Origin of the sequence: Dyella japonica, assembly GCF_040545895.1 — a bacterium.
Lineage (GTDB): Bacteria > Pseudomonadota > Gammaproteobacteria > Xanthomonadales > Rhodanobacteraceae > Dyella > Dyella japonica_D.
Map to the genome: position 1 here is coordinate 1,364,976 of NZ_JBEPMU010000001.1, position 55,145 is coordinate 1,420,120.

Below are 55,145 nucleotides of genomic sequence, written 5' to 3' on the forward strand. Positions count from 1 at the left end.
GCGCATGCGAAACACGCCTGCCGAAAACAATGTGCATGCCAAGACCGGCAGCATGAGTTTCGTGCATTGCCTGGCCGGTTACGTCACCAGCGGCGACGGCGAGCGGCTGGCATTCGCCATCATGCTCAACAACTACGATCCGCCCGCAGGCACGCCCAGCGCCACGCGCGACATCGACCAGATCGCCGTGTTGCTGGCCGGCTCGCGGCATCCGGCCAGCAATGCAAGCTCAGCGCCCGCGGTGGCAACTCACCCGGCCAACTGATTGCGCAGGTCCTTGCCGATCTTTTCCGGCGTGTCGGTGGGCGCGTAGCGCTTCACCACCTGGCCATCGCGATCGACCAGGAACTTGGTGAAGTTCCACTTGATCGACTCGCTGCCGAGGATGCCCTTGCCTTCGCTCTTGAGCCACTTGTAGAGCGGATGTGCGCCGTCGCCATTCACGTCGATCTTGGCGAACAACGGGAAGCTCACGTCATAGCTGGTGGAACAGAAGTTGCGGATTTCCGCCTCGTCGCCCGGTTCCTGATGGCCGAACTGGTCGCAGGGAAAACCCAGCACCACCAGGCCCTGGTCGCGGTCGGCACGCCACAATGCTTCCAGCCCCGTGTACTGCGGCGTGAATCCGCACTTGGAAGCCACGTTGACGATCAGCAGCGTCTTGCCGCGAAACTCGGCCAGCGAGCGCTCGTTGCCGTCGATATCGCGCGCGGAGAAGTCATAGACGGAGGTCATCGCTGTCATTCCTCATTGAAAGGCCGCCAGTCTAGCCCCATGCACCCTTCCGGTGTCTTATGCTTGCCAACGTCCGGCTCTCCCGGCAGCGGCCCAGGCCCGCGCTTCCCCGGTTCTCCGAAGGTATCTCGTGATCAGATTCCAGGATGTTCATAAGTCCTACCGTGTCGACGGGCGGGACGTTCCCGCGCTGCAACCCTTCAGCCTCGACATTGCCGATGGCGAGGTGTTCGGCATCATCGGCCATTCGGGTGCAGGCAAATCGACGCTTATACGTCTGATCAACCTGCTCGAACGTCCCAGCGGCGGACGCATCCTGATCGGCGATACCGATATGACGGCGCTGACGGAATCGCAGCTTCGCCAGGAGCGGCAGCGCATCGGCATGATCTTCCAGCATTTCAACCTGCTCTCCTCGCAGACCGTCGCCGAGAACGTGGCGTTTCCGCTGCGGCTGGCCGGCGAACACGACAGCGCATCGATCCGCCAGCGGGTGGATGAGCTGCTGGCCCGCGTGGGCCTGACCGCGCATGCGGACAAATACCCTTCGCAGCTTTCCGGCGGACAGAAGCAGCGCGTGGGCATTGCGCGCGCGCTGGCCAATCGGCCGTCCATCCTGCTGTGCGACGAGGCCACCAGCGCGCTCGATCCGCAGACCACGGCGTCCGTGCTCGACCTGCTTGCCGAGATCAACCGCGAGCTCAAGCTCACCATTGTGCTGATCACGCACGAGATGGACGTGGTGCGCCGTGTCTGCGATCGCGTGGCGGTGCTCGATGCGGGCCGCATCGTGGAGAGCGGCGCCGTCGCCGACGTGTTCCTTCACCCGCAGCACGCCACCACGCGCCGCTTCGTCAATGAAGCGCTGCCGGAAGAAGCCGCGGGCGAGCAGATGCCGTTTGCGCACGTGCCTGGGCGCATCCTGCGCCTTTCGTTCCGTGGCGATGCCACGTGGACGCCGGCACTCGGGCGCGTGGCGCGCGAAACCAATGTCGATTTCAACATCCTCGCTGGCCGCATCGACCGCATCAAGGATCTGCCCTACGGCCAGCTCACGCTCGCCATGCAAGGCGAACGCGTGGACGATGCACTCACCTGCCTGCGCGCAGCCGGTATCGAAATCGAGGAAATCACCCCGTCGACGGAGAACCGCGCATGAGCGCCCTGCTGCAGAACCTCTTTCCGAACATCGACGACTGGAGCGAGATCGGCCATGCCTGCATCGATACCTTGCTGATGCTGGGCGGCTCACTGCTGCTCACCGTCGTGATCGGGCTGCCGCTGGGCGTGCTGCTCTATCTCACCGGCAAGGGCCAGTTGCGCGCCATGCCCAAGCTTTATGCGGTGCTGTCGCTGCTGGTGAATATCCTGCGCTCGATTCCCTTCATCATCTTGATGATCGTGCTGATGCCGCTCACGTATGTATTGGTCGGCACCAAGCTCGGCATTCGCGGTGCGATTCCGCCGCTGGTGATCGGTGCCGCGCCGTTCTTCGCGCGCCTGGTGGAAACGGCGTTGCGCGAAGTGCAGCGCGGCGTGATCGAAGCCAGCCAGGCGATGGGCGCCAGCACCTGGCAGATCGTGCGGCATGTGCTGCTGCCCGAAGCACGCGGCGGGCTGATTGCGGGCACCACCGTCACCGCCATTGCGCTGGTGGGCTACACCGCCATGGGTGGCGCCATTGGCGCGGGCGGCCTGGGCGATCTGGCCTATCGCTACGGCTATCTCAGCTACAAGTCGGACTACATGGTGGTCACGGTGGTGTTGCTAATCGTGCTGGTGCAACTGCTGCAGATGGTCGGCGACCGCATCGTGGCGCGTTATACGCGGCATTGAGACGGCTGCGCCCGCACATTTTTGCATTCGGCGGTATGGACGGCTATTCTGTTGCGCCGCATCAAGCGTTTCCGCCATATGACGAAGATGAATAAGCTCATTGCCATTCTTTCCGCCCTGCTCCTGCTGGCGGGTTGTTCGTCATCCAATGGCGGCGGCGACGCCAACAGCCAGAAGCTGGTGGTGGCCGCCACGGCCGTGCCGCACGCGGAGATACTCAAGCAGGTCAAGCCGATCCTGGCGAAGCAAGGCATCGAGCTGGAAATCAAGGTATTCGCCGACTACGTGCAGCCCAACGTGCAGGTGCTGGAAAAGTCGGTCGATGCCAACTATTTCCAGACCAAGCCTTATCTCGATGCGTTCAACCGCGAGCGCGGCACCAACCTCGCCATCGTCACCGGCGTGCACATCGAACCGTTCGGCGCCTACTCGCGCAAGATCAAGTCCATCGACCAACTGCCCGACGGCGCCACGGTCACCCTGCCCAACGATCCCAGCAACAACAGCCGCGCGCTGCTGCTGCTCGCCAAGCACGGCCTGATCACGCTGAAGGATCCGAGCAACGAGCTGTCCACGCAGAAGGACATCACGGCCAACCCGAAGCACCTCAAGCTGCGCGAGCTGGAAGCCGCCATGCTGCCGCGCACGCTGGACGAGGTGGATCTGGCCCTCATCAACACCAACTACGCGCTCGCCGCGGGCCTCAACCCGACCAAGGACGCGTTGCTGATCGAAGACAAGGATTCGCCGTACGTGAACTACCTGGTCGCCCGCCCGGACAACAAGGATGACCCGCGCGTGCAGGCGCTGGCCAAGGCGCTGACCAGCCCGGAGATCAAGGCGTTCATCGAACAGAAGTACCAGGGCGCCGTGCTGCCTGCGTTCTAAGCGCGTCAGCCATGCACATCGCCGAGGGAGCGCATCGCATGCGCTCCCTTTTTTTCAGCAGGTGACCGCTTCCGGCTCGGCCGGAATCTCGAACACCTGCCGCAGGTACGCCACGTAGGCACTGTCCTCGCACATGTTCTTGCCCGGCGTATCGCTGAGCTTCGCCACCGGCTGGCCGTTGCAGCGGATCATCTTGATGACGATCTGCAGCGGCTCGGGTCCCACGTCGTTGGTGAGGTTGGTGCCCACGCCGAAGGCCAGCTGGCAGCGGCCGTGGAAGTGTTCGTACAGCTGCATCACCTTCGGGATGTCCAGGCCATCGCTGAACACCAGCACCTTGCTGCGCGGATCGACGCGATTGGCGCGGTAATGCGCCAGCACGCGCTCGCCCCAGGCGAACGGATCGCCCGAATCATGGCGCGTGCCGTCGAACAGCTTGCAGAAATACATGTCGAAGTCGCGCAGGAAGGCGCTCAGTCCGTAGACGTCGGACAGCGCGATGCCGAGATCGCCGCGGTATTCCCTCGCCCATGTCTCCAAGGCGGCCACCTGCGAGTCGCGCAGGCGGGGGCCCAGCGCCTGATGCGCCTGCAGGTATTCGTGCGCCAGCGTGCCCAGCGGCGTCAGGCCGAGTTTCCACGCCAGCCACACATTGCTGGTGCCGGCGAGCTGGCGACCCAGCCCATCGCGCAAGGTGGTGACCACTTCCGCATGCCACGCGCGCGAGAAACGGCGACGCGTGCCGTAGTCGGCGATGCGGCAATCCTGGAAACCTTCCGTGTCGCGCAGCAAGGCGATCTTCTCGCGCAGGCGGCGGCGCCCCTCGTCCAGCGAAAGTCCGGGTTGCGTGTTGCGGAAATACACCTCGTTGATGATCGCCAGCAGCGGCACCTCGAACAGGATGGTGTGCAGCCATGGGCCGCGGATGTGGATCTCGATTTCGCCGGGCCCGTCCTGCGCCGGCACTATCTCCACGTACTTGGCGTTGAGCTGGAACAGCCCGAGGAAATCGATGAAGTCGCTCTTGATGAAACGCCAGGTACGCAGGTAATCCAGCTCCTCGGGCGTGAAACGCAATGAGCACAAACCTTCCAACTCGCGGCGGATCTCGGCGATGTACGGAACCAGGTCGATGCCCGGGTTGCGACACTTGAATTTGTATTCGACCTGCGCCGCCGGATAGTGATGCAGCACAACCTGCATCATGGAGAACTTGTAGAGATCGGTGTCGAGCAGGGAGGTGACGATCATCAGTCGCTCATGCGGCGCGGGGGATGGCTCGATTATCCTCGCCCCGTGTTGTGGCGGCGAGTCGGTACAAACGACACACATAAAAAAACCCCGGTAGCCAGGGGAGGGGCTACCGAGGTCTGTCAGGCCGGTCCATAACAAAGAGGGGAAAAGGACCGACCCCTCAGTGGCACGATGGTGCTGTACCACTTCTTGTCGCCGTCACGGCGATACACTCCGTTAGTGCGGCCTGAGCGGATCTAGTTCAAGCGCCTCATCGATTTCGTTCAGCTTTTGGCAAGCTGGCGCACCCGCTGCAACGAGATGTTTACAATCGTCGGCTTCCCGGATTGGAGCCTCACCGATGGTCAGCCTGCTACGCCGCCTGTGCCTGCTTGCCCTGGCCATCGCCCTGCCCCTGCATGCCGGCGATCTCACGGTGGACCTGGGCCACGGCGCGAAGACGTACACCACCGCACAACTGCTGGCCCGAAGCGACGCGCGCGACGTGACGATTCCCGACGATGTCGCCTTCAAGCGTGCCATGCGCTACCGCGCCGTGCCGTTGAAAGCCCTGCTGGAAGGCGTATCGCCGGACGACACCTTGCAGTTCGTCGCCTCCGACGGCTTTGCCGCTCAGATTCCCGCCGCGCTGATCGTTCGCGCCCACGGCTCGGAAGCATGGCTGGCCATCGAGGACCCGACTCATCCCTGGCCGATGCTGGCCGAGATCAAGGGTGATGCCGGCCCGTTCTACGTGGTGTGGACGAATCCCGCGGCCATGAAGATCGGCCCCGAGCAGTGGCCGTTCCAGTTGGCTTCGATCCGTCGCCAGCCGCCCGTGGCCGAACGCTTCCCTGCCATCCAGCCCGATCCCGCCCTGAAGGCCGGCGATCCCGTGGTGCGCGGCCTGGCGGTGTTCGAGCGCACCTGCTTCGCCTGTCACACGCTCAACGGCCAGGGCGACGCCAAGCTGGGGCCGGATCTCAACATTCCGCATAGCCCCACCGAATACCTGCGCGAGGATCTGTTCCGCGCCTATATTCGCGACCCTCAGTCATTGCGCCGCTGGCCGCAGGCTCGCATGCCCGGTTTCGATCGCAAGGCGCTGACCGATCAGGATATGGACGACCTGCTCGCTTATCTGCGCCACATGGCCGGGCGCAAGGCGAAGCCCTGAGGAAACAGGATCACGGCGACGGTGCGATGGAAGGCTGCGCGGTCGAATCCAGCCACTGCTGCAAGGAGCGCTGTCGCTGCGCGTACGGTAGCCGCGCAAACTCGCGCACGCTGGCGTAGAACGCCGGCCACTGCCCTTCCGCATGGCGGTACAGCGCGAGGAACACCGGCGTCCACCGATCATAGATGCCGAACGGCAGCAAACGCGCGTTGTTGATCGGGCCGTTGACCCAGGCGTCGTAGCGATGGTCGTTCGGCCAATCGAGGTCGCGCCATTGCACATAGCGCACGCGGAAGTCGTCGATGGTCTGCTGCTTGCCGGCCGCCATGGCCTTCTCGTCCACGCCGCTGGCATAGAGTTTCTTCAAGCGGTCGCGCAGATCCATCACCAGCCAGGTGAAGCCGTCGTCCATGGTCTTCTCGCGCTCGTCCTGCGGCGGCAACCCGCGTGACTGGCGCCATTGGCGCAGGCCTTCCTCCTGCACGAAGCTGGCGAAGGATTCGTTGAACGAACTGTCGTCCTTCACGTAGATCAGCTGGTGCGCGAGCTCGTGGAAGATGGTGCCGGCCAGTTCGTCGTCATCCCACCGCATCATGCTGCTGAGGATGGAGTCGGAGAACCATCCCAGCGTGGAATACGCCGGCACGCCGCCCACGTAGACGTCATCGCCCTCGGCCTCCAGCCGCGACGCTTCGGCCTTGGCTTTGTCCTTGGAGAAATACCCGCGATAGGCCACGCAGCCGGCAAACGGAAAACAGTGTTGGATCGGCGAAATCGAAAAGCGCGGCGTCGCGAACACGTTCCACACCACGTAGGAGCGGTCGAGCTTCACATAGCTGGTGTAGCTGCGGTTATCCGGCAGGTCCAGGCGCTGGGAGGCGAATTGGCGCGCCTCCTGCGCCAGCTGAAGGCGCTGCCGGGTTGCGGCGTCGGTCGACGGATCGCGCAGCACCTCGCTCACCTCGCGGCGGCTCATCACCAGCTCGCCCTGGCCCTTGGCTACGTGCGCGTAGTAGTCGACGGTGCTGCAGGCGCAAAGCACCAGGCCCATCGCCAAAGTGACGACGGGCCTGAAGAATTTAAGAATTTCCGGCACGCGGCATGGCAACGTCATGCCGCGATTGTGCCGCTATTTCAGTGGCCGTGACCGCCGTTCCAGCCGCCGTGGCCACCGCCGCCATTGCCATGGCCGCCGCTCCAGCTGCCATGGCCGCCGCGGTAATAACCGCCACCGCCGTGGTAGTAACCGCCGCCGCGATAGTAGCCACCACCACGGTAGTAGCCGCCGCGGTAACCGCCGTAATAACCACCGATGCCGATGCTCACGGCCGGCCCATAGCAGCAGCCGTAACCGTAGTAGCCGTAGCTTGGGTAGTAGTAACCAGGGTAATAGCCGCCGCTATAGGTGACGCCCGTGCCGTAGTAGGCATCGCCGCCGCCAGTGGCAACCGGACGTACGTAGCTGTAGCCCGGATCGTAGTAACAGCCGGATAGCGCCGCGGTGGCGACCGCCAAGGCAAGACCGGCAAGCACGCGTTTCATGACGTAAGGCCTTCAGGGGGAAGACAGCCTCACTTTGAACCTGTGCTGGTAAGTGCGCACTGAACGCTTTCGACATGGCTGGCAGATATTTACCTACCAGCCATGCCGGACCGACAAGGCGTCGTCGGTTCAGTTTTCGCCGCTGCGTTCGGGCGGCTGGCGGATGTGACCGTACACCGCCTCGCTCGAAACGCCGCCATTGCTGGCGCCCATGCCCAGGTTGCCGTTGGTGCCACTGGGATGTTCATCGGCGCCCGGCCAGGTGGGCCCCTGCCGCACCCGTTCCTGCTTGGCTTCGAGCAAGGCCTGGATGTGCTCGGCCGCTTCCTGCGGCGTCAGGCGCTTGCGTGCAGGACGCCGTGGCCGAGTGGCGGCCTTGGCCGTATGGCTGCGCCGTGCGGCGGGCGCTTTCTTGGTTGCTGTCTTGCGGGTTGCCGTGGCGGCTTTGCGAGGTGTGGCGCTCTTGGAGGCCGCCTTCCGTGTGGCCGCTTTCTTGGTCGCCTTCTTAGCCGTGGCGCGCTTGCGGGTGGTCTTCCTGGCCGCGGTCTTTTTCGCCGCCGTCTTGCGGGGAGCGGCCTTCTTCGTGGCGGTCTTGCGTGCCGTCTTGCGAACGGCGGCCTTGCGCGTCGCGGTCTTGCGGGTTGCCTTCTTGGCGGCGGTCTTGCGTGCCGGCGACTTCCGGGTCGCGGTCTTGCGCGCCGTCTTGCGGGTCGCCTTCTTGGCGGCGGTCTTGCGCGTGGCTACCTTGCGGGCAGCGGTCTTGCGGACGGCACGTTTGACGGTAGCGCGCTTGCGTGCGGTGGTTTTCTTGGCAGTGGATTTCTTGGCAGTGGATTTGCGGGTGGCTGCTTTCTTGGCCGAGGATTTCTTCGCGGCCGGCTTGCGCTTCGTTGCCATGCGTCTTCACTCCTGCGGTTGTCGAGAAAGCCCGACGGCCCATCACGCCAGGCTGCACCGACAAGTAACACCATCAAGATGTATCAGGGGTGAGCAAAACCGCAGTTTTTCATCATCGACGATGCACTCAGAACCTCGGCTGCGAGAGCGCCGCGAGGAAGTGGGAGATCACTTCCGGCCGAACCACCACGGTGAATGCCACGCCGAACGCTGCACCCCACAGGTGCGCGCTGTGGTTGACGTTGCCCTGCCCGCGACGGTCCATATAGATCGAATAGGCCACGTAAAGCACAGCGTAGATGATGGCCGGCACGGGTATCACGAACACGATGATGCGCGACCACGGCGCCAGCAGCACGAACGAAAACAGCACCGCCGACACCGCGCCCGATGCGCCCAGGCTGCGGTAGTTCGGGTTGTTCTTGTTGCTCAGATACGTGGGCAGGATCGAGACCACCAGCGCCAGGATGTAAAACAGCGCAAAGCCCAGCGTGCCCAGCGACGCCGTGAAAAATCCTTCCATGGTCCGGCCGAAGAAGAACAGCGTGATCATGTTGAACAACAGGTGGCCGAAATCGGCGTGCACCACGCCGTAGGTCACCAGCCGGTGATATTCGCGGCTGCGGGTGATGGCAGGCGGCCACAGGATCAGATCGTTCATCAGGCGGGCGTTGTTGAACGCCATGAAGGAGACGACACAGGTGATGGCGATGATGATCAGCGTGATCATGCGAACTTCCGTACCAGGCAGGCGGCGGTGACAAAGAATCGCCATCTTGGCGGCGCGGCAGGCGCTTGTCGACTCCGAAAACGCTGAAAAGTCCAAGCACCAGGCGACGTTCCGGACTATCATCCGCGACTTCACGCGTTTCCCCACGCCCCCAGGCACTCCCCATGTCGATCCGTTACCTGCATCTGGACGTCTTTGCCGCCGCGCCCGGCGGCGGCAACCATCTGGGCGTCGTCACCGACGCCGCCGGCTGGACCGATGCCCGCATGCAAGCTTTTGCACGCTGGACCAATCTCGTCGAAACCACCTTCCTGCTGCCGCCCACTCAACCCGGCGCCAGCTATCGCGTGCGCATCTTCACGCCGCACAAGGAAATCCCTTTTGCCGGTCACCCAAGCATCGGCAGCGCGCACGCCGTGCTGCTTTGCGGGCTCGCGGAGCCTGTGAATGGCGTGCTTTGGCAGGAATGCGGCGCGGGCGTGTTGCCCATCCGCGTCGAAGGCAGCGACGGCGCACGACAGTTGCTGTTGAAATCACCGCCATCCACCGTCGAGAAAACCGGCCGCGATGCACATCCCCTGCTCGATGCCGCACTCGCGGGCATAGGGCTCGGCACGCTGCCGCCAGCGTATGTATCGGGCGGCAGGCATTGGTGGCTGGCCGAATGCGCCGACGAGGCCTCGCTGCGCCAGTGGAAGCCCGACCACGCCGCCATCGGCGCGCTGGCCAAGGCCACCGACAGCATGGGCTTGTGCGTGTTCGCGCGCAGTTCGCATCCCGACTATCAACTCGTCGTGCGCGCGCTGCCGGCCGGCGTGGGCCTGGTGGAAGATCCCGCCTCCGGCGCCGCGAATGGCCTGATCGCAGCGTATATCGCCCACGCCGAACCCCATGGCCCGCTCGCGCGCGGCTACGTGGTGAGCCAGGGCCGCGAAATTGGCCACGACGCCAGCCTCACCGTGCGCATCGACGGCGATAGCGTGTGGATTGGCGGTCACACCAACACCATCATCGACGGCACCCTGCACTGGAGCGGTCGTTGAGCGTGCGGCCGCAGATCTGGGTCGATGCCGACGCCTGCCCTGCGGCCATCAAGGAAGTGCTGTTTCGCGCGGCCGAACGCGAGCAGGTGCAGGTCACGCTGGTGGCCAACCAATGGCTGCGCACGCCGCCGTCGCGTTTCGTGCGCGCCATCCAGGTGCCGGGTGGTTTTGATGTCGCCGATGCGGAGATCGTGGAGCGCGTGAGCGCAGGCGACCTGGTGGTGACGCAGGATATTCCGCTGGCGGCCCTGGTGATCGAAAAAGGCGCGCTCGCCGTGCATCCGCGCGGCGAGCTCTACACGCCCGACACCATCGCGCAGCGGCTGTCGATGCGCAATTTCATGGATGAATTACGCGGCTCCGGCGTCGACACCGGCGGCCCGGCGGCATTCCATGCACGCGACAAGCAGGCCTTCGCCAACCAGCTGGATCGCTGGCTGGTGAAGTTTCGCCAGGCGCGCTGAGCGCGCTCAGAGGTCGCGCTCGTCCAGATGCGCGCGACGCGCAGCGACCTGCGCCATGATCGACCAGTCGACGTTCTCATCGCCGCCCGCCAGCGCTTCGAGCAGGCTGTCGCGCAGCAGCCCAGCCAGCGGCAGTGGCACGCGCGTGGCATCTGCCGCTGCCAGCGCGAGGCCAATGTCCTTGTAGCCCAGCGGCAAGGCAAAACCGGCCGGCGTATAGCGCGATTCGGCGATGAGCTTGGCATAGCCTTGATAGGCGGGCGTGGCGAACAGCGAGTTGGTCATCACGTCGAGGAAATCGGCGGCACTCACGCCATGCGCGCGCGTCAACGCCGATGCCTCGGCCATGCTTTCGATGGCAGCGCCGATCATGAAGTTGCCGGCGATCTTCACCACGTTCGCACGCTCGGCCTCTTCGCCCAGTGGCCAGATGCGTCCAGCCATCGCCTCGAGCAGCGGACGCACACGATCGATCACGTTCGGCTTGCCGGCCACCAGAATATTGAGCTTGCCCGCGGCGGCCACGTCGGGACGACCGAACACCGGCGCTGCCACGTAGTCGAGACCGCGGCGTGCATGTTCCTCAGCCATCTCGCGCGCCAGCGCCACTGAGATGGTGGCGTGATTCACGTGCACCGTGCCCTTGTCCATGCCATCGAGCAGACCGCCGTCGATGAACACGCTGCGCACGGCCTGGTCGTTGGCGAGCATGCTGAAGAGCACGTCGCCCTGCGCCGCGCGATCGGCGGTCTTCACCACCTTCGCGCCCAGCGATGCCAGCGGCTCCGCGGGGGCAGGCGAACGATTCCACACGGTGACCTCATGCCCGGCCTTGATCAGATTGCTCGCCATGGCACTGCCCATGGCGCCGAGGCCGATAAAACCCACTTTCATGCGACTACTCCCAACAAGAAAACCGTTCCAGTGGACCACGCGATACGTTCACCCGGTGCGAAATCAGGCCACTTCGCCTGCGGCATGGCCCGACGCCCACGCCCACTGGAAGTTGTAGCCACCCAGCCAGCCGGTAACGTCGACCACTTCGCCGATGAAATACAGGCCTGGAACAAGCTTCGATTGCATCGTGGACGATGAGATGCCATCGGTATCCACGCCGCCCAAGGTGACTTCCGCCGTTCGATAACCTTCCGTGCCACTGGCCACGATGGGCCAGTCATGCAGTTGTTCGCCGATGCTCTTGAGTTCGGCTTCGCGGTATTGGCGCATGGGCCGGCTTTCGAACCACAGCTCGCACAACCGCTGCGCGAGGCGTCGCGGCAGCTTGTCGCCCAGCACGTTCTTCAGTTCCGCCGCGGGACGCGCGACACGCTGCCCCTGCAGCCACGCGGCGAGATCCTCGTCGGGATGCAGATCGATGCGCAGGTCATCGCCCGGTTGCCAGTACGAGGAAATCTGCAGGATCGAAGGTCCGCTCACGCCGCGATGCGTGAACAGCATGCCGGCGCGGAACGAACGCTTGCCCACGCGCGCTTCCACCATCGGCAGGGCCACGCCGGAGAGATCCTGATAGCGCTCCTGATGCTTGCCGCTCAGCGTGAGCGGCACCAGGCCGGCGCGCGTGGGCAGCACCGCGTGGCCAAATTGTTTTGCCAGCTCGTAGCCAAAACCGGTGGCACCCATGGTGGGAATGGATAGCCCACCGGTGGCGATGACCAGCGACTGCGCATGCACCTCGCCGTGCGCGGTGACCACGTTGAAGCCTTCGTCCGTCCTGCGCACGCGCTTCACGCCGCAACTGGTTTCGATGCGAACGCCGGCCTGCGCGCATTCGTCCAGCAGCATGCGCACGATCAGCTTGGAAGATTCGTCGCAGAACAGCTGGCCCAGTTCCTTCTCGTGGTACGCGATGCGGTGCTTTTCCACCATCGCGATGAAATCCCACGGCGTGTAGCGCGCCAGCGCCGACTTGGCGAAGTGCGGATTGGCGGACAGGTAGGCCGCCGGCGTCACGCCCAAGTTGGTGAAATTGCAACGTCCGCCGCCCGACATGAGGATCTTCTTGCCGACCTTGTTGGCATGGTCGACCACCAGCACGCTGCGTCCCCGCTGGCCGGCCACGATGGCGCACATCAGCCCGGCGGCGCCGGCACCAATGACGAGTACATCCACTTTCACGCGCGCACCGCTGCCATGCCTTGGCTCCCGTTCGTCTGGCCGCGCATTATCCGTCAGGATGCGCCATATCGCTTAAACTCAGGTTTTTCACCTGTACCGGACCGACACCATGCCTTCCTTTGACGTCATTTCCGAAGTGGACAAGCACGAGCTGACCAATGCCGTGGACCAGGCCAACCGCGAGCTGGCCAACCGTTTCGACTTCAAGGGCTCCGATGCGAAGTTCCAGTTGGACGAGTTCGTGATCACCCAGACGGCGCCCAGCGAATTCCAGCTGGAGCAGATGCTGGACATCCTGCGCGGCCGCCTGACCACGCGAAAGATCGACATCCGCGCGCTGGAAGTGGGCGATGCCGAAACCAATCTCGGCGGCTCGCGCCAGAAGATCACCGTGAAGCAAGGCATCGAACAGCCGGTCGCCAAGAAGCTGGTGGCTTCGCTGAAGGAGGCCAAGCTCAAGGTCGAGGCGCAGATCAATGGCGACAAGCTGCGCGTGACCGGCAAGAAGCGCGACGACCTGCAGCTGGCGATGGCGGTGCTGCGCAAGGCCGAGGTGGAATTGCCGCTGCAGTTCGACAATTTCCGCGATTGACGGTTCGCGAGCCCCTTCCCTGCTCGTCATTCCGGCGCAGGCCGGAATCCAGCGGCGCCGGTTTTCGATTTTCGCTTGACCCAGCACTCGGGTTAATGACGTGCGAGGTTGCGGCAAAAGCCTATCGCATCGCGACGGGATTCCGGCCTGCGCCGGAATGACGAGCAGGAAAGACGGCGGCTCAGGCGCCTACCCCGCCAGCCCCGCCGCAACATTCACGCTGATCGCAATGATGAACACGTTGAAGAAGAACGCGATCACGCTGTGCAGCAAGGCCACGCGCCGCAGATAGCGGCTGCTGATCTGCACGTCGGAGACCTGGAAAGTCATGCCGATGACGATCGAGAAATACATGAAGTCCCAATAATCAGGCTCGTCCGTGCCGGGGAAATCCAGGCCTTCGTGCTTCTTGCCGAAGTCGCCGTAATAGCCGTGCGCGTAATGCATGCCGAACATCACGTTGAAGAACAGCCACGACAGCACGATGCTCGCCGCCGCGATGCTCAGCGCCTTCGCATCGCCGCCCTTTGCACCGGCCACCTCGGTGGTGAGCGCCAGCGACACGAAGCCGGTCAGGATCAACGAAGTCCACAGCACGCCCCAGCGCCCGGTGTCCTGCTTGCGCGCCTGTCCGCGCATCAGGTCCGGCGAGGTCGTGCTGCAGAACAGGATGATGAGCGCCGTCAGATAAACCGCGACGCCCAGGTCGAACCCGAATAGCAAGGCCTCGGCGGGGCTCAGATGGAACTGGTACCAGAGCGCCAGGCCCACCACCAGCGCGAGCGCTCCCGCAATCATCAGGCGCGGGCGCGCGCGCAGTACTCGAAAAGGAATGAATCCGCGCGAGCGCCGACGGCCATGACCGTTCGCGGCACTCATGCGGGCGTCCCTGCGGCGTTCGGGCTACTCGTCGTCACCAACGCGTTCTCCATGACCCGGAAGCGGGCATGGCGCATCTTAGAGCCTGTTCATCGCAATATCTTGGCGGCCCGCCGCGTCGCGTCAGACGTGCAGGTCCTGGTATTCGGGGTGGCGGGTCATCCAGATTTCCGAATACGAACACGCGGGATCCACCTTCCAGTGCTCCTCGCGCGCTGTATCCAGCGCCGTGCGCACGAGATTGGACGCAATGCCGCGACCGCCCACCGCCGAGGGGACGATGGTGTGGGTGATGGTCATGACGCCGTCTTCCAGCGTGTAGTCGAGCACGCAAGGCACACCATCCACCTTGGTCTCGAAACGATGCGTCCTTGGGTTGTGATTGATCTCGGCGAACATGAAACGCGTCCTCGCAAAGCAGAGGGACTCGGGGCGCGGAGATTAAAGCAGGTGGCAGCGAACCAGGCGTGAAGGGCGAAGCCTCCGGCGTTCGCATTTCGTGGATGATTCTTTCGGCAAGCTTCCTTGACACCCTTGCCACGCTCTCAGGGAGCCGAACATGAAACGAAACGCATCCGCCGTCTGGTCGGGCGGTCTCAAGGAAGGGTCCGGCACCATATCCACGGCCTCGGGCGTGCTGCACGAAGCGCGTTACGGCTTCCAGTCGCGCTTCGCGGACGGACCGGGCACCAACCCCGAGGAATTGCTGGGTGCGGCCCACGCCGGCTGCTACACGATGGCGCTCGCGCTGGGCCTGGAACAGGCAGGCCACGCCGCCACGCGCATCGAAACCAAGGCGGTGGTGACGCTGGACAAGGATGGCGACGGCTTTTCCATCACCACGGTCGATCTTACCTGCCGCGCGAAAGTGGATGGCGTCGATGCCGCCACCTTCGACAAGATTGCCAAGGCAACCAAGGAAGGCTGCCCCGTGTCGAAGGTGCTCAAGGCGACGATCAATCTCGACGCCAAGCTCGAAGGCTGAGCGCAACGCCGCGCATCATCCGGCGCAACCCGTGCGCACCGCCCGCTGTGCCGCTTGTCGCGCGGCGCGGCGCGCGCGCACGGCCTGGGCGAGGCGGTCGAGTACCTGCACGGAAGCCTCCCAGTCGAGGCAGCCATCGGTGATGCTCTGGCCGTAGCGCAGCGGCTGGCCTTCCAGCAGGTCCTGACGACCGCCGACAAGGTGGCTTTCCACCATCACGCCCACGATGCGCTGCTCGCCCGCGGAAAGCTGTGCGGCGATGTCATCGATCACGCGCGGTTGGTTTTCCGGCAGCTTGTGGCTGTTGGCATGGCTGGCATCGATCATCACGCGCGGCGGCTGCCCATTCCTGGCGATGGCGGTGCACGCCGCGTCCACGCTTGCCGCGTCGTAGTTGGGCGTCGTGCCTCCGCGCAGGATCACGTGGCAATCCTCGTTGCCTGCGGTGGCGGCGATGGCAGTGTGGCCGTCCTTGGTCACGGCCATGAAATGGTGCGGCTGCGATGCGGCATTCACCGCGTCCACCGCGATCTTCACGTTGCCGTCGGTGCCGTTCTTGAAGCCCACCGGGCACGACAACCCCGACGCCAGCTCGCGATGCACCTGGCTTTCGGTGGTGCGCGCGCCTATGGCGCCCCACGCGACGAGATCGGCGATGTATTGCGGCGTGATCATGTCGAGGAATTCGCAACCGGCCGGCACGCCCAGCTCGTTGATGTCGCGCAACAGTCCGCGCGCCATGCGCAGGCCTTTGTCGATGCGAAAACTGCCGTCGAGATCCGGATCGTTGATGAGCCCTTTCCAGCCCACCGTGGTACGCGGCTTTTCGAAGTACACGCGCATCACGATCTCCAGCTCGCCCGCGTGTTGCTTGCGCTGCTCCGCCAGACGGCTGGCGTATTCCAGCGCGGCCTTGGTGTCATGGATCGAACACGGGCCGATCACCAGGGCCAGGCGGTCGTCGTCGCCGGCAAGAATGCGATGCAGCGCCTGCCGTGAAGCGCTCACGGTATGCACGGCGTGCACGCTGGCGGCGCAGTCGCGCATCACCTCGGCCGGCGCGCTGAGCGGCGTGATGGCGCGGATGCGTAAATCGTCGGTGGAAGGGTTCACGATGGTCTCCTGGGGGGATCCACTCGCGACCATGAAAAAGGCCGCCAGTGGTGGCTGGCGGCCTTTTTGGGAATGGTGTCTTGTCGTTACGACAGTCGAGACCAACCCTCCGCCAGCGGCATCGGATAGCCGTAAAACCAAAAATACTGGCGGGCGGTGTGGGAGGTCATGGTCGTTAGAGATAACACAGGCTTTTCGCGCATGCAAAGGATGCATCTGAAACCAAGCAGTACACTCCTCCGCATGTCGCTGCCGTGGAATCTCCTCACCCGCCCTGCCCGCGAACCCATTCGACGCTGGGTGCTGAGCGCGTTTCCGCGCGGCGGCGGTGGACACGTGGACTACGATCATCCGGTGGGCGATCCCGGCCTGTTCGGTCCCGGCAGTGCCACCTGGCGCGTGCATGCGGATTTTCCTGCGATGCTCGCCGGCGGTCTTGCGGCGCTGATGCTGCAGACCCTGCACCCGCTTGCGCTCGCGGGCGTGTGGGATCACTCCAACTTTCGCGACGACCTGATTGGCCGTCTCCGCCGCACCACCTCGTTCGTGAGCGGCACCACGTATGCGCCTGTCGAGCAGGCACAGATGCTGATCGACCGCGTGAAGCACATCCATGCGCAGGTGAAAGGTGCCGCGGAAGATGGACGTCCATACGCCGCGGATGATCCGGACCTGCTGACATGGGTCCACGTCACCGAAGCCTATAGTTTCCTGCAGGGCTATCGTCGCTATAGCCATACGGCGATGCCGGCGGGCGCTGCGGATCGTTACTACGATGAAGTCCGTCGCATCGCCGAAGCGCTGGGCGCGCGCGACGTGCCTGCATCGGAAGCGCAGATCACCGCCTATTTCCGGCACGTGCGTCCGCAGTTGAGCTTCACCGAACGTTCGCGTGCGGTGCTGGACGTGTTGTATCGCGTGCGTCTTCCCGTGCCCGTGGCAGGCCTGTCGCGCGATGTGTTCCTGCAGGCAGGTGCTGCCCTGCTGCCGGCCTGGGCGGATGCGCTGCTGCAACGCACGCCGTTGCAGCGCGCGCAGTCGCGATTGGCCGCGCGTGCGCTGTGGTCGGTAGCGCCGGTATTTCGCCTGGCATTGCAGGACGGTATCGGCAGCCGCGCCTGCATGCGTGTCGGCGTGCCAGCCGACACGCTGCAACATTGGCGCTGACTCAACTCTCCGCCATCGCGGCGTCGTAGCGTCGCTGCATTTCCTCGGCGCTCACCTCTTCGATCTGATGGCCCACCAGCCATTCGTGGCCGAAGGGATCGCGCACGGTGCCGCCACGTTCGCCGTAGAAGAAATCGGTGGCCGGGCGAACCAGGAAACCACCGGCCTCGACGGCACGCGCCAGCACCGCATCGGCATTGTCGACGTGCAGATGGATGGAGACGCTGGTGCCGCCGATGCTCTGCGGGCCTACGATGCCATGTTCGGGATATTCGTCCGACACCATCAGCACCGAGGGCCCCATCGTCAGCTCGGCGTGCCCGATGCGGCCGGTGCCCGGTTCGTCCAGCCGCATGCGGAGGGTGGCGCCGAACACCTTCTGGTAATACGCCAGCGCCGCCTCGGCGTTGCGCACGCGCAGGTAGGGAAACATGTCCTTGATGACGGGTGGCTGGTTCGTGCTCATCGCGGGGCTCCAAGGGTGGGATTGGCAGCCCCGACACTATGCCCAGCGCGACGGCTCGTCTTGGTGAAAATCCGAGGCCAGGCGCGGCCTCGCGGGTGCCGCGAGATTGACACGCAACGCCGATCCGCTAACGTCGCCGGACCTGAACGCACGGCGCGGTCAAGGAACGGCACGAGGCAGGCTCTCCATTGGCGACGCTCATTCCATCCCGCAACAGTTGCCTGCCGCAGATGACCAGCGGCGAAAAGCGCTTCTCCGAACGCCTTGAGCAGAAGCTCGAAGACGACTACCTGATCTGGTACGACGTGGCCATCGGCCCGCGCCAGCGCCGCCCCGACTTCATCGTGTTCCACCCTCGCCGCGGCCTGCTCGTGCTGGAGGTGAAGGACTGGAAGCCCGGCACCATCCAGCAGGCCGACCGCACCCTGTTCACGCTGATCACCGGCAGCAGCAGCGTGAAGGAGCACAACCCGCTGATGCAGGCGCGTGACTGCGCCAGCGAGATCTACAAGGTGTTGGCGCAGGACCCGGCCCTGCGCCACCCGCCCGGCCACACTTACGAAGGCAAGCTGCTGATGCCGTGGGGCTACGGCGTGGTGCTTGCCAACATCAGCCGCAAGCAGTTCGAGGCCGGGCAGCTGGAGGCGGTGATTCCCGCGCACCTGGTGATCTGCCAGGACGAGATGTACGAATCGGTGGAATCGGAAGCGTTCCAGGAACGGCTGTGGGCGATGTTCCCGCAGGTGTTCCCCACTGCGCTCACGCTGCCGCAGATAGATCGGGTGCGCTGGCACCTGTTCCCGGAGATCCGCGTGGAACCGGGCGATGGCCAGTTCGGCCTGTTTTCCGCGAGCGAACGCAGCGGCGCCACCAGGATCGCCATCCCCGATCTCATCAAGGTGATGGACGCGCAGCAGGAACTGCTGGCTCGTTCGCTGGGCGACGAGCACCGCATCATTCACGGCGTGGCCGGCTCGGGCAAGACGATGATCCTCGGCTTCCGTGCGATGGAGCTGGCGCGTTCGCTGTCCAAGCCGATCCTGGTGCTCTGCTACAACAAGACGCTGGCCGCGCGACTCGAACAGCTCATGGGCGAGCGCGGCCTGAGCGACAAGGTGCAGGTGTACAACTTCCACAAGTGGTGCCGCAGCATGCTCACGGCCTACCACGTCCCCCTGCCCGAGGACGGCCCGCATTTCGCCGAGGAACTGCCGCCGGCGGTGATTGCCGGCGTGGACAGCGGACAGATTCCGCGCTTCCAATACGGCGCCGTGCTGATCGACGAAGGCCACGATTTCGAGCCCGAGTGGTACAAGCTCATCGTGCAGATGATCGATCCCAACACTAACTCGCTGCTGGTGTTGTACGACGACGCACAGAACATCTACGGCCAGGCCAACCGCAAGAAGCTCAGCTGGAAAAGCCTGGGCGTGCAGGCGCAGGGCCGCACCACCATCCTCAAGCTCAACTACCGCAACACGCTGGAAATCCTTTCGGTCGCGCGCGGTTTCGCCAACGAGCTGCTGCTCGGACGCAGCGAGGACGACGACGGCGTGCCGCTGATCGCGCCGGAAAGCGCCGGCCGCCGCGGCGCGCTGCCCGAGCTCATTCGCGTCGAACGGCAGGAAGAACAACTGCCGGCCATCATCCAGCGCCTGCGCGATGAGCTGGCCGCAGGGCGCCACCTGTCGGACATGGCGGTGATCTTCCGCAACAGCTGGGAAGGCGAAAAACTGCATGAAGCGCTGCAGCGCGCCGGCATTGCCAGCCAGCTCGCCGAGGGCAACGGCAAGAGTTCGCTGTTCGTGGTGGATGACACCGTCAAGCTGGTCACCATGCATTCCAGCAAGGGGCTGGAGTTCCCGCTGGTGATCATTCCGGGCCTGGGCTCGCTGCCCAAGCCCGGCAAGAACGAGGCGGAAGAAGCGCGCCTGCTCTACGTCGCGATGACGCGTGCGACGGAACGGCTGGTGCTGATCCATCACGAGGATTCGATCTTCAGCCAGCGCATCCGCAATTCCATCAACGACGTGCAGCAGCAGCTCGCGAACGCCTGAGCGCGCCGCCTCTTCCCTCGCCGAGGCGCCGGGGTTGATACTCGGGCAAACAGCTGCCGGCGGGTGTTCCATGCGTGATCTGTTCGACGACACCGTTCTTGCACCGCAACCGCTTGAGGTTGCGCTGACGCTGCCCGCCCGCTTCTACACCGATCCGCGCATGCCGGCGCTGGATGCGCGCGCCATCTTCGCGCGCAGCTGGCAGCTGGTGGGCCATCAATCGCAGGTGGCCGAGGTGGGCGACCACATCGTCACGCAGATCGCCGGGTTGCCCTTGATCGTGGTGCGCGGCGAGGACCGCACGATCCGCGCCTTCCACAACGTCTGCCGTCACCGTGCAGGGCCCATCGCCAGTTGCGATGGCAAAGGCGCGAAGGCCTTGCGTTGCCGCTACCACGGCTGGACCTACGGCCTGGACGGCGTGCTGCGCGGTGCGCCGGAAATGGGCCGCACGCAGGACTTCAATCCCTCGGACATCCGCCTGCCCGAAGTGCGCGTACAGGTGTGGCAGGGACTGGTGTTCATCGCCATCGCCGATGCGCCGCCGTTCGCCGACGTGGTGGCCGGCATCGACGAACGGCTGGGGCCGGAACGTTCGCTGGAGCACTACGTGTTCCATCACCGCGCCAGCTACGAGGTGGCCTGCAACTGGAAGGTGTACGTGGACAACTACCTCGAGGGCTACCACGTGCCGCATATCCATCCCGGTCTCAATAGCCTGCTCGACTATCGCAGCTACATCACCGAGACGACGCCCTGGTATTCGTTCCAATACAGCCCGCTGGAAAGCGCGGACGACCTGTATGGCAGCGGCGAGGCGCTCTACTACTTCATCCATCCCAACACCATGCTCAACATCCTGCCCTCGCGCCTGCAGACCAACCGCGTGCTGCCGCTGGGCGTGGATCGCTGTCGCGTGGAGTTCGATTTCTACTATCCCGCCGACGACAGTGCCGAAGCGCAGGCGCGCCGCACGCGCGACGTGGCCTTCAGCGATGAAGTGCAGGAAGAGGACGTGACCATCTGCGAGGACGTGCAGCGCGGCCTTGCCTCCGGTTCGTACGACGCGGGCCGCCTGAATCCGCTGCGGGAAAATGCCGTGCATCATTTCCACGAAATGGTGCGCCGCGCGTATCGCGAATCACTCGACCTCGCGTGAATGCCGGCGCGAAGGTGACGATGATCCTTCTCGCCCTGCGCGCTGAACGCATGAACTCGCGATCAGCAAAGCTGACGCTTCATTGACGCATCCTTCGCGGATGGGGCAGTCTCATCCAGGCGTATATCGGGAGAAGCGCTGATGAAGCGGCTTGTGTGGATCGTGCTGTTGCTCTTGGGATTCGCCAGCCCCGCCGCGTTCGCGCAGGGCTTGAACGGCGTGGTGACCGCATACGTCGATCTCTACGCGGGCCCTGACCCGGGTTATCCCCCCATCGCGCAATTGCCTGCCGGCACGCCCGTGGCAATCCAGGGTTGCACGCAGGGATGGGGTTGGTGCGATGTCATCACGCAAGGTTTGCGCGGATGGGTTGCAGCCACCTTCGTGCAATACACCTACCAGAGCCAGCCGGTGTACGTGGCCGATTACGGCGCACGCATCGGCATTCCCATCGTCACGTTTTCGATTGGCGCGTATTGGGGCTCGTACTACGTGAATCGCCCGTTCTATCGGAACCGCGATTACTGGTATGGCCGTCCATACGCACCGCGCCCGCCGCCGCGTCCGCCGGGTTGGCACCCGGGTGCCCGCCCGCCGCCGCCCGGTCATTGGGCACCGCCGCCGGGTGGCCATCGACCGCCACCGCCGGGCAACCGTCCTCCGCCGCACGGCAATCGTCCGCCGCCGAATCAAGGTGGCAACCGGCCGCCACCGTCGCAGGGGCACCGTCCGCCTTCGGATCATCGTCCTCCGACCAATCATCCAGGGCCCAATCCGGGCACTCGTCCGCCTGGGCAAGGCAGGCCGCCGGGCGGTTCGCCACCGCAAGGCAATCGCCCACCGCCGAACCAAGGTGACCATCGTCCGCCGCCGAATCAGGGCGGCGGTCATGGGGGGCCCAAGCCGCAGGCGCGCCCCGCGCCCGATCAGAAGGGCGACAAGCACCCGGCGTAACCGCCGCTGGCCCGTGCCGAACAACCGGCGCCGCAGGGCGTCGGTTTGTGTCAGTAGGCGTCGGTTTGCGCAGGCTGCGTTTTTCGCCGATATCCGCCGAAGCCCCGCTTTTTGCCGACGTTGCCGCGCTATCGCCACGCCCGTCCCGTGGCACGACTCTTGCCCCTCATTCCATCGAGGAGCGGGGTTCTGGCAAGACGCCGTCGGATCATTCGGGCATGGGCCTGCCGGGCATGCGAAAGGTGTATCACCGGAACCCCGGTGAGTTGCATCATTCGTCCTGAGCGAGCGCGATGCCGTGGCAGCAGCGAGCTTTCGCATGAGCGTCAACGCACGAGACTGGGCAAGGCGGCGACCGTTCCCCGTAACGGTTCGCCTGCCGTTGGCCGCGGCCAACGACAGCCGCGTACATCGGCGCCACTACCTGCCGGTCTGCCTGAAGTTCGTGCTCGCGTTGATCGTCTCGCTGGCTTGGGCCGCGTTTGCATACGCCACCGCGCAGCACTGGATGGGCGCGCTGGAGACGCCCGGCAAGCAGCTGACGGCGCATCTGCTGGTGATGGGCGTGGCGGTGTTGCCCGCCTTCATGAATGCGTTTCTCGCGGTGGGCCTGCTGCTCGATCGCCGCCCGCCCCGCTCGCACTTTGCCGACGGTGATTTTCCCGGCGTCACCATCCTGATCGCCGCGCACAACGAGCAGGACAGCATCCTCGATACGCTCGCCAGCATTGCGGCGCAGCGTTATCCCGCACGCATCGAAGTGATGGTGATCAACGACGGCTCCACCGACGCCACGCTCGAGCAGCTGCGCAGCGTGTCGTATCCGTGGCTGGAAGTGCTCGACCTCAAATCCGCCGGCGGCAAGGCGAACGCGTTGAATGCCGGGCTGCGCCTGGCCTCCTGCCCGCTTACGGTCACGCTCGATGCCGACGCGCACCTGCATCCCGATGCGTTGCGTCGCCTGGTGACGCGCTACATGAGCGACCCGCCGAACACGGCTGCCGTGGCCGGCGCCGTGCTCGTGCGCAACTCGCGGCAGAGCCTGGTCACGCGCATGCAGGAGTGGGATTACTTCCAGGGCATCGCGGCCAGCAAGCGCCTGCAAAGCCTGTTTCAGGGCACGCTGGTAGCGCCGGGCACGTTCTCGCTGTATCGCACGGACATCCTGCGCGTGGTCGGCGGCTGGCCCCATTGTGCGGGCGAAGACACCGTGCTTACCTGGGCCATCCTGCAGGACCATCATCGCGTGGGTTACTGCGAGGACGCCGTCGCCTTCACGCGCGTGCCCGCCTCGCTGTCGCCGTTCCTGCAGCAACGCCAGCAGTGGGCGCATGGCCTTATCGAAGCATTCAAGGCGCATGGCTCGCTGCTCTTCCGCCGACGCCTGAGCACGTTCTTCATCGGATGGAATCTGCTGTTCCCGTACATGGATCTGGCCTACACCATCGCGCTGGTGCCCGGCATTCTGCTGGCCTGCACGGGTGTTTACTGGCTGGCAGGTGCGATGCTGGCGTTCGTGGTGCCGGTGAGCCTGCTGGCCAACGTCATCATCTACGTGGTGCAGGCGCGCATGTTCCGCTCGCTGGGGCTCACCGTGCGGCGCAATCCGTTCGGGTTGTTCGGTTATGCACTGCTTTACGGGCTCGTGCTCAAGCCGGCAAGCGTGATGGGTTATCTCTCCGGTCTGGCGGGATGGCACGCGCGCGACTATTCGCGATGAGCCCTGCCCTTCACGCCATCGGCCACGGCCACCAGCCGGCGCGTTGCAGCGCGTAGCGATCCGCCGCGCGCTCGAAGCGGTTATACACGCTGATGCCACCGCACAGCGCATAAAGCGGCAGGAACAACGGCCCCAGCACCATGTACTGGAACACGTGCGCGCGCTCGTGATCCGCCAGTGAAATGCGCGGTTCGTTGCCATGCCCTGCGCGATGCGCATAGGTGAAGCACGGCGTATCGAGTTCGTCGCAGGAATACAGGATCACGTTGCCCAGCGTGAGCGCCCCGCCGCTGCCGCGATGCGGCATGCGCCGGAACGCCAGCGCCCACTCGCCTCGACGCCACTGCGGCCGCGCGCCCCACGGCATGCACGCCAGGCCCGCCAGCAGGCCAAGCAAGCTGTTGGGTAAGGTCCAGCTCACGCCAGCCAACAGGAGCAGCCAGCGGCCTGCCGTCGTTCCGCGTTCCCGGCTCTGCACGTGCAGCCTCCTTGTTTACCGCTGCGGCGGACACCATCTGATGCTTCATCGAGTTTTGGCCACCGAGGCCTGCCATGTCCACTCCGTTGAACGTTCCCTGCCCCCACTGCGCGGCCCTGAATCGCGTGCCCGAGGATCGGCTCGGCCAGCATCCCGCATGCGGCCGCTGCAAGCAGCCGCTGTTCGACGGCAAGCCGGTGTCGCTCACCAGCGACAACTTCGATGCGGTGGCCGCGCGTGGCGACCTGCCCGTGGTGATCGATTTCTGGGCGCCGTGGTGCGGGCCGTGCGTGAGTTTCGCGCCGGTGTTCGCGGAGGCGGCGAAAAGCCTGGAACCGCAGCTCCGGCTGGCCAAGGTCGATACCGAGGCTCAACCGGCGTTGGCGCAACGTTTCGGCATTCGCAGCATTCCCACGCTGCTGGTGATGCGCAACGGCAAGGAAATCGCGCGCCAGGCGGGCGCGCTTAACGGCATGCAGCTGCGTCAGTTCCTCGCCAACGCGCTGCGCTGATTCACGTCACGAACTGCACGACAGCATGGAACAGCCGGCCTTGTGGGTTGCCCAGGCCGGCCGCTTCTGCGCGTAGCGTTCACGACCGGGCTGATCGTCATACGGGTGGCGCATGACGTCGAGCAATTCATGGATGCCCGCGTAGTCGCCCTGCATCGCGCGATCGATCGCTTCCTGCGCGAGGTAGTTGCGCAGCACGTAACGCGGATTGACCGAGCGCATGCGCTCACGCCGCTGCTCGTTCGACCACGCATCACTGCGCGCGCGTGCCGCGTAGTTTTCCAGCCACGTTCGAAACGCCGGCTCGAAGGCCTGCCGCTTGGCGTCGTCGTAGAACGCATCGTGCAGCGGCGCCAGTGAAGGCTGCGACGGATCCACGTCGGCCAGCGCGCGAAAGAACAACGTCATGTCGACGTCCGCCTCGGTGAGCAGCGCGTGGAGTTCGCGCATGCGTTCCACGTCGCCCTCTTCGCAGGTTGAGAAACCAACGATGGCGCGGTCGGCGTCGGCATACGCCGCCGCGTAACGATCCAGGCCGGCCTGCAACGGTTCTGTGCTGGTGAACAGCGGCGCCAGCGCCATGGCCAGCCGGCTCAGGTTCCACCATGCCACGTTTGGTTGCTGGCCGAAGCGATAGCGACGACGGCCCGCGTCCGTCGTGTTGGGCGTCCACTCGGGATCGAAATTGTCGACCCAGCCATACGGACCGTAATCGATGGTGAGACCGAGTATGGACATGTTGTCCGTGTTCATCACGCCATGCACGAAACCCACGCGCATCCACTGCGCTACCATGTAGGCGGTACGTTCGCACACCTGCGCAAACCACGCGGCGTATAGCGACTCGCCTTCGCCCGGCAGTTCGGGGAAATCGCGTGCGATGGTGAAGTCGACCAGCCGGCGCAACAACGCGATGTCGCCGCGCGCTGCCGGCAGTTCGAAATTTCCGAAGCGGATGAAAGACGGCGCCACGCGACACACGATCGCACCGGGCTCTTCCTGCGGGTTCCCGTCGTAGAACATGTCGCGCACCACGGCATCGCCGGTCACCACCAGGCTGAGTGCGCGCGTGGTCGGCACGCCGAGGTGGTGCATCGCCTCGCTGCACAGAAATTCGCGGATGGACGAACGCAGCACCGCACGGCCATCGGCACCGCGCGAATACGGCGTGCGTCCCGCGCCTTTGAGCTGCAGTTCCCAGCGATGCCCATCGGCCGCGATCGCTTCGCCCAGCGAAATGGCGCGCCCGTCGCCCAGTTGGTCCGCCCACACGCCGAACTGATGGCCGCCGTAATTTGCCGCGAAAGGCGCCATGCCTTCGAGCAAGGCGTTTCCGCCGAGCACCTGGGCGAGTTGCGGGCTTGCCATGTCCGCCGCATCCAGGCCTAGCGTCTCGGCCATCTCCGACGACCATGCCACGACGCGCGGCGAAGCCACGGGCGTGGGGTCGACCCGGGAGTAGACGGCGCCCAGCACCTGGCGTTGCCGCGAGCCTTGTTCAGGATCTCCCGGCAGCTCACGCACGAACGAATTGTCGAAGCTCAGCCCGGTCATCGTGTGGCTCCGCAAAGCACTGGATTTGCATGCGCCGTTCGCGCGATGAAATGGGCATTTTTCCGGTCAGAAACGCAGAACATTGCGTGGTTCACCTTTGTGAAGATGATGGCATGGCTTAAGACAAACTTACGCCAAAATTCAGTGCCCATTGGCATTTGTGTATCGCGTGTGAAGCTGCTTATATGTGGCCTGAACGGTCACGCAGGGGTGACCGGGAGCCACGACATGCACATGCTTCTTGCCCGTTCCGCCATCGAGCGCGGAATGCAGCTGGTAGCAGGGATGCTGAATCATCGGGACACGCCGGACGTCCGTCACAACAACCACCAGGATCACAGCAGTTTCCAGCTGGTGTCCTGGCAACCAGGCGCGCATTCTCGCCGCGAGGACGAACTCGCCCGACGCCGCCAGCATCCGTTCGGTTAAACACCACGCGAGTCCACGCGCGCATCAGCCGCCAGCCGGCGATTCAAAGATGCGCGCGATCTCGTGTTCTTCAAGCGCCCGCCATTCGCCCGGCTGCAGGTTGTCGAGCGTCAATGCGCCCACGGAAATCCTCGACAGCGATTCCACGTGGTTGCCCACCGCGGCGAACATGCGTCGCACCTGGTGGTAGCGGCCTTCGGTGAGCGTCACTCGCGCGCGGCGCGGTTCCAGCACGTCGAGCACCACCGGTTCCAGCGGATCGGTTTCCGATTCCAGCATCATCGTGCCGCTGGCGAACAGCGCGCCTTCGTCGCCACGCAGGTCGTTTGCCAGTGTCGCTTCGTACACCTTCGCCACGCGCGCCTTCGGCGAAATGATCCGGTGCAGCAAGGCGCCGTCGTCGGTGAACAACAACAGGCCGGACGTGTCGCGATCGAGACGCCCCACCGTGGAAAGCGCCGGATCGCGCACGCGGTACCGCGGCGGCAACAAGTCGTACACCACGCGACCGATGTCCTTGCGCGAGCATGTAGCGCCCAGCGGCTTGTTCATCACCAGCACCATGCCCGCCGGCGGATCGAGCGGTTCGTCGTCGATGCGGATGTGTTCGTGCGGCACCTTGTCGTCCGCGTACAACACCTCGCCATCGGGATCGGTGATGCGTCCTTCGCGGAACATGAGCGTCACTTCCTTGCGGCTGCCATAGCCCAGGTTGGCGATGAGCTTGACCAGTTTCACGCGCGCACCCCGCGTGCTTCGATCACTTTGAATCCGTCCTGCGTTACCACCGTGCGTACCTCGTTGAAACGTGCGGCCAGCGTGGCCTCGTAGGGAAGATGGCGATTGGCCACCAGCCAGAATCTGCCGTGGGGCAGCAGCGCATGGGCGGCGGTATCGATGAAGGCACGACCGAGTTCGGGAAGATCGGCACGCCCCTGGTGAAACGGCGGATTGCTCACGATGGCGTCGTAACGTCGTGGCAAACCCTGGGTCACGTCGTGCCAGTGCACCGCGAACGGGACGGCACGCGCGTTGTCGTGCAGTGCACGCTGCAGATTCTGTCGCGCCGGTTCCAGCGCGCGTGCCTCGGCTTCGAACAAGTCGATGGACGACACCGCCGGACAATGCGCCAGCACCTGCGTCGACAGATAGCCGTAACCCGCGCCAAGATCCGCCACGCTGCCGGACAGATCCGCCGGCAAATGCGCGGCCAGCAAGGCCGATGCGGTATCCACGCGATCCCAGGCGAACAGGCCCGGGCGGCTGACATAGCCGGCCTCGTTGAGATGCGGCGCGTCGAGCAATGCCCAGGCTTCAAGCCGTTCCGCATTCACTTGCGAGCCCAGCGGCTGTGTCCAGAACACGCGGCACTTGTGCTTGGAGATCTGGTTGAGTGGACCGGCGACGCTCGCCAGATCGTTTTCCGCAGACTTGGCGCCCTCCGCATTGGGCACCGCCACGAGCACCACGCCGCCTTCCGACGCCCTGCGCAGCGCATGCGCGAACAGCGCGCGCGCTTCGTCGCGTTGACGCGGCGGCAACACCAGCACCAGGGGAAACCGCTCGTCACCGCCCGGCGTTGCCACGGCCAGACCGCTGCGCTCCAACGCCTCGGCGAACGGCTTGAAGCTTTGCTCGCACACCCAGTGCTTCTGCGCCATCTCACGCAGCCGGAAGCCGTCACGCGCACGCAGGAACAGCACGCGCCCATCCGCAGGCAGCATCAGGTTGCCCGTTTCGAAAGGCACGAAGATGGCCTCCAGCGCCGCGTCGTGGGCTGCGGGAGAGAAAGAGACAGGCATCGGACGATCGGTCCTTGGAGGGGCTGCCTATGTTACCAACCGCGAAGCCCGGTCCCGCGCCCTACTCGGGCGACAGCAAGGCCAGCTCGCTGACGAACTCCCGCGGCTGCCCGCTCAGCGGATCGAGAAAGGCCAGTCGCCGCGCCAGCAGTTGCAGCGGTCGCGCGTGGTCGTCGGGCTGTGGCTCGGGCAGCTCGGGATAGAACGGATCGTGCAGGATCGGCGCACCCAGCGCCGCCATGTGCACGCGCAGCTGGTGTTTCTTCCCGGTGATTGGCTCCAAGGCGTAGCGCCAATGCGCCGGATGGCGTTCCAGCACGTCGATGCGCGTCTCGCTATTCGGTTCGCCTGCCACTTCGTGCATGCGGAAGAACGGTTCGCCCGTCGCGATGCGCGAGCGCCTCGTCAGCGGAAACGGCAGGCCCGGCAACGGCGGCGCCCATGCTTCATAGCCTTTGCTGATGCGCCGCTCGCGGAACAGCGCCTGGTACGCCGCGCGACTTGCGGGGTCGGCGGAAAACATCACCAACCCGGCGGTATGACGATCGATGCGATGCAAGGGAACGAGATCGGCATTGCCGAGCGCACGCGTCAGTCGCGCCAGCACGGTTTCTTCGACGAAACCGCCCGCCGGCGTCACCGGAAGAAAGTGCGGCTTGTCGACGACCACCAGGTGCGCATCCACGTGCAGCAGGGTTTCCCGGAACGGAATGGGAGCCTCCTGCGCCACCTCGCGGAAATAGCGCACACACAGGCCCACCCGGTAAGGCGTATCGGCACGCAACGGCTGCCCTGTCTCGTCGAGCACGCGGCCACGTGCGAAGCGGTCTTCCCAGGCGGCCCTGTCGATGCGGGGAAACAGCGCACACAGTCCGTCCAGCACCGTGGCCCATGATCCCTGGGGCAAGTGCACCGTACTGGCGGCGGAAGGAACAGACATCGGGGGACTCCACGGCAACCGACGCAGCTTAACCCTGGGCCGTCATTTCTGCGGCGGAAATCACGCCAGCGGAACGCCGCCGCAGGTCATCGATATGACTTACGAGGTACACCATTCCAACCGGCAAGCCGTTGGATAAACTCATCGAAGAACGGGTTCCGCACCCGGGGATGGCGCCACCACAGCGCGCCGACAATGAGACGAGGCAGCACATGGACAAGCCGGCAACCCGTGCTCGGCAAGCGCTTACTTCCCCACCCCGCCAGGCATGGCGCCGCGTCGCGTGGCTGGCTGGACTGGCATGGATGGTGTTGCCATCGGTGCAAGCGGCAACGATGGATCCGGCCATGCTTCCGCAGGTGCAGGGCGCCACCTTCGAGGTGGTGATTCCCAAGCCAGTGAAAGACCCGTTGAGCTACGAGAAGCCGCTGCCGTTCGACCAGCTTCCCTACCAGCAACGCACGGACAAGTACTACTCGGTCGGCACCGCGTTCGCCATTGGCGACAACCGCTACGTCACGGCTGGCCACGTGCTATCGCTCGGCATCGACAGCCTGATGGGCGAACCGGCACTGCGCGACGCCAGCGGCCACGTGTATGCCATCGACAAGGTCACGCGCTATTCGCTGCATGAGGACTTCGTCGAGTTCACCCTGAAGGATGCGCCCAAGGTGACGCCGCTGGCGGTGAACACGCAGCCGGCGATGAATGAAGTGGTCTACGCAGTGGGCAATGCGCTGGGCACGGGCATCGTGATCCGCGACGGCCTCTACACCTCGCAAACGCCGGAGGAACAGGACGGCCGCTGGAAATGGCTGCGCTTCTCCGCTGCCGCTTCGCCCGGCAACAGCGGCGGCCCGCTGCTGGACAAGGACGGCAAGGTGGTCGGCGTGGTGGTGATGAAGTCGCCCGACGAGAACCTCAATTACGCGCTGCCGATCGACCTGGTGCTCAACGCGCCGGCCAACCTCGGCTCGATCGACACGCGCGAGAGCTACCAGCTCGACGTGATCGAGGACAAGCACACCGGCCCGTTCAAGGCGCAGTTCCCGCTGCCCAAGAGCTTTGCCGACTTCAGCAGCACCTACCAGAAACTGCACAACGCCGACGTCGACCAGAAACTGCACGACCTGCTCGCCGAGAATGCGGCCACGATGTTCCCCAACGGCCAGGGCGCCAGCCGGCTGCTGCACGTCAATTCCGATCTCAGCGCCTTCCCCACGCTGCTCCACCGCAACAGCAACGGCAACTGGGTGAGCGCGAAGGCCAACGAGAACAAGGCCGTGCTTCCCCGCAACGGTTACGTCAGCCGCGCGGCCGTGGGCCAGCAGGTGATGTTCCATCTGCGCAAGCCGGACGACGTCACCAGCAAGCAGCTCTACGGCGACTCGAAGCTGTTCATGGACCTGGTGCTCAAGGGCGCGCCGATGCAGCGCCGCGTGGGCGCCGAAGCAATCAAGATCACCTCGCTGGGCGCGCCGTCGCTGGAGCGCAATTTCACCGACAACTACCAGCGCCGCTGGCAGATCCGCGAATGGCAGATGGCGTACGACAACGGCCTGGTGATCGCCTTCCTGCTGCCGGTGCCCGACGGCTATGCGGCGATGGTGCGCGTGACCAACAACCGCACTGAGCATGAAGACATGGCCGACATGAAGGAGCTGGCCAACTTCGTCGACGTCTCCTACAGCGGCACGCTGGCGCAGTGGAAGGAGTTCCTGGCCAACACCGAGCTGCTGCCCAGCGTGTTGTCCGATATCGCCATCCGCTTCAACTACGGCGACGACTTCAAGTACCAGTCCAAGCGCCTCGGTTTCGCCTATACGCCCTCGCTGCAGAAGATCGACGCGGACAGCCAGCTGGTGCTCGGCATGTCTTACTTCGAGGATCACGGCAAGACGGTGTGGGATGTCTCCAAGGTCGAAGTGAAATCCAACGTCGACAACGCCGAGCACGTGATGGTCAATCGCCACGTGGCGCCGTCGGACGACCTGGACGACAGCTTCCGCAACCACTGGGGCAAGATCGTCAATCGCAGCCATCCGGACGATGGCGTGCCGTACAGCGAAAACGACATGACCTACATCGGCACGGTGAGCGGCACGAAGGCCAGCACGGAGACCAAGCCGGACGTGCTGTACACCGCGTTCTACGGCGTGGACGGTCCGCGTCCGGAAGATGCCATGAAGGGCAAGCTCAACCTGTTGCTGGAGAAGCTGCAGGTCAACGAGCACTGAGCATGACGGTGCGGGGCCGCCGTGCCCCGCACCTCTCAACACATCGGGCGCAACGCCTCAGCGCGGCTCGGTGATTTCCGTCTGCAGTTCCACGTCCACTTCGGCCGCGCTGGTGTGCGGTACGCGAGGCTGGCTGGTCAGGCGGCGGTACCAGCGCCATGCGAACCAGCCGGTCAAGGTCAGCGCACTGGCGCCGAGCGCCAGGTACACCATGTGGCCCGACAGCAGCGGCGACAGCACGCCCGCCACCAAGGCGCACATCAGCAGGCTGCCGAATGCCTGCACCGACGAAGCGCCGCCGCGCCGCTGCGGAAAACGGTCCAGCAGCAACAGCGTGAGCGTGGGAAACGCCAACTGCACGCCAATGCCGTGCAGCACCAGCGGCAGCATCGACCAAGGCAGCACGGGCTCGCTCGTGACCAGCGCGATCGCCAGATGCAGCGCACACGCCAGCAGCATGGAGCCGTAGCCGAGGTTGACCGTATAGGCCGCGCTGCGGCGATGGGCGAGTCGACCCGACATCCACGCACCGGCCATCAGGCCCGCCACCGTCGGCAGGAACAGCCACGGAAAACCCTGCGCGGACAGATGCAGCAGGTCGCGGATGATGTGCGGCGCCGAGGAGATGTACAGGAACAGCCCGGCGAAATTCACTGAGCAGGAAATCAGCAGCGGCCAGAACGGGCGATCCTTGCCGAAGTTCACGTAGCCGCGCACCAGCGTGCCCGCGCGAAACGGCGTGCGCGCGGCGACCGGATGGGTTTCGTCCAGGAACAGCACCAAGGCCAGCGACAGCATCAGCGTGAAGCCCATCAGCACCCAGAAGATGCCGTGCCAGCCGTTGAGGAACAGCAGCTGCGCGCCCACGATGGGCGCGATCACCGGCGCAATGCTGAAGATCATCATCACGCGCGACATCATCTGCTGCGCCGCCGGCCCCTCCAGGCTGTCGCGCACGATGGCGCGGCCAACTACCAGGCCCGCACCGGCGCACACGCCCTGCAGCGCGCGGCAGGTCAGCAGCATGACGTACGAGGTGGAAAGCGCTGCACCTGCCGAGGCCAGCGCATACACCAGCATGCCGGTGACGATCACCGGCTTGCGGCCGATGGCATCGGAAATGGCGCCGTGGAACAGGCTCATCACCGCATAGGTGATCAGGTACATGCTGATCATCTGCTGCAGGCCGGTGCTGTCCACGCCGAAGCGTCCGCCGATCAGCGGAAAGGCCGGGAACACGGCGTCGATCGAGAACGGACCGATCATCGACAGGCCCGCCAACAGAAACGGCAGGCTGCGCCGGACGGGGCGCGACGTGGAGGTCATGGGCATGGCACAGCGGGCGAGGATGGCCGAGTATACCGGCGCCTTCCGCGCGGCTGATCCATGACGTTCGAGGGATCATCGGCTAGGATGCGTGGCACCAGGAGATGGCATGCCTCCTGCCGCGGCGGCGCCGTGGCGAACCACCCTCGGGTTGATGATGCCTGCACCGCCGGACATGCCGGGGCGCAGGCGCGTGCCTGTTTCCGGGAAGTCCTTCCGATCGAAGTTCTTCTGCAAGAGGAGGCCGCAACGTGGGCTTTACCGGATTTCTCGCCGTTGGCGTGGGAGGCGTGCTGGGTTGCTGGCTGCGCTGGATGCTGGGCGTGCTGCTCAACCCGCTGTTCCCCACCGTGCCGCTGGGCACACTCGCCGCCAACCTGGTCGGCGGCCTGCTGATGGGCGTGGTGTTGGGCGTGTTCGACCACTTCCAGACCCTGCCGCCGGAGCTGCGCCTGTTCGTCGCCACCGGTTTCCTCGGTGGGCTGACCACCTTTTCCACCTTCTCGGCCGAATCGACCACGCTGCTGCTGCGCGAGCAGTACCTGTGGTTTGGCGGCCACCTGGCCCTGCACCTGGTCGGCTCCATCGCGCTGACCATTTCCGGCATCGCTCTCACCCGCGCCGTGTTGCGATAGGAGGCCCCATGGAAACCACGCACCAAGGCGTCCAGCTCAGCTTCTACACGCACACCCGCGCATGCCACGACGGCAAACTGGTCTACGAATGGTTGCTCGAGCATGCGCGCAGCCACGGCATTGGCGGCGGCTCGGTGTTTCGCGCCATCTGCGGCTTCGGGCGGCACGGCGTGCTGCGCGAGGAACAGTTCTTCGAACTGGCCGACGATCTCGCCGTGAAGGTGGAGTTCCTGCTGAGCGAGCCGCAGGCGCAGGCGCTGCTGCAGACGGTGCGCGAAAGCGGCGTCGACGCAGTCTTTGCAATTGCTCCCGCAAGCTTTGGGATACTAGGCAAGGCGCCGAAGTCCAGCTGAGCGAACGGCGCCGTCCTGCCCTTCTCGTCACCATGGCATACGAGGACCGCATGAGTCAGGATTCTTTGAAGTCACGCGCCGCCACGCTGCTCGAACACGCTGGCATTCTTCTCGATGGATCGCGCCCCACCGACATGCGGGTGCATGACGAACGACTCTACGCACGCGTCTTCGCGCACGGCTCGCTGGGCCTGGGCGAAAGCTACATGGACGGCTGGTGGGACAGCGAAGACCTGCCCGGCCTGTTCACCCGCGTGCTCGGCGCGCAGCTCGATAATGAGCTGAAAACGCTGGACACGCTGCTCGCGCACCTGAAGGCGCGCTTCATCAACCTGCAGCGTGGCGACCATGCCTTCGACATCGGCCGCGTGCACTACGACCTGGGCAACGACTTGTTCCAGGCCATGCTGGGCAAACGGCTGGTGTATTCGTGCGGCTACTGGGCGCAGGCGAACAACCTCGACGATGCGCAGGAAGCCAAGCTCGACCTGATCTGCCGCAAGCTGCGCCTGCAGCCCGGCCAGCGCGTGCTCGACATCGGCTGTGGCTGGGGCGAGGCGCTGAAGTTCGCGGCGGAACGCTACGGCGTGCAGGGCGTGGGTGTCACCGTTTCCAAGGAACAGGCGGCGTATGCACGCGAGCTGTGCAGCGGCCTGCCCATCGACATCCGCCTGCAGGACTATCGCGAACTCAACGAGCCGTTCGACGCCATCTTCTCCATCGGCATGTTCGAACACGTGGGCGCGCTCAACTACCGCACGTATTTCGAAGTCGCCCGCCGCTGCCTGCGCGATGACGGCCTGTTCGTGCTGCACAGCATCGGCAGCAACGGCTCGCCGAGCCGGCCCGACCCGTGGATCGAGAAATACATCTTCCCCAATTCGATGATACCCGCCGCCAGCCAGGTGGCCGAAGCCGTGCAGAACCTGTTCGTGGTGGAGGACTGGCACAACTTCGGCGCCGACTACGACCTCACGCTTTCCGCATGGCGGGCCAACTTCGATGCGGCGTGGCCGCAGCTGTCGGCGAACTACGACGACCGCTTCCGTCGCATGTGGCGGTTCTACCTCTCCGTGTCGGCCGCCGTGTTCCGCAGCCGTCGCGACCAGCTCTGGCAGCTCACGCTCAGCCCCCACGGCGTGCCCGGCGGTTACCGCGTACCGCGTTGAGAATGCTTGCAGCAAGCCAGTTTGCGCACGATAGTGCACCAATCAACGGGCCGGACGGTCATGACCCGCTACGACACGTTGTCCGCTCCTGATTCGGGATACGCCTTGAAACTGTTTCGACGATTCGCGGCCGCGCTGGCCCTCAACCTCTTGCTCGTCGCGGTCGCGGTGGCCCAGCCGGGACTGTGGGTGGCCAAGAACGATCACGCCACGGTCTACCTGTTCGGCACCGTGCATCTGCTGCCCTCGGACACGAACTGGAAATCTCCGGCACTGGACAAGGCACTGGATGAGAGCCAGCGCCTGAGCATCGAGATCGTCGACGACGATGCCGCCTCCATGCAGGGCCTGCTGATGCAGCACGGCGTGGATCTGAGCGAACCGCTGTCCAGCAAGCTCGACGAGAAAGACCGCGGCGAACTGGAAAAGGCCGCCGAAGTGGCGAAACTTCCCGGCGGCATGGCCGCGCTGCAGCCCATGCGTCCGTGGCTGGCCGCGCTGACGCTCACCATGGCGCCGCTGATGCAGGCCGGGCTCGACCCGAACCAAGGCGTGGACAAGCTGCTCAAGGCGCGCATGCAGCAGGCGGGCAAGCCCATCGACGGGCTGGAAACCGCGGAAAAGCAGATCCGCATGCTGGCCGACCTGCCCGAAGCCATGCAGCTGGAATTCCTGCGCCAGTCCTTCAAGGAAGTGGCCGATGGCCCGGCCAAGCTGCGCGAACTGATCGACGCCTGGCGCAACGGCGATACCGCCGCCATCGCCAAGATCGAGGACGAAGACTTGCGCAAGGACAGCCCCATGCTGTATCGGCGCCTGATCGTCGAGCGCAACGAGGCGTGGGCCAAGATCATCGCCGAACGCATGCAGCAGCCCGGCGTGAGCTTTGTCGCCGTGGGCGCGGGACATCTTGCCGGGCCAGACAGCCTGCAGGAGCAGTTGCGCAAGCTGGGCGTGAAAACCACCCGTATCCAGAACTGAGCAGCGCGCGCCGCGCGACGTGTTCGCGTCGCGCAGGCTGAGATGGCCTCGCCCGACAGTCCGCTCCACGCGGGCTGCCCGCACCCGCCCTCTCGCCGCCCGATCCCCCTTTCTGGCACCATCCTCCGGTTAAGCGCGCCGCCTGCGCGCAGCCCAACTGACGCAAACCCATGAATTTGCAAGCCAATTTCGAACAGATTCCGCTCAAGGAGTACGCCGAGCGGGCCTACCTCGACTACTCGATGTACGTGGTGCTGGATCGCGCCCTGCCCTTCGTGGGCGACGGCCTCAAGCCCGTGCAGCGTCGCATCGTCTACGCCATGAGCGAGCTGGGGCTCGCCGCTTCGTCCAAGCCGAAGAAGTCCGCGCGCACCATCGGCGACGTGATCGGCAAGTTCCATCCGCACGGCGACACCTCGTGCTACGAGGCGATGGTGCTGATGGCCCAGCCGTTCTCGTATCGCTATCCGCTGGTGGACGGCCAGGGCAACTTCGGTTCGCCGGACGATCCGAAAAGCTTCGCCGCTATGCGCTACACCGAGTCGCGCCTGAGCCCCATCGCCGAAGCGCTGCTGGGCGAATTGGGCCAGGGCACGGTGGACTGGGTACCCAACTTCGATGGCACGCTGGAAGAACCCAGCTGGCTGCCGGCGCGTGTGCCGCACGTGCTGCTCAATGGCTCCATGGGTATCGCCGTGGGCATGGCCACCGACATCCCGCCGCACAACCTGCGCGAAGTGGTGAGCGCGTGCATCCGTTTGCTGGATGATCCGGACGCCACCGTTGCCGACCTGTGCGAACACATCCAGGGTCCGGACTACCCGACCGAAGCGGAGATCATCACGCCGCGCAACGAACTGCTGGCGATGTACCAGAACGGCACCGGTTCGGTGCGCGCCCGCGCCGTGTACCACATGGACGAGGGCAACATCGTCATCACCGCGCTGCCACACCAGGTGAGCCCGTCCAAGATCCTCGAGCAGATCGCCGCGCAGATGCGCGCGAAGAAACTGCCGATGGTGGAAGACCTGCGCGACGAATCCGATCACGAGAACCCGATTCGCCTCGTCGTGGTGCCGCGCTCGAACCGCATCGATGCGAACGAAGTGATGCAGCACCTGTTCGCCACCACGGACCTGGAAAAGAGCTTCCGCATCAACCTCAACATGATCGGCCTGGATGGCCGCCCGCAGGTGAAGGATCTCAAGCGGATCATCAGCGAGTGGCTGCATTTCCGCACCGACACGGTCACGCGCCGACTCAACCATCGCCTGGCGAAGGTCGAGCGTCGCCTGCACCTGTTGGAAGGCCTGCGCATCGCCTACCTCAACCTGGACGAAGTGATCCGCATCGTCCGCACCGAGGACGAACCCAAGCCCGTGCTGATGGCGCGCTTCGGCCTCAGCGACGAACAGACCGACTACATCCTCGAAACCAAGCTGCGCCAGTTGGCGCGCCTGGAAGAGATGAAGATCAACGCCGAGCGTGACCAGTTGGAAGAAGAGCGCGCGCGCATCAACGTGCTGCTCAAGTCGCCGGCCAAGCTCAAGGGCCTGATCAAGGAAGAACTGCGCGCCGACGCCGCCAAGTTCGGCGACGATCGCCGCTCGCCGCTGGTGCAGCGCAACGCCGCGCAAGCGCTGGACGAGAGCGCACTGGTCGCCAGCGAACCGGTCACCGTGGTGCTCAGCGCCAAGGGTTGGATTCGCGCGGCCAAGGGCCATGATGTCGATGCCGATGGCCTCAACTACCGCGAAGGCGACAGCCTGCTCGCTGCCGTGAAGGCGCGCACCACGCAACAGGTCGCGGTGATCGACTCCACCGGTCGCAGCTACTCCACGCCGGCGCACAGCCTGCCCTCGGCACGCGGCAACGGCGAACCGCTCACCGGACGTTTCAGTCCGCCCTCGGGCGCGAGCTTCGATGCGCTCGCGGCTGGCGACAACGACACGCGCCTGATCCTCGCCACCGACCACGGCTACGGCTTCGTGACCCGCTTCGAAGCGCTCACCGGCCGCAACAAGGCCGGCAAGCAGATCATCACGCTGGGCGACGGCGCCAAGGTGCTGGCGCCGCAGGTCAGCGCCGATCCGGCGCGCGATCGCATCGTGGTAGTCACCACCGAAGGCCATCTGCTGATGTTCTCCGTGGCCGAGTTGCCGGAACTGGACAAGGGCAAGGGCAACAAGCTGATCGACGTGCCCAAGGCCAAGCTCAGCGCGGGCGTGAAGGTGGTCGGCGTCGCCGTCGTCACCGAGGGCAAGGGCGAAGTGACGCTCTATGCCGGCCAGCGCAAGCTCACGCTGAAATGGTCGAACCTGGTCGAATACGGCGGCAGCCGCGCCACCCGCGGCGGCCTGCTGCCGCAGGGCCTGCGCCGCGTGGAGCGGATCGAAACCACGGGCTGACCGTAATTTTTTCGGCCTCGACGGGCGCCCGGCATGCACTGCCGCGGCGCCCGTTTTGTTCTGGAGCCAGGTCGATGCGAGCGATCGGATAGGCCAACTCACCTGTTGACGCAAACCCTGGCCACGCCTTATCCAGTGTGCTCCCGCCGTAAGCACAAGGATGGTCCATGCGTACGTCACGTTTGCCGGCGCTGATCGCCGGTCTGCTGTTCGCTGTAACGGCTCATGCTGCGGAAACCGATACCTGGCAGGTGCCGGTGGCAGTGAAGAAACTGGACAACGGCCTCGTCGTGGTCGTTTCGGAAGACCACAGCTCCCCCACCGTCGGCATCAGCACGGTCTACCACGTGGGCATGCGCCTGGAGCCGCAGAATCGCACCGGCTTCGCGCACCTGTTCGAACACCTGATGTTCGAAGGCACGCCCAATGCACCCAAGGGCACGTTCGATCGCGTGATCCAGGGCGGCGGCGGCATCTTCAACGGTTCCACGCGCGCCGACTACACCAACTACATCGCATCGGCGCCCATCTCGGCCCTCGAACCACTGCTGTGGATCGAGGCCGACCGCATGAAGACGCTGGACTTCAGCGAGAAGAATCTCGACAACCAACGCAACGTGGTGAAGGAAGAAATCCGCGTCAACGTGAAAAACCAGCCTTACGGCCTGTTCTTCTGGACCGACCTTGATGCGTTGGCCTTCGACAAATGGGCCAACAAGCACGACGGCTACGGCTCGTTCGAAGATCTCGACCACGCCAGCATCGCCGACGTAAAGGCTTTCCACGACACCTTCTACCAGCCGGCCAATGCGGTGCTCGGCATCTCCGGCGACGTCACGCCGGAGCAGGCTTTCGCGCTCGCGCAAAAATACTTCGGCGCCATTCCCGCCCGCCCGCTGCCCACGCGCACCGATGTTGCCGAGCCGCTCAATACCAAGGGACGTCACCTCGAACAAACCGATGCACTGGCCAAGGCACCGGCCATCGCCGTGGGCTGGAAAGCGCCCGAGCGCGGCAGCAAAGACCAGATGCCCATGCTGGTGCTTGCGCAGCTGCTGGTGGGCGACGACGCATCGCGCCTGTACCAGGGCCTGGTGAAGGGGCGCGAACAGGTGCTGCAGATCCAGGGCGGCGTGAACTTCGCGCTGGGCAGCGGCACCGACTATGCCGGTCCCACTTTGTTCGGCTTGTTCGCCATCTACAAACCCAATGCGCAACCCGACCAGGTGCTCGGCGCCATCAACGACGAGATCGCGAAGATCGCCCGCGACGGCGTCGACGATGCCACGCTCGCCCGCGTGAAAACCAAGATGCTGTCGGACTGGTACGGCGGCATGGAGGATTTCCTCTCGCGCGCCGACACGCTCGCCAAGCTGCAGACGCTGTGGGGCGATGCTGCCGTGGTCAATCAGGTTCCCGGTTGGATCAATCAGGTGAGCGCGGATGATGTGCGTCGCGTAGCGCAGACCTACCTCACCGACGCGAACCGCAGCGTGATCATTCGCCGCCCCGTGGTGGCCCGCAGCAAGGACGCCGGTGCCAAGCCGGCCGGCAAGCATTGAGGAGAGCCCGGTCATGACCAAGATTTCCCTGAAAGCATCCCTGCTCGCCGCCACGCTCGGCCTTGTCGCCACCGCGCATGCCGTCGAAGCGCCCATGCCCAAGGACTTGCCGCCCTACGGTGCCGAGCGCCCGCTGCCGGTGCCGCAGATCACGCAGCGCACGCTGCCCAATGGCCTCACGGTGTGGGTGATCCCACGCAACGGCCTGCCCAAGGTGAATGTGCAGCTGGCCGTGCTGGGCGGCACGTCGTACGACGACGCCCAGCATCCCGCGCAGACCGCCTTGATGGCGTCGCTGCTCAATGAGGGCACCGACAAGCTCAGTTCGAAGGAGATCGCCGAGAAGCTGCAGTCCATCGGCGGCGACTACGGCGCAAGCGCCGGCCGCGACTCCATCGGCATCAGCGCCAGCGCGCTGGCCAGCCACGCCGACGAACTGCTCGCCCTGGTGGCCGATACGGCGTTGCATCCCAGTTTTCCGGCCAAGGAAGTGACGCTGCAGAAGGCCAATTCGCTGCAGTCGTTGAAGGTGAACGAGGCCGATCCGGACTGGCAATCGATGCGCGCGTTCGATCATGCGGTGTACGGCGAGCATCCCTACGCGCGCGACCAGCTCACCGAGGCGAGCATCAATGCAGCCACGCCCCAATCGCTGCAAAAGCTGCACGACGAACGCATGCGACCCGAGCGTGCCCTGCTGGTCATCGTGGGCAAGATCAACGCGGACGAGGTGCTCAAGACGGTCGAGCAGCAGTTCGGCGGCTGGAAGGCGCAAGGCCCGGCGCCCGCCAACGTCACGCAGGCGCCCACCGCGGTGGCGGCACAAAAACTGCTGGTGGCCCGTACCGGCGCGGTGCAGACCAACATTCGCTACGGACAGCCCACGGCTCCCATGCGCGATCCGGACTTCATCCCGCTGACCGTGGCCAACACCGTGCTCGGCGGCGGCTTCAGCAGCCGCATCACGCATGACATCCGCGAGGACAAGGGCTACTCGTACAGTCCCTACTCCACGCTGGACGTGCGCCGCAACGGCGGCAACACGCTTGCGGTCGTGGATGTGCGCAACGACGTCACCGGAGCCACGCTGGCCGAACTGTCCAAGCTCTACCAGGGCATGGCCACGGAACCGGCCAGCCCCGAGGAGCTGTTGCGCGCCAAGCGCCTTATTGCCGGCATCTACCTGTTGCGCAACCAGATCCAGTCGGCACTGGCCAACACACTGGCGCGCTACTGGCTTTGCGGCATGCCACCGTCGTTCATGACCTCCTACGTGACCGACACGGGCAAGGTCACGGCCGAGCAGGTACAGGCGATGGGACGGAAGTACTTTGCGCCGGAGAAACAGAGCATCATCCTGGTCGGCGACCCCAAGGCCATCGATCCGCAGTTGAAGTCCATCGGCAGCTTCACGCCGTACCAACCCTGAGCAACCGGCGTGGCGGTGGGAACTCCCATCGCCACGCATCGTCCAAGGGAGACGTGTCCACACCGGCGACGGTGGCGCGTTATAGGCCCCACGTCCCCGGAGTTTTTCCATGAAGATCTTCCGCATCACCGTATTCGCAGCCGCCACCCTGCTGGCGGCCACGGCCTGGGCCCAGAACGCCGAGCAGCCGCTGAACCTCAAGCTCCCTGCCGATCTTCCGGCCAGCAGCGCCAGCGCCGCACCACCGGCTGCTCCGGCAACCACGGTGGCCAACAGCACAGGCCGCCCGGCGCCCGCCGCCAACGCGCAGGCGAATACCCAGGCAGGCGCCCAGAACGGCAGCTACACCAAGGATCCGCCGGGCACCTACTACGGCGACACCAGCGGCGCGATGGGCGACACCCAGGCCGCCGTCGGCGTGGCACCGGCCGTCACCTGCGACGACGCCACCTACAACCAGCCACAGGTCCATGGCGCCGTGAGCACCGGCGTGGTGGCCGGCAATCATTTCAGCGGCAGCTACACGGGCGGCGCCGTCACCCTCAGCCAGGCCTTCGGCAGCTGTGAGCACCCGACGGGCGGTGTGAGCATCTCCGTGGGCGGCACGCAGGGCCATTTCGGACGCTGAGCGGGCAACAGGCACGGGGCGTCGCACTCGAACGCCCTCTTGGCCTGGTGCGGGCCCCAGGGGTCGAAAGTTCTTGGAAAGGGTCCGTCGTCAGACTGACTGCATGGTTTACTGTCATTTTTCCGCGCGGCATACGCCCCGGATTGTCCCGATTGCCCGTAGCTCCGGAGCTCCCAGGTGATTCAAAACGTCGAGTTCCGCTATGAGGGCGGTCGCAGCGGTGTGCTGCTTATCCACGGCCTGACGGGCACGCCCACCGAGATGCGGCTGCTCGGCAAGGGCCTCAATCGCGCGGGCTACACCGTGTACGGCATGCAGCTGGCAGGCCACTGCGGCGACGTCGACGACCTGCTCAAGACCGGCTGGCGCGACTGGTACGCCAGCGTGGAAGCCGCCGCCGAGCAGATGCGCCACGAAGTGGACCACTTGTTCGTGGCCGGCCTGTCGATGGGCGCCGTGCTGGCGCTCAAGCTTGCCGCCGAACGCCCGGAGTGGGTGAAGGGCGTGGGCGTGTATGGCGCCACCTTCCGCTATGACGGCTGGGCCATTCCGTGGGTGGGCAAGTTTTCCTTCCTGCTGCCGTTCCTGCACAAGTTCGGCATCGGCAAGCACCGCATGGTGCATGAGGGCGAACCGTACGGCATTCGCGACGAGCGTCTGCGCGCGCAGATCAGCGGCGCCATGCTGAGCGGCGACAGCGCCGCGGCCGGCCTGCCCGGCAACCCGTGGCCGTCGCTGGCCGAGATGTACAACATGGCCGCCGTGGTGAAACGCGACCTGCCCAAGGTGACGGCGCCCTGCCTGATCGCGCACGCCACCGAGGACGACATTGCCAGCATCGAGAACGCCTATCTCGTGCAGCGCTCGGTATCCGGCCCGGTGGAAACGCTGTGGCTGAAGGACAGCTACCACATGATCACGGTGGACCGGGAACGCCGCGTGCTCACCGACCGCTCGGCGGAATTCTTCCGCCAGATCGCCGCCACCTACGAACCTGCCGCGCGCGCCGCGGCCTGAGGACTCACTGTGAGTCCTCTCGTTGTAGCGTTGTGGCTGCTCAACGTCACGCTCGACACCGTCGGCCAGTTGTCGTTCAAGGCAGCGGCTGGCGATCCGCGGGCGGGCGATGGGCTGGCGCGCTGGAAGTACATGGCGGCGCGCCCGTGGATCTGGATCGGCGTGTTCTCCTACGTCGCCGAATTCCTGGTGTGGATCGCGTTCCTTTCACTGGTCGACCTTTCGGCGGGCGTGCTGCTCGGATCGATCAACATCGTGGTGATCATGATCGCCGGCCGCATCCTGTTCAAAGAAAAGCTGACGCCGCTGCGCGTGGCAGGCATCCTGCTGGTGACCGCAGGCGTGGCCATCGTCGGCTTCGCCGGAGGCTGATATGACGAAGAACATGATCCGCTTCTACGCCATCGGCTTCACCATCCTGGTGTTGTTCGACACGCTGGTGCAGCTGAGTTTCAAGTACGCCGGTGATCACGCCTTCCCGCCCGAAGCGAACTGGGCGTGGATCGTGCGCGTGTTCGGCCATCCGTGGATCTACGTGGCGGTGATCGGCTACGTCGGCAACTTCTTCACCTGGATGACGCTGCTCAAGCATGCGCCGATCGGCCCCGCGTTTGCCGTCACGCATCTCGAAGTGGTGAGCGTGATGCTGTTCTCCGTGTGGCTGTTCCACGAACCGCTCACGGTGGCGCGCATCATCGGCGCCATTGCCATCGTCGCCGGCATCATCTGCCTGGCGTTCGCGGAAAGCAGCGCACATCCGGAAGGCGACCCGCCCACCGAGGCCAAGGGTGCGCTGGGCGTGGCCGCGGGAGAATGACGTGGCCCGCGAGCTGCCGCCGACCGCCGGACTGCCGCTACGACTGAGTGACCTGTGGCCTGGCCGCGCGCCGTTTGCGCAACGCGTCGCCGAATGGCTGGGCGTGGAACACCTGCAGTTGGAATGCTCGGGCACGGCGGCGATGGTGGTGGCCTTGCGTGCGATGCACCGGCTGCGTCCGCAGCGCGATGAAGTGATCGTGCCCGCGTGGACCTGTCCGCTGGTGGCGCTGGCCATCCATCGCGCAGGACTCAAGCCACGGCTGTGCGATCTCGCTCCCAATCATTTCGACATGGACATCGACCAGCTCTGCACGCTGGGCGGTTCGAAAACGCTGGCCATCGTGCCGACGCATCTCGCCGGTCGCGTGGCCGATGTGAATGCTGCATTGGACGTGGGTCATCGCGTGGGTGCCTACGTGCTCGAAGATGCCGCCCAGGCATTGGGCGCGCGGCAGAACGGACAGAGCGTCGGCCTGCTTGGCGACGCGGGTTTCTTCAGCCTCGCCGTGGGCAAGGGGCTAACGCTGTTTGAAGGCGGCCTGCTGCTGACACGCGATGCGGTATTGCGCGATGCGTTCGCCGCCAGCCACGACGCCACCATCCACGCCGACGCGCGGATGGATTGGCAGCGCGCGTTGGAATTGATCGGCTACACCCTCGCCTATCGCCCATCGCTGCTCCCGCTGGCGTATGGACGTCCATTGCGCAAGGCCTTGGCGAACCATGATCCGGTCGCCGCCGTGGGCGACGATTTCGGCCCTGACATTCCCCTGCACACCGTGAGCGAGTGGCGACAAGCCGTGGGCACGCGTGCCCTGCCCCGTCTTCCGGCGTTTCTCGATACAACGCGCGCGCAGGCGCTACGTCGTATCGAGCGACTGAAGCGGATAGCCGGCATCACCGTGTTCGACGACGCGCCAGGCCAACAAGGCGTGTGGCCGTTCCTGCTGCTCACGTTGCCGAGCGAGGCAACACGCGATGCCGCATTGGACACCCTGTGGACCGCCGGCCTGGGCGTGAGCCGCCTGTTCATCCATGCACTGCCCGACTACGGCTATCTGCGCGACATCGTGGACGATGCACCGTTGCCCAATGCACGCAGCTTCGCCGCGCGCGCGCTCACCATCACCAACAGTCCATGGTTGGATGACACCACGTTCGAGTCGATCTGCCTCACGCTGGAACGCGCGGTCGCCTGAAAAGCGCGCTCAGTGCGTGGCGTGCTCCTGGCTTGATGCACGCTTCCCGCCGGACAGGAACAGCAACGCGCCAACGCAGAGGCTCAGGCAGGGCCCGATCAGCGCCATGCCCATGCCCGAGGGAATCGCCACGCCCATCATCACCGCGGCATTGGACGCTGCGTGCATGAACACGCACAGGAGGATGCTGCGCGTGTGGCAATACAGCCAGCCGAACAGCAGCGCGTTGCCCATCACGCCCACCAGGAACAAGGCAAAGCTGGCGTGGTACTGCGCCACGCCCGGCAGGAAGAACAGCGGCAGGTGCCACACCGCCCAGATCGGCCCGATCATCAACGCGGCACGGCTGGCGCCGATGCTGCGGCCCCACTCTTCCTGCGCGATGCCACGCCAACCCAGTTCCTCCAGACCGCCGCCGATGATGGTCATGAGGAAATACAGGGGAAACAGGTACCACGGCCGGAAGCTCACGGCCTCGCCCAGCGCCGGTTTCAATGCCACGGCCACACCGATGGCGATGAAACCCAGCACCGCCGGAAGGCACAGCGCCATCAGATACCACACCGGCTTCACGCGCCATCGCAGCACGCGATGGTTGAACTCGCGCAACGGCGATTCCCCACGCGTGCGCCACACGGCCACGTAGGCGGCGATGGTCGGCCCCAGGCCGCCGAGCACGTACAAGGTCATGAACGACCAACGGCCGTAGCTCGTCAGCTGTGCCTGGACGAGCGCGACCAGCGCGCCCCATGCCATCCAGCTGATGCCGAACGCAGCGGCCAGATAGACAAGCGCGCGACGGCTGGTAGGAAAGTGTTCGGTCATGCCACGGCATCGCCTTGTGCGTCGCCGGAACGAGCCGGCTCTCGACATGCGTGCAGCATCCTTGCCTGTTCAGCGCCGCGCCGGCGTGAACGACGCGGTGATGGTCGCCGCGCCGGTTTACGTGCTGCTTTCGGCGATGGCCGCAAGCAGGCGGACGTTGAACGCGCGCTGTTGTGCCTGCCATGCGTCCAGTTCGCTCTGCGGCACGGGCTCCTGTCCGTCCATGCCGCTGAGCATGCGCTTCCACCAGGTGCGGTACTGGTAGGCGGAGACTTCGCCGTTGATGTCGCTCGCCACGATGCGCCCGCGCAGCGCTTCGATGATCGCCATGGCGTGCTGTTCCTCCAGCCGCCCCTGGTCCCAGTTGGTGCGCGCGGTATCGACGCTGAAAGCGTCCTTGTCGATGGACAGGTAAGTCGGCTGCGGCGCCTGCTTCAACTGCTGCACGAAGGCGCAGGTGAGTTCGTCCGGATCATTGAAGCGCCGGAAGGCGTCGGCGAGACCGAGTTTCGCCGCCCAATCCACGTTCACGTCCATGCACCAGTAGGTGAGCTTGCCGGCCTGCAAGGGGCGCAGGTAGTTCTCCCAGGCATGCCTGGCGCCGATATCGCCCGAGGTGATGCCCACCACATGCACGTGCGTGACGAACGGCAGCATCGCCACGCGACGCACCCACGAGCCGCAATGGATGCCCCACGGAAAACGCATGTTGTCCGGATGGTTGTCGAACACCACCACCTGGAACGGACCGCGCGCACGCTGGCGCTGCACCAGCGGCCAGGTGAGATGGTGGTAGTCGCCCGACCCCATCAGCACGGTGCCGTATTTTTCCGGCAGCCGCGTGTCGAGATAGTTGCGCAGGCGGTTGAACGTGCGCAGCGTGCAGCCGAAGCGAATGGCCTCCTGCCAGTCGGTGAGCGCGAGCGTGGTCGCGCCCGGAATCTCGCCGATCGAGCTGTCGAAATCCAGGATCAGTGGTTCACGCCGGTTCATGCGCCGCCCATTGGCTATCGCTCTCGAAGAATCTGCCGAGCTTGCGCGCGGCCATGCGCAGCAGCGGATTGCGCAGGTAGATCGCGTGCCGCGTCAGGGTGAATTGTGCACCCAGATACGCCTTGACCTGCGGATCGGTCCAACCGGCCACGTAGTGAGTCAGGTTGTGCTCGCGCGCAAACGCCAGGTTGTGGAACCAACTGGTGAAGTACAGGTTCTGCTCGCGCGCCTGCGGATAGGCAAAACCCACGTACTTGTCGATCAGCTTGCCACCGACCACGAAACACAGGTTCCAGCCGATCATGGCTTCCTGGTGGCGATAGACGAACACCACGCCGCCGTTCGTGGCATCGCGCAGCACGGCCGCGAAAAAATCGCGACTCAACTTGTCGAAGTGAATCTCGCTCTGCGCGTAGACGTTCTCGTAAAGCGCGTAATACGCATTGACCACCGCATCGTCGTTGAACACGGCGTCGCCGCAGCGTACCGGCGTCACCGTTGTCTCATCGCGCTTGCGCAGCTTGCGGCGAATGTCCTTCCGGCGGCCAGAGGACAATCGCGCGAGGTATTCGTCCTCGTTCTGGAAATCGATGGTCACATACGCCAGCGCCTGCCCTTCCAGCAACAGGAAACCGGCCGCATCGCAGGCATCCGCAAAACGCCGGCACCATTCGCCCGTTGCGTCGTCGAACAGTGGCGAGGCCTGCGGGATGTCCTTCACCACCATCAATCGCTGGCGGCGGCCCAACTGGTCGCGCAGGGCCCTGGCCAGCGCATCGGGCTGGGCATGGCGAGGAAACAGCGCGTACTCAGACACCGTGGTGCCCACGAAGGCCGTGCGCCAGCGCAGCAGGCGCCCCCACCAGCGGTAGCCGGGCGCGCCCATCACCTTGGCGCGCGCGTCGTCATCGGCCGTGGTGAGCAGGTCGAACGGCGCGACGAAGGCCGGCGTTTCCGCGACCTGCATCACACTGAAATCGATGGGGGGATATTCGGCGAACCGGGCCACCAGTGCGTCCGGCTCGAGCTGATTGAGGTACTGCACGCGACAGGCCCACGAGTCACAAGGCCATAGGATACGACTCCCTGCCTCGCCCGGACACAACCCCAGGGCTTTTTGCCGGTGATAAGGCTGCTGAAAGGCGACAGGCGGAGCATCACGCCAACTCCTCGATACGGCGGCATTCTGGACTTTGTCCTGACGGTTCGTCAGGCTTGAGAAACGGCATCCCGGGGGATGCCGCGTGACCCGGCGCCGTGGAACCCAGGAAACCACACATGAGCAACGTTCAGCAGGAAACCTTCGACATCATCGCCAAGCAGGCCAAGATCGAGCTCGACACGATCAAGCCGGAGTCCACCCTGAAGGATCTGGGCATCGCTTCACTGGATGCCATCGAAGTGATCTTCGACATCGAGGAACACTTCAACATCAACCTGCCCAACGAAGACACCGACTTCGACGGCGGCACCGTCGGCCAGCTTGTGGAAGCCATCGAGCGCCAGCTCGCCCAGAAGACCAGCGAATAATCCATGCGCCGTATCGTGATTACCGGCATGGGCGCGATCTGCGCGCTCGGCCACGATGCACCTTCCGTGTGGAAGGCGATGACCGAGGGTCGATCCGGCATCGGCCCCATCCACCACATCGACCCGGGCCAGCTGCGCAACGGCGGCATCGCGGCCGAAGTGCCGGACTACGACCCGGCCAAGTATTTCGATGAAAGCCGTCGCGCCCTGCTCGATATCTTCAGCGAGTACGCGCTCATCGCGGCGCACGAGGCCATTCGTCAGTCGGGCATCGATTTCAAGGGCGAGGTGGGCGCGCGCACAGCGGTGGTCATCGGCACCGGCGCCGGCGGCGAAACCACCCGCGACGATCTCTACGAGCGTCTGTACGGTGAACACCAGGGCCGCTTTCACCCGCTCAGCATCGTGCGCATGATGATGAACGCGCCCGCCAGCCAGGTGAGCATGGTGCACGGCATCACCGGCCCCGCGTTCGTGGTGGCCAGTGCATGTGCGTCGTCCAACCACGCGTTCGCTCAGGCCGCCATGATGATCCGCTCGGGCATGGTCGATGCGGCCGTGGTCGGTGGCACCGAAGCGTGCGTCACGCTGGGCACGCTGCGCGCGTGGGAAGCCATGCGCGTACTCGCGCCCGACACCTGCCGCCCCTTCAGCAAGGGCCGTCGCGGCCTGGTGCTGGGCGAAGGCGCGGCGATGTACGTGATCGAAACACTGGAATCGGCGCAGAAGCGTGGTGCCGAGATCATCTGCGAGCTCGTGGGCACCGGCATGAGTTCGGATGCGGGCGACATCGCCGCACCGTCCGACATCGGCGCTGCCGCCGCCATGAGCATGGCGCTGCGCGATGGAGGCCTGTCGCCGGAAGACGTGGATTACGTCAACGCACACGGCACCGGCACGGTGGCCAACGACAGCACCGAGACGCGCGCCATCCATCGCGTGTTCGGCGCGCATGCACGCGAGATGGTGATTTCCTCGACCAAGTCCATGCACGGCCATGCGCTGGGTGCGGGCGGTGCGCTGGAACTCATTGGCGCCATTGGCGCGATTCACGATGGCATCGTGCCGCCGACCATCAACTATCTCGAACCCGATCCGGCGTGTGACCTGGACTACGTGCCGAATGTGGCGCGCGAGCGGAAGGTTGATGCGGCGATCAGCAATTCGTTTGCGTTCGGGGGGTTGAATGCGGTGGTGGCGGTGAGGCGGATGGGGTGAGGGTGAGGGTGAGGGTGAGGGTGATGGTGCTCTCGAGGGGGTGTCTGCTCGTCATCCGGACGCGGTCCGCTTAGCTCGTCATTCCTGCGAAAGCAGGAGGCGCTTTTCAACAGCCGAAGGCTGGTCATCCAGTGACTTTGCACTTGGTTGTCGCGTTATAGCCAGGGTGCCGCCTACGCGGCGGGCGTTTCGATCGGCTGCCGCCGCTCGAGTCACTTTTCTTTTGCTGGCCCAAAAGATCCCACGGGACTAGCTTCGCGTCGAAAGTAACCCAAAGAAAATGGCCTCAAGAGCTCGCAGCATTGTGCTGGAATGAGCCCGAACGCTCGAGGATGGTTGTCGCGGGACACCCATGGGAGGCCGCACAGCGGGCACTCCGAAGCGCTGCGCAACGCACCCAAATCGCAGAGGACTTAAAACGGAGCCTCGCTTCGCATCGGCCTTTGCGCAACGTTGCTCCTCAAGATCACACGCGGGGTACTGCACTTCTCCCTCTCCCCTTGCGGGAGAGGGTTGGGGCATTGCCACCTTTACGGTGGAGAGGGGTCAATCTTGCGGATGCATCACAACAGGCGTCGCCGCAACGGCCGGCAAAATAAACTCGCGACTCAGACGCGCAATCGGCATGTCTCCAAGCGCGGCCGGATCGATCCAGCACACACCCTCGATTTCTGCCTGCGCCTCAAACGGCCCATCAGCTTTCACCTCATAGACCTCGGCCTCGACCACATGCCCCGGCTCGTTCGCCGCCGGCGCGCTGAAGCGGCCGATCCATCGCGCGCCTTTCTCGTGCATCGTGCAGCCAAGTTCTTCGTGCAGTTCGCGGGCGATGGTATGCAGATCGTTGAGATCATCCGCGTCGCGCTTGCCGCCTGGTTGTTGCCATACCGTGGCGCCACGCTTGCGCACCATCAGCACCCTGCCCTGCACATCGCGAATGACCGCGGCGACGATGCCGATGACCTGCTCGTCACTCACAGTCGCGAGTACGACCAGGACTGCATGCGGCCATCCTTGTACGGCATCACGCCATGGAAGGGGCGCGGGTCGTCGTCGAACACCAGCGGCAGGAAATGGCGGTCGCCTTCCCACATCGGCAGGTCCATCAGGCGGTCCACCGGCACCCATTCAAGCGTGCCTTCGGGGTTGGACTCCATCGGGGTGCCGCTGAAGCGATCGATGACGAAGATGAAGCCGAGCCAGTCTTCGCCCTGCTTGCCGAAGCCCGGCCAGTTGAGGGTGCCGCGCAGCGATATCGACTCGCAGGTGATCCCGGCCTCTTCGAGTATTTCGCGGCGCATGCACGCGGCGATGTCTTCGCCGGGCTCCATCTTGCCGCCCAGGCCGTTGTACTTGCCCAGGTGCATATCGTCGGGCCGCGAGTTGCGGTGGATCATGAGGACTTGCCGACGATCCGGCGACAGCACATAGCCAAGGGTCGCGACGATGGGGGTGTAAGGCATCGGTACGCTGCGGGTCGAGGAGGAAAGCAGCCAGTATAGGCGGAGGGGACCATTCGCCATACGTCTCGGCGGACTTGCGCCAGCCCGGCCTGGGCGGCGACCATCGTGGCATGTCCATCGCTTCAGACCGCCCATCGTCCCGTCTGCGCCTCTCGCTGTGCTGGCTGCTGCTGGCACTGGCGCTGGTGGCCGGCTGCGACCGCCAGGCGCAGGCCGTCTCCAGCAAGGAACAGGTGTTCGACAACCAGAATTTCCGCGTGGTCAGCATCGACCTGAAACGCGAGACGCTGAGCCTGCACTGGAAGGACCCGGAAAGCGGCGAAGCCTTCGGCACCATCAACGCCTTGCGCCAATGGGGCATGACGCATAACCGCCGCATGCTGTTCGCCGCGAACGCGGGCATCTACGACCGCCAGTTCGCGCCGCTGGGCCTGTACGTGGAAAACGGCAAGACGACGGTGCCGTTGAACCTGTCGCATGGCAACCCGGCCTCGGGCAACTTCTCGCTGCTGCCCAATGGCGTGTTCGCCATCTATCCGGATGGCCACGCCGCCGTGCAGACCAGCACGGCATTCAAGGCGGCCGGCAAGCCCACGCAATGGGCCAGCCAGTCGGGCCCCATGCTGGTGATCGACGGCAAGCTCAACGACCAGTTCATCGACGACTCCAACAGCCTCAAGTGGCGCAGCGGCGTATGCGCGAAGACGCCGCACCACGTCGTGTTCGCGGTGAGCGAGGCGCCGGTGAATTTCCATACCTTCGCGCGGCTGTTCAAGGAAGAGCTCGGTTGCCGCGATGCGCTCTACCTGGACGGCACCATCTCCCAGTTCTACGTGGACGGCGAAGGCTACGCCGGCGCGCCCACGTTCATGGTAAAGCCGTATGCCGGCATTTTCGCGGTGTTCTCGCAGACCACGCCTTGACCGCGCACGCTGGCGGTTTTCTTCCAACGCTTATCGGATCGAGCCACTCGCGCCATGAATCAACCCCGACGTTTCCGCTGGCTTCGCTATCTGCTTGGAACCTTGCTGATCCTGCTGCTGGGCGTCTTCGCCACCGGCTGGTTCCTGCTGGCAGGCAGCCGCGCGCAACTCGACGGCGAGGTGACGCTCAACGGCCTCGGCGATGCGGTCGCCATCACCCGCGATGCGCTCGGCACCACCACGCTGCAGGGCAAGAGCCGCGATGACGTCACCTACGCGATGGGCTATGTGCATGCACAGGAGCGCTTCTTCGCGATGGATCTGATGCGTCGCCTGCCTGCGGGCGAACTCTGCGAACTGGTGGGCGCCAAAGCGCTGGATACCGACATCAACCATCGTCGCCATCGCCTGCGCAGCGTGGCCCAGGCAGCCTATGCGGCGCTGACACCGGAGCAGAAGCGCACGCTCGACCTTTACGCGGCAGGCGTCAACGCCGGCCTCGCACACCTGCACGTGAAGCCATGGGAATATCTGCTGCTCAACACGAAGCCGCAGCCTTGGAAAGCGGAAGATACTTTCCTGGTGATCGCGGCGATGTACCTGGATCTCAACGGCGACGGCCGCAACGATCGCGAGCTGCACATGGCCGAACTGCGCTCGGCGCTGCCTGCGCCGGTAGCCGACTTCCTGCTCTCGCCCGATCCGGATTGGGAGGCGCCGCTGCAAGGCGATCTTTCGCGTCCGCCGGTGATCCCGGACGCGGAGACGTTCGACCTGCACAAGGTCGCACCGGCTATCCCTGGCGACAAGAGCGCCCTTACGGCTGCCCTGCTTCCGGCGCTCGACGCGGCGCGACCGGGCAGCAACAGCTTCGCGGTCGCGGGCAATCTCACCGAATCGGGTTCGGCCATCGTGGCGAACGACATGCACCTGTCGTTGCGCGTGCCCAACATCTGGTTCCGCGTGCGCCTGCGTTATCCGGATGCGTCCGCGCCGGGAGGCCAGCGCGATGCGAACGGCGTGTCGCTGCCTGGCACGCCTGCATTGGTCGTCGGTTCGAATGGACAGGTGGCCTGGGGCTTCACCAACAGCTACGGCGACTGGACGGATTGGGTACGCGTGTTGCGTGACCCGAACGATGCCTCGCGCTACAAGGTGCCCGAAGGCTGGGCGGCCATCGAAACGCACGACGAAGTCATCCACATCAAGGATGCTCCCGACCACACGCTGAAAGTGGAAGCCACGCGCTGGGGTCCGATCATGGACAAGGACGTGGACGGCACGCCGCTGGCGCTGGCGTGGATCGGCGATCGTGCGAAGGGTTACAACCTCGGCGTGATGCAGCTGGAACACGTCGACAGCGCGCACGCGGCGCTCGATCTGGCGCCGGGCATGGGCATGCCGCCGCAGAACCTGCTGGTGGGCGACAGCGCCGGCCATATCGGCTGGACGGTCACGGGCACCTGCATTCCGCTACGCAAGGGCTTTGATCCGCAGCTGCCGGCCGACTGGTCAGCCGCCGACACCGGCTGGCTGGGCTGCGCCGAAGCCTCGCAATACCCGCGCGTGGAAGATCCCGCGGACGGTCGCCTGTGGACCGCCAACAACCGCACGGTGGACGGCGCCGAACTCGAATTGCTCGGCAACGGCGGCCACGATCTTGGCGCACGCGCGCAGCAGATCCGCGACGATCTGCGCGCCCGCAACAGCTTCACGCCCGGCAACATGCTCGACGTGCAATTGGACAACCGCGCCGTGCTGCTCACGCGCTGGCAACGATTGCTGCAGGACACGCTCGCGGGCACGCACGATCCGGACCTCGAACAACTGCGCCAGCTCACCGCGGCATGGGTGGGCCGCGCCTCGACGGACAGTGTCGACTACCGACTCGTGCGCGCCTTCCGCGACAAGGTGAAGGAGAAGGTGCTCGCGCCCTTCGTCGCGCAGGTGAAGGCCAAGCACGACGACTTCGCCTGGCCCGGCCTGGTCGATGCCGAGGCGGCCGTATGGACCTTGCTGCGCGATCGCCCGATGAACCTGCTCGATCCGAAGTACGACAACTGGAACGCGTTGCTCAACGCCGCCGCGCACGACGTGGCCGATGAGCTGGGCAAGCAACCCGGTGGCCTCGCCGCACGCACCTGGGGCGAGTACAACCGCACGGCCATCCGCCATCCGCTGTCGCGCGCCCTGCCCGGTTTCCTCGGTCGTTTCCTCGACATGCCCGACGAACCGGTGGCCGGCGACCACAACATGCCGCGCGTCGTATCGCCGGGCTTTGGTGCCTCGGAACGACTCGATGCGATGCCCGGCCATGAAGCGCAAAGCATCCTGCACATGCCCGGCGGCCAGAGCGACAACCCGCTTTCGCCGTATCACGGCGCGGGCCAGGAGGATTGGGTGAACGGCAAACCCACGCCGCTGCTGCCAGGCCCCGACCAGCACACCCTCACGCTGGTGCCCGCCAAGCCATAAAGAAAAAAGCCGCCTTTCAGGCGGCTTTTTTTTCAGGGCGACGTGCGATGGATGTTCAGCCCAGCAAGCGAGCGCAAACGGCTTCGTAGAGCGACGGCAGCTTTTCCAGATCAGCCACTGACACGCATTCGTCCACCTTGTGGATGGTGGCATTGACGGGACCCAGCTCCACCACCTCCGCGCCCAACGGCGCGATGAAGCGGCCGTCCGACGTACCGCCACCCGTGCTTTCTTCCGGCGAAACACCGCAAAGCTCGCGGCATACCGACACCACCGCCTCGCGCACGGCGCCGCCCGGTGGCGTGAGGAAAGGTTCGCCCGACAGCGACCATTCGATCTGCCAGTCCACGCCGTGCTTGTCGAGGATGGCCTCGGTGCGCTTGCGCAGATCCTCGGCACGGCTGGCGGTGCTGTAACGGAAATTGATCAACGCCGTGAGCGTGCCGGGAATGACGTTGTTGGCGCCG

Annotated in this window: 57 protein-coding genes and 1 riboswitch (2 of these 58 cut by a window edge); of the genes, 33 read left to right on the forward strand and 24 right to left on the reverse strand. The window is 65.0% G+C overall.

The features are described from left to right. On the forward strand, positions 1-265 hold the end of the coding sequence (gene dacB, locus ABIC75_RS06015; RefSeq protein ID WP_354012926.1) for a D-alanyl-D-alanine carboxypeptidase/D-alanyl-D-alanine endopeptidase. 1,349 nt of this gene lie to the left of the window's left edge; 265 of the gene's 1,614 nt are visible here — the last part of the coding sequence; its start codon lies off the left edge, out of view; its stop codon occupies positions 263-265. On the opposite strand, the gene ABIC75_RS06020 is transcribed toward dacB, so the two are convergent. Next, entirely contained in the window at positions 250-735 is a 486-nt protein-coding gene (locus ABIC75_RS06020) for a glutathione peroxidase (RefSeq protein ID WP_354012927.1), read from the reverse strand. The genes dacB and ABIC75_RS06020 overlap by 16 nt on opposite strands. 130 nt (positions 736-865) lie before the next feature. Between ABIC75_RS06020 and ABIC75_RS06025 the strand changes: the two genes are divergently transcribed. From ABIC75_RS06025 to ABIC75_RS06035, 3 genes are all read left to right on the forward strand, one after another. After that, positions 866-1,894, forward strand: coding sequence for a methionine ABC transporter ATP-binding protein (locus ABIC75_RS06025; RefSeq protein WP_354012928.1), 1,029 nt, complete (start codon positions 866-868; stop codon positions 1,892-1,894). Then, positions 1,891-2,571 (forward strand): methionine ABC transporter permease, encoded by a 681-nt coding sequence (locus ABIC75_RS06030; RefSeq protein ID WP_354012929.1) that lies wholly within the window; start codon positions 1,891-1,893, stop codon positions 2,569-2,571. The genes ABIC75_RS06025 and ABIC75_RS06030 overlap by 4 nt, the downstream gene beginning before the upstream one ends. A gap of 87 nt (positions 2,572-2,658) precedes the next feature. Further along, positions 2,659-3,459: a MetQ/NlpA family ABC transporter substrate-binding protein gene (locus ABIC75_RS06035; RefSeq protein ID WP_436407875.1), complete on the forward strand. Its 801-nt coding sequence runs from the start codon at positions 2,659-2,661 to the stop codon at positions 3,457-3,459. A gap of 54 nt (positions 3,460-3,513) precedes the next feature. Here the strand turns inward: ABIC75_RS06035 and pncB are convergent, their stop codons facing one another. Then, positions 3,514-4,710, reverse strand: a complete 1,197-nt coding sequence (gene pncB / locus ABIC75_RS06040) for a nicotinate phosphoribosyltransferase (protein WP_354012931.1) — start codon at positions 4,708-4,710, stop codon at positions 3,514-3,516. 343 nt (positions 4,711-5,053) lie between these two features. Here pncB and ABIC75_RS06045 point away from each other — a divergent pair, with 343 nt between their 5' ends. Then, positions 5,054-5,869 carry a cytochrome c gene (locus ABIC75_RS06045; RefSeq protein WP_354012932.1) on the forward strand — a complete coding sequence of 272 codons (816 nt, stop codon included), beginning with the start codon at positions 5,054-5,056 and terminating at the stop codon, positions 5,867-5,869. Between the two features lie 10 nt (positions 5,870-5,879). Here the strand turns inward: ABIC75_RS06045 and ABIC75_RS06050 are convergent, their stop codons facing one another. From ABIC75_RS06050 to ABIC75_RS06065, 4 genes are all read right to left on the reverse strand, one after another. After that, entirely contained in the window at positions 5,880-6,920 is a 1,041-nt protein-coding gene (locus tag ABIC75_RS06050; protein WP_354013077.1) for an aminopeptidase, read from the reverse strand. A gap of 83 nt (positions 6,921-7,003) precedes the next feature. Then, positions 7,004-7,411: a hypothetical protein gene (locus ABIC75_RS06055; protein WP_354012933.1), complete on the reverse strand. Its 408-nt coding sequence runs from the start codon at positions 7,409-7,411 to the stop codon at positions 7,004-7,006. Between the two features lie 129 nt (positions 7,412-7,540). Continuing rightward, on the reverse strand, positions 7,541-8,308 hold the full coding sequence (locus ABIC75_RS06060; RefSeq protein WP_354012934.1) for a hypothetical protein: 768 nt from the start codon (positions 8,306-8,308) through the stop codon (positions 7,541-7,543). 127 nt (positions 8,309-8,435) lie between these two features. Beyond that, complete coding sequence (locus tag ABIC75_RS06065) at positions 8,436-9,038, reverse strand: rhomboid family intramembrane serine protease (RefSeq protein WP_354012935.1); 603 nt, start codon at positions 9,036-9,038, stop codon at positions 8,436-8,438. Between the two features lie 164 nt (positions 9,039-9,202). Between ABIC75_RS06065 and ABIC75_RS06070 the strand changes: the two genes are divergently transcribed. Both ABIC75_RS06070 and ABIC75_RS06075 read left to right on the forward strand, forming a co-directional pair. Beyond that, a complete protein-coding gene (locus ABIC75_RS06070) occupies positions 9,203-10,081 on the forward strand; it encodes a PhzF family phenazine biosynthesis protein (RefSeq protein WP_354012936.1) in 879 nt (292 codons plus the stop codon). Continuing rightward, on the forward strand, positions 10,078-10,545 hold the full coding sequence (locus tag ABIC75_RS06075) for a YaiI/YqxD family protein (protein WP_354012937.1): 468 nt from the start codon (positions 10,078-10,080) through the stop codon (positions 10,543-10,545). Before ABIC75_RS06070 ends, ABIC75_RS06075 begins: the two co-directional genes overlap by 4 nt. 6 nt (positions 10,546-10,551) lie before the next feature. Here ABIC75_RS06075 and ABIC75_RS06080 read toward each other — a convergent pair whose 3' ends face one another. After that, positions 10,552-11,439: an NAD(P)-dependent oxidoreductase gene (locus ABIC75_RS06080; protein WP_354012938.1), complete on the reverse strand. Its 888-nt coding sequence runs from the start codon at positions 11,437-11,439 to the stop codon at positions 10,552-10,554. 63 nt (positions 11,440-11,502) lie between these two features. Continuing rightward, positions 11,503-12,681 (reverse strand): NAD(P)/FAD-dependent oxidoreductase, encoded by a 1,179-nt coding sequence (locus ABIC75_RS06085; protein ID WP_354012939.1) that lies wholly within the window; start codon positions 12,679-12,681, stop codon positions 11,503-11,505. 109 nt (positions 12,682-12,790) lie between these two features. Here ABIC75_RS06085 and ABIC75_RS06090 point away from each other — a divergent pair, with 109 nt between their 5' ends. Then, entirely contained in the window at positions 12,791-13,273 is a 483-nt protein-coding gene (locus ABIC75_RS06090) for a YajQ family cyclic di-GMP-binding protein (protein ID WP_354012940.1), read from the forward strand. Between the two features lie 189 nt (positions 13,274-13,462). Here ABIC75_RS06090 and ABIC75_RS06095 read toward each other — a convergent pair whose 3' ends face one another. Both ABIC75_RS06095 and ABIC75_RS06100 read right to left on the reverse strand, forming a co-directional pair. Continuing rightward, positions 13,463-14,152 (reverse strand): DUF1345 domain-containing protein, encoded by a 690-nt coding sequence (locus ABIC75_RS06095; RefSeq protein ID WP_354012941.1) that lies wholly within the window; start codon positions 14,150-14,152, stop codon positions 13,463-13,465. 123 nt (positions 14,153-14,275) lie between these two features. After that, positions 14,276-14,551: a GNAT family N-acetyltransferase gene (locus tag ABIC75_RS06100; protein WP_354012942.1), complete on the reverse strand. Its 276-nt coding sequence runs from the start codon at positions 14,549-14,551 to the stop codon at positions 14,276-14,278. A gap of 160 nt (positions 14,552-14,711) precedes the next feature. On the opposite strand from ABIC75_RS06100, the gene ABIC75_RS06105 reads away from it, so the two are divergent. Next, positions 14,712-15,137, forward strand: coding sequence for an OsmC family protein (locus ABIC75_RS06105; protein ID WP_354012943.1), 426 nt, complete (start codon positions 14,712-14,714; stop codon positions 15,135-15,137). A gap of 15 nt (positions 15,138-15,152) precedes the next feature. Here the strand turns inward: ABIC75_RS06105 and ABIC75_RS06110 are convergent, their stop codons facing one another. Continuing rightward, the gene (locus ABIC75_RS06110) at positions 15,153-16,250 is read right to left on the reverse strand and encodes a 3-deoxy-7-phosphoheptulonate synthase (protein WP_354012944.1); all 1,098 of its coding nucleotides are present in this window, start codon (positions 16,248-16,250) and stop codon (positions 15,153-15,155) included. Positions 16,251-16,493: 243 nt separating this feature from the next. On the opposite strand from ABIC75_RS06110, the gene ABIC75_RS06115 reads away from it, so the two are divergent. Beyond that, the gene (locus tag ABIC75_RS06115) at positions 16,494-17,417 is read left to right on the forward strand and encodes an oxygenase MpaB family protein (protein ID WP_354012945.1); all 924 of its coding nucleotides are present in this window, start codon (positions 16,494-16,496) and stop codon (positions 17,415-17,417) included. Position 17,418: 1 nt separating this feature from the next. On the opposite strand, the gene ABIC75_RS06120 is transcribed toward ABIC75_RS06115, so the two are convergent. Then, complete coding sequence (locus ABIC75_RS06120; RefSeq protein WP_354012946.1) at positions 17,419-17,883, reverse strand: VOC family protein; 465 nt, start codon at positions 17,881-17,883, stop codon at positions 17,419-17,421. A gap of 230 nt (positions 17,884-18,113) precedes the next feature. Between ABIC75_RS06120 and ABIC75_RS06125 the strand changes: the two genes are divergently transcribed. The 4 genes from ABIC75_RS06125 to ABIC75_RS06140 all read left to right on the forward strand — a co-directional run bounded on the left by ABIC75_RS06125 (position 18,114) and on the right by ABIC75_RS06140 (position 23,773). Beyond that, complete coding sequence (locus ABIC75_RS06125; protein ID WP_354013078.1) at positions 18,114-19,940, forward strand: DEAD/DEAH box helicase; 1,827 nt, start codon at positions 18,114-18,116, stop codon at positions 19,938-19,940. 70 nt (positions 19,941-20,010) lie between these two features. After that, positions 20,011-21,099, forward strand: coding sequence for an aromatic ring-hydroxylating oxygenase subunit alpha (locus tag ABIC75_RS06130; protein WP_354012947.1), 1,089 nt, complete (start codon positions 20,011-20,013; stop codon positions 21,097-21,099). 141 nt (positions 21,100-21,240) lie between these two features. Then, positions 21,241-22,053, forward strand: a complete 813-nt coding sequence (locus ABIC75_RS06135) for an SH3 domain-containing protein (protein WP_354012948.1) — start codon at positions 21,241-21,243, stop codon at positions 22,051-22,053. Between the two features lie 319 nt (positions 22,054-22,372). Continuing rightward, the gene (locus ABIC75_RS06140) at positions 22,373-23,773 is read left to right on the forward strand and encodes a glycosyltransferase family 2 protein (protein WP_354012949.1); all 1,401 of its coding nucleotides are present in this window, start codon (positions 22,373-22,375) and stop codon (positions 23,771-23,773) included. A gap of 10 nt (positions 23,774-23,783) precedes the next feature. Here the strand turns inward: ABIC75_RS06140 and ABIC75_RS06145 are convergent, their stop codons facing one another. After that, positions 23,784-24,140, reverse strand: a complete 357-nt coding sequence (locus tag ABIC75_RS06145; protein WP_436407887.1) for a hypothetical protein — start codon at positions 24,138-24,140, stop codon at positions 23,784-23,786. Between the two features lie 185 nt (positions 24,141-24,325). Between ABIC75_RS06145 and trxC the strand changes: the two genes are divergently transcribed. Then, complete coding sequence (gene trxC, locus ABIC75_RS06150; protein ID WP_354012951.1) at positions 24,326-24,763, forward strand: thioredoxin TrxC; 438 nt, start codon at positions 24,326-24,328, stop codon at positions 24,761-24,763. 6 nt (positions 24,764-24,769) lie between these two features. Here the strand turns inward: trxC and ABIC75_RS06155 are convergent, their stop codons facing one another. Further along, positions 24,770-26,317 carry a protein adenylyltransferase SelO gene (locus ABIC75_RS06155; RefSeq protein WP_354012952.1) on the reverse strand — a complete coding sequence of 516 codons (1,548 nt, stop codon included), beginning with the start codon at positions 26,315-26,317 and terminating at the stop codon, positions 24,770-24,772. Between the two features lie 228 nt (positions 26,318-26,545). On the opposite strand from ABIC75_RS06155, the gene ABIC75_RS06160 reads away from it, so the two are divergent. Further along, complete coding sequence (locus tag ABIC75_RS06160) at positions 26,546-26,746, forward strand: hypothetical protein (protein ID WP_354012953.1); 201 nt, start codon at positions 26,546-26,548, stop codon at positions 26,744-26,746. A gap of 24 nt (positions 26,747-26,770) precedes the next feature. Here the strand turns inward: ABIC75_RS06160 and ABIC75_RS06165 are convergent, their stop codons facing one another. From ABIC75_RS06165 to ABIC75_RS06175, 3 genes are all read right to left on the reverse strand, one after another. Further along, a complete protein-coding gene (locus tag ABIC75_RS06165) occupies positions 26,771-27,484 on the reverse strand; it encodes a pseudouridine synthase (RefSeq protein ID WP_354012954.1) in 714 nt (237 codons plus the stop codon). Continuing rightward, a complete protein-coding gene (locus ABIC75_RS06170; protein ID WP_354012955.1) occupies positions 27,481-28,548 on the reverse strand; it encodes a class I SAM-dependent methyltransferase in 1,068 nt (355 codons plus the stop codon). The genes ABIC75_RS06165 and ABIC75_RS06170 overlap by 4 nt, the downstream gene beginning before the upstream one ends. A 61-nt stretch (positions 28,549-28,609) precedes the next feature. After that, positions 28,610-29,488 (reverse strand): pseudouridine synthase, encoded by an 879-nt coding sequence (locus ABIC75_RS06175; RefSeq protein WP_354012956.1) that lies wholly within the window; start codon positions 29,486-29,488, stop codon positions 28,610-28,612. A 212-nt stretch (positions 29,489-29,700) separates the two neighbouring features. Here ABIC75_RS06175 and ABIC75_RS06180 point away from each other — a divergent pair, with 212 nt between their 5' ends. Next, a complete protein-coding gene (locus tag ABIC75_RS06180; RefSeq protein ID WP_354012957.1) occupies positions 29,701-31,725 on the forward strand; it encodes a S1 family peptidase in 2,025 nt (674 codons plus the stop codon). Positions 31,726-31,782: 57 nt separating this feature from the next. On the opposite strand, the gene ABIC75_RS06185 is transcribed toward ABIC75_RS06180, so the two are convergent. Next, positions 31,783-33,051 (reverse strand): multidrug effflux MFS transporter, encoded by a 1,269-nt coding sequence (locus tag ABIC75_RS06185; RefSeq protein WP_354012958.1) that lies wholly within the window; start codon positions 33,049-33,051, stop codon positions 31,783-31,785. 91 nt (positions 33,052-33,142) lie between these two features. Then, positions 33,143-33,222, forward strand: a riboswitch (Fluoride riboswitch). An 80-nt stretch (positions 33,223-33,302) separates the two neighbouring features. On the opposite strand from ABIC75_RS06185, the gene crcB reads away from it, so the two are divergent. The 12 genes from crcB to ABIC75_RS06245 all read left to right on the forward strand — a co-directional run bounded on the left by crcB (position 33,303) and on the right by ABIC75_RS06245 (position 45,251). Next, positions 33,303-33,686, forward strand: a complete 384-nt coding sequence (gene crcB / locus ABIC75_RS06190) for a fluoride efflux transporter CrcB (RefSeq protein ID WP_354012959.1) — start codon at positions 33,303-33,305, stop codon at positions 33,684-33,686. Positions 33,687-33,694: 8 nt separating this feature from the next. Next, positions 33,695-34,039, forward strand: coding sequence for a DUF190 domain-containing protein (locus ABIC75_RS06195; protein ID WP_354012960.1), 345 nt, complete (start codon positions 33,695-33,697; stop codon positions 34,037-34,039). Between the two features lie 50 nt (positions 34,040-34,089). After that, entirely contained in the window at positions 34,090-35,208 is a 1,119-nt protein-coding gene (cfa, locus tag ABIC75_RS06200) for a cyclopropane fatty acyl phospholipid synthase (protein WP_354012961.1), read from the forward strand. Between the two features lie 105 nt (positions 35,209-35,313). Then, positions 35,314-36,189: a TraB/GumN family protein gene (locus tag ABIC75_RS06205; protein ID WP_354012962.1), complete on the forward strand. Its 876-nt coding sequence runs from the start codon at positions 35,314-35,316 to the stop codon at positions 36,187-36,189. 170 nt (positions 36,190-36,359) lie between these two features. Beyond that, positions 36,360-38,597 carry a DNA topoisomerase IV subunit A gene (gene parC / locus ABIC75_RS06210; RefSeq protein ID WP_354012963.1) on the forward strand — a complete coding sequence of 746 codons (2,238 nt, stop codon included), beginning with the start codon at positions 36,360-36,362 and terminating at the stop codon, positions 38,595-38,597. A 167-nt stretch (positions 38,598-38,764) separates the two neighbouring features. Further along, positions 38,765-40,159, forward strand: a complete 1,395-nt coding sequence (locus ABIC75_RS06215) for a M16 family metallopeptidase (RefSeq protein ID WP_354012964.1) — start codon at positions 38,765-38,767, stop codon at positions 40,157-40,159. Between the two features lie 13 nt (positions 40,160-40,172). Then, complete coding sequence (locus ABIC75_RS06220; protein ID WP_354012965.1) at positions 40,173-41,588, forward strand: M16 family metallopeptidase; 1,416 nt, start codon at positions 40,173-40,175, stop codon at positions 41,586-41,588. 109 nt (positions 41,589-41,697) lie between these two features. Then, the gene (locus ABIC75_RS06225) at positions 41,698-42,216 is read left to right on the forward strand and encodes a hypothetical protein (RefSeq protein ID WP_354012966.1); all 519 of its coding nucleotides are present in this window, start codon (positions 41,698-41,700) and stop codon (positions 42,214-42,216) included. Between the two features lie 177 nt (positions 42,217-42,393). After that, positions 42,394-43,233 (forward strand): alpha/beta hydrolase, encoded by an 840-nt coding sequence (locus ABIC75_RS06230; protein WP_354012967.1) that lies wholly within the window; start codon positions 42,394-42,396, stop codon positions 43,231-43,233. Positions 43,234-43,242: 9 nt separating this feature from the next. Next, the gene (locus tag ABIC75_RS06235; RefSeq protein WP_354012968.1) at positions 43,243-43,605 is read left to right on the forward strand and encodes an EamA family transporter; all 363 of its coding nucleotides are present in this window, start codon (positions 43,243-43,245) and stop codon (positions 43,603-43,605) included. A gap of 13 nt (positions 43,606-43,618) precedes the next feature. Then, complete coding sequence (locus ABIC75_RS06240; RefSeq protein WP_354013079.1) at positions 43,619-44,050, forward strand: DMT family transporter; 432 nt, start codon at positions 43,619-43,621, stop codon at positions 44,048-44,050. 1 nt (position 44,051) lies between these two features. Beyond that, entirely contained in the window at positions 44,052-45,251 is a 1,200-nt protein-coding gene (locus tag ABIC75_RS06245) for a DegT/DnrJ/EryC1/StrS family aminotransferase (protein ID WP_354012969.1), read from the forward strand. Between the two features lie 9 nt (positions 45,252-45,260). On the opposite strand, the gene ABIC75_RS06250 is transcribed toward ABIC75_RS06245, so the two are convergent. The 3 genes from ABIC75_RS06250 to ABIC75_RS06260 form a co-directional block, all read right to left on the reverse strand. Continuing rightward, the gene (locus ABIC75_RS06250; protein ID WP_354012970.1) at positions 45,261-46,076 is read right to left on the reverse strand and encodes a CPBP family intramembrane glutamic endopeptidase; all 816 of its coding nucleotides are present in this window, start codon (positions 46,074-46,076) and stop codon (positions 45,261-45,263) included. A 117-nt stretch (positions 46,077-46,193) separates the two neighbouring features. Beyond that, a complete protein-coding gene (locus ABIC75_RS06255; protein WP_354012971.1) occupies positions 46,194-47,069 on the reverse strand; it encodes an arginase family protein in 876 nt (291 codons plus the stop codon). Next, positions 47,056-48,114, reverse strand: coding sequence for a peptidogalycan biosysnthesis protein (locus tag ABIC75_RS06260; RefSeq protein ID WP_354012972.1), 1,059 nt, complete (start codon positions 48,112-48,114; stop codon positions 47,056-47,058). Before ABIC75_RS06260 ends, ABIC75_RS06255 begins: the two co-directional genes overlap by 14 nt. 233 nt (positions 48,115-48,347) lie before the next feature. On the opposite strand from ABIC75_RS06260, the gene ABIC75_RS06265 reads away from it, so the two are divergent. Beyond that, positions 48,348-48,599, forward strand: a complete 252-nt coding sequence (locus ABIC75_RS06265) for an acyl carrier protein (protein ID WP_046971921.1) — start codon at positions 48,348-48,350, stop codon at positions 48,597-48,599. 3 nt (positions 48,600-48,602) lie between these two features. Continuing rightward, the gene (locus ABIC75_RS06270; protein ID WP_354012973.1) at positions 48,603-49,817 is read left to right on the forward strand and encodes a beta-ketoacyl-[acyl-carrier-protein] synthase family protein; all 1,215 of its coding nucleotides are present in this window, start codon (positions 48,603-48,605) and stop codon (positions 49,815-49,817) included. Between the two features lie 546 nt (positions 49,818-50,363). On the opposite strand, the gene ABIC75_RS06275 is transcribed toward ABIC75_RS06270, so the two are convergent. Both ABIC75_RS06275 and ABIC75_RS06280 read right to left on the reverse strand, forming a co-directional pair. Next, a complete protein-coding gene (locus ABIC75_RS06275) occupies positions 50,364-50,795 on the reverse strand; it encodes an NUDIX hydrolase (protein WP_354012974.1) in 432 nt (143 codons plus the stop codon). Beyond that, positions 50,792-51,280 carry an NUDIX hydrolase gene (locus ABIC75_RS06280; RefSeq protein ID WP_354012975.1) on the reverse strand — a complete coding sequence of 163 codons (489 nt, stop codon included), beginning with the start codon at positions 51,278-51,280 and terminating at the stop codon, positions 50,792-50,794. Before ABIC75_RS06280 ends, ABIC75_RS06275 begins: the two co-directional genes overlap by 4 nt. Positions 51,281-51,390: 110 nt before the next feature. On the opposite strand from ABIC75_RS06280, the gene ABIC75_RS06285 reads away from it, so the two are divergent. Next, the gene (locus ABIC75_RS06285; RefSeq protein ID WP_354012976.1) at positions 51,391-52,203 is read left to right on the forward strand and encodes a phosphodiester glycosidase family protein; all 813 of its coding nucleotides are present in this window, start codon (positions 51,391-51,393) and stop codon (positions 52,201-52,203) included. 54 nt (positions 52,204-52,257) lie between these two features. After that, positions 52,258-54,678 (forward strand): penicillin acylase family protein, encoded by a 2,421-nt coding sequence (locus ABIC75_RS06290; protein ID WP_354012977.1) that lies wholly within the window; start codon positions 52,258-52,260, stop codon positions 54,676-54,678. 55 nt (positions 54,679-54,733) lie between these two features. Here ABIC75_RS06290 and dapE read toward each other — a convergent pair whose 3' ends face one another. Then, positions 54,734-55,145: the final stretch of a succinyl-diaminopimelate desuccinylase gene (gene dapE / locus ABIC75_RS06295; RefSeq protein WP_354012978.1), read on the reverse strand. It continues 722 nt past the right edge of the window; only the last 412 of its 1,134 coding nucleotides appear in the window; its start codon lies off the right edge, out of view; it ends in the stop codon at positions 54,734-54,736.

Bases quoted from the DNA above. Each gene is read 5' to 3' on its own strand.
- ABIC75_RS06020 (WP_354012927.1), bottom strand. From the start codon at position 735: ATGACCTCCGTCTATGACTTCTCCGCGCGCGATATCGACGGCAACGAG.
- ABIC75_RS06030 (WP_354012929.1), top strand. From the start codon at position 1,891: ATGAGCGCCCTGCTGCAGAACCTCTTTCCGAACATCGACGACTGGAGC.
- ABIC75_RS06035 (WP_436407875.1), top strand. From the start codon at position 2,659: ATGAATAAGCTCATTGCCATTCTTTCCGCCCTGCTCCTGCTGGCGGGT.
- pncB (WP_354012931.1), bottom strand. From the start codon at position 4,710: ATGATCGTCACCTCCCTGCTCGACACCGATCTCTACAAGTTCTCCATG.
- ABIC75_RS06045 (WP_354012932.1), top strand. From the start codon at position 5,054: ATGGTCAGCCTGCTACGCCGCCTGTGCCTGCTTGCCCTGGCCATCGCC.
- ABIC75_RS06050 (WP_354013077.1), bottom strand. From the start codon at position 6,920: ATGGGCCTGGTGCTTTGCGCCTGCAGCACCGTCGACTACTACGCGCAC.
- ABIC75_RS06055 (WP_354012933.1), bottom strand. From the start codon at position 7,411: ATGAAACGCGTGCTTGCCGGTCTTGCCTTGGCGGTCGCCACCGCGGCG.
- ABIC75_RS06060 (WP_354012934.1), bottom strand. From the start codon at position 8,308: ATGGCAACGAAGCGCAAGCCGGCCGCGAAGAAATCCTCGGCCAAGAAA.
- ABIC75_RS06065 (WP_354012935.1), bottom strand. From the start codon at position 9,038: ATGATCACGCTGATCATCATCGCCATCACCTGTGTCGTCTCCTTCATG.
- ABIC75_RS06070 (WP_354012936.1), top strand. From the start codon at position 9,203: ATGTCGATCCGTTACCTGCATCTGGACGTCTTTGCCGCCGCGCCCGGC.
- ABIC75_RS06080 (WP_354012938.1), bottom strand. From the start codon at position 11,439: ATGAAAGTGGGTTTTATCGGCCTCGGCGCCATGGGCAGTGCCATGGCG.
- ABIC75_RS06090 (WP_354012940.1), top strand. From the start codon at position 12,791: ATGCCTTCCTTTGACGTCATTTCCGAAGTGGACAAGCACGAGCTGACC.
- ABIC75_RS06095 (WP_354012941.1), bottom strand. From the start codon at position 14,152: ATGAGTGCCGCGAACGGTCATGGCCGTCGGCGCTCGCGCGGATTCATT.
- ABIC75_RS06100 (WP_354012942.1), bottom strand. From the start codon at position 14,551: ATGTTCGCCGAGATCAATCACAACCCAAGGACGCATCGTTTCGAGACC.
- ABIC75_RS06105 (WP_354012943.1), top strand. From the start codon at position 14,712: ATGAAACGAAACGCATCCGCCGTCTGGTCGGGCGGTCTCAAGGAAGGG.
- ABIC75_RS06115 (WP_354012945.1), top strand. From the start codon at position 16,494: ATGTCGCTGCCGTGGAATCTCCTCACCCGCCCTGCCCGCGAACCCATT.
- ABIC75_RS06120 (WP_354012946.1), bottom strand. From the start codon at position 17,883: ATGAGCACGAACCAGCCACCCGTCATCAAGGACATGTTTCCCTACCTG.
- ABIC75_RS06125 (WP_354013078.1), top strand. From the start codon at position 18,114: ATGACCAGCGGCGAAAAGCGCTTCTCCGAACGCCTTGAGCAGAAGCTC.
- ABIC75_RS06130 (WP_354012947.1), top strand. From the start codon at position 20,011: ATGCGTGATCTGTTCGACGACACCGTTCTTGCACCGCAACCGCTTGAG.
- ABIC75_RS06135 (WP_354012948.1), top strand. From the start codon at position 21,241: ATGAAGCGGCTTGTGTGGATCGTGCTGTTGCTCTTGGGATTCGCCAGC.
- ABIC75_RS06140 (WP_354012949.1), top strand. From the start codon at position 22,373: ATGAGCGTCAACGCACGAGACTGGGCAAGGCGGCGACCGTTCCCCGTA.
- ABIC75_RS06145 (WP_436407887.1), bottom strand. From the start codon at position 24,140: ATGCCGTGGGGCGCGCGGCCGCAGTGGCGTCGAGGCGAGTGGGCGCTG.
- trxC (WP_354012951.1), top strand. From the start codon at position 24,326: ATGTCCACTCCGTTGAACGTTCCCTGCCCCCACTGCGCGGCCCTGAAT.
- ABIC75_RS06155 (WP_354012952.1), bottom strand. From the start codon at position 26,317: ATGACCGGGCTGAGCTTCGACAATTCGTTCGTGCGTGAGCTGCCGGGA.
- ABIC75_RS06160 (WP_354012953.1), top strand. From the start codon at position 26,546: ATGCACATGCTTCTTGCCCGTTCCGCCATCGAGCGCGGAATGCAGCTG.
- ABIC75_RS06170 (WP_354012955.1), bottom strand. From the start codon at position 28,548: ATGCCTGTCTCTTTCTCTCCCGCAGCCCACGACGCGGCGCTGGAGGCC.
- ABIC75_RS06175 (WP_354012956.1), bottom strand. From the start codon at position 29,488: ATGTCTGTTCCTTCCGCCGCCAGTACGGTGCACTTGCCCCAGGGATCA.
- ABIC75_RS06180 (WP_354012957.1), top strand. From the start codon at position 29,701: ATGGACAAGCCGGCAACCCGTGCTCGGCAAGCGCTTACTTCCCCACCC.
- ABIC75_RS06185 (WP_354012958.1), bottom strand. From the start codon at position 33,051: ATGACCTCCACGTCGCGCCCCGTCCGGCGCAGCCTGCCGTTTCTGTTG.
- ABIC75_RS06195 (WP_354012960.1), top strand. From the start codon at position 33,695: ATGGAAACCACGCACCAAGGCGTCCAGCTCAGCTTCTACACGCACACC.
- cfa (WP_354012961.1), top strand. From the start codon at position 34,090: ATGAGTCAGGATTCTTTGAAGTCACGCGCCGCCACGCTGCTCGAACAC.
- parC (WP_354012963.1), top strand. From the start codon at position 36,360: ATGAATTTGCAAGCCAATTTCGAACAGATTCCGCTCAAGGAGTACGCC.
- ABIC75_RS06215 (WP_354012964.1), top strand. From the start codon at position 38,765: ATGCGTACGTCACGTTTGCCGGCGCTGATCGCCGGTCTGCTGTTCGCT.
- ABIC75_RS06220 (WP_354012965.1), top strand. From the start codon at position 40,173: ATGACCAAGATTTCCCTGAAAGCATCCCTGCTCGCCGCCACGCTCGGC.
- ABIC75_RS06225 (WP_354012966.1), top strand. From the start codon at position 41,698: ATGAAGATCTTCCGCATCACCGTATTCGCAGCCGCCACCCTGCTGGCG.
- ABIC75_RS06240 (WP_354013079.1), top strand. From the start codon at position 43,619: ATGATCCGCTTCTACGCCATCGGCTTCACCATCCTGGTGTTGTTCGAC.
- ABIC75_RS06250 (WP_354012970.1), bottom strand. From the start codon at position 46,076: ATGACCGAACACTTTCCTACCAGCCGTCGCGCGCTTGTCTATCTGGCC.
- ABIC75_RS06255 (WP_354012971.1), bottom strand. From the start codon at position 47,069: ATGAACCGGCGTGAACCACTGATCCTGGATTTCGACAGCTCGATCGGC.
- ABIC75_RS06265 (WP_046971921.1), top strand. From the start codon at position 48,348: ATGAGCAACGTTCAGCAGGAAACCTTCGACATCATCGCCAAGCAGGCC.
- ABIC75_RS06270 (WP_354012973.1), top strand. From the start codon at position 48,603: ATGCGCCGTATCGTGATTACCGGCATGGGCGCGATCTGCGCGCTCGGC.
- ABIC75_RS06280 (WP_354012975.1), bottom strand. From the start codon at position 51,280: ATGCCTTACACCCCCATCGTCGCGACCCTTGGCTATGTGCTGTCGCCG.
- ABIC75_RS06285 (WP_354012976.1), top strand. From the start codon at position 51,391: ATGTCCATCGCTTCAGACCGCCCATCGTCCCGTCTGCGCCTCTCGCTG.
- ABIC75_RS06290 (WP_354012977.1), top strand. From the start codon at position 52,258: ATGAATCAACCCCGACGTTTCCGCTGGCTTCGCTATCTGCTTGGAACC.